At 61.2% G+C, this 49,314-nt stretch carries 50 protein-coding genes; 26 read left to right on the top strand and 24 right to left on the bottom strand.

The genetic code is table 11. The annotated features are described in order from the left end of the window. Positions 1-110 precede the first annotated feature (110 nt). The 4 genes from AAC640_RS16185 to AAC640_RS16170 all read right to left on the bottom strand — a co-directional run bounded on the left by AAC640_RS16185 (position 111) and on the right by AAC640_RS16170 (position 3,943). A protein-coding gene (locus AAC640_RS16185; RefSeq protein WP_422795007.1) for an IS5 family transposase occupies positions 111-859 on the bottom strand; the annotation gives its coding sequence in 2 pieces (ribosomal slippage) (positions 111-518 and positions 521-859; 747 coding nt in all). A 262-nt stretch (positions 860-1,121) separates the two neighbouring features. After that, positions 1,122-2,513, bottom strand: a complete 1,392-nt coding sequence (locus AAC640_RS16180) for an NAD(P)(+) transhydrogenase (Re/Si-specific) subunit beta (RefSeq protein WP_340268121.1) — start codon at positions 2,511-2,513, stop codon at positions 1,122-1,124. Positions 2,514-2,516: 3 nt separating this feature from the next. After that, entirely contained in the window at positions 2,517-2,807 is a 291-nt protein-coding gene (locus AAC640_RS16175) for an NAD(P) transhydrogenase subunit alpha part 2 (RefSeq protein ID WP_340268119.1), read from the bottom strand. Further along, positions 2,807-3,943 (bottom strand): Re/Si-specific NAD(P)(+) transhydrogenase subunit alpha, encoded by a 1,137-nt coding sequence (locus AAC640_RS16170; protein ID WP_340268117.1) that lies wholly within the window; start codon positions 3,941-3,943, stop codon positions 2,807-2,809. The genes AAC640_RS16175 and AAC640_RS16170 overlap by 1 nt, the downstream gene beginning before the upstream one ends. 184 nt (positions 3,944-4,127) lie before the next feature. Between AAC640_RS16170 and AAC640_RS16165 the strand changes: the two genes are divergently transcribed. Together AAC640_RS16165 and AAC640_RS16160 are read left to right on the top strand one after the other, a co-directional pair. Beyond that, positions 4,128-4,823 carry an FCD domain-containing protein gene (locus AAC640_RS16165; RefSeq protein ID WP_340268115.1) on the top strand — a complete coding sequence of 232 codons (696 nt, stop codon included), beginning with the start codon at positions 4,128-4,130 and terminating at the stop codon, positions 4,821-4,823. Between the two features lie 219 nt (positions 4,824-5,042). Next, a complete protein-coding gene (locus tag AAC640_RS16160; RefSeq protein ID WP_340268113.1) occupies positions 5,043-5,432 on the top strand; it encodes an EthD domain-containing protein in 390 nt (129 codons plus the stop codon). A 155-nt stretch (positions 5,433-5,587) separates the two neighbouring features. On the opposite strand, the gene AAC640_RS16155 is transcribed toward AAC640_RS16160, so the two are convergent. After that, positions 5,588-6,145, bottom strand: coding sequence for a nuclear transport factor 2 family protein (locus AAC640_RS16155; RefSeq protein ID WP_340268111.1), 558 nt, complete (start codon positions 6,143-6,145; stop codon positions 5,588-5,590). Positions 6,146-6,280: 135 nt separating this feature from the next. Further along, positions 6,281-7,222, bottom strand: coding sequence for a helix-turn-helix transcriptional regulator (locus AAC640_RS16150; RefSeq protein WP_340268109.1), 942 nt, complete (start codon positions 7,220-7,222; stop codon positions 6,281-6,283). Positions 7,223-7,500: 278 nt separating this feature from the next. Between AAC640_RS16150 and AAC640_RS16145 the strand changes: the two genes are divergently transcribed. After that, the gene (locus tag AAC640_RS16145) at positions 7,501-8,340 is read left to right on the top strand and encodes an alpha/beta fold hydrolase (protein WP_340268107.1); all 840 of its coding nucleotides are present in this window, start codon (positions 7,501-7,503) and stop codon (positions 8,338-8,340) included. A gap of 90 nt (positions 8,341-8,430) precedes the next feature. Beyond that, on the top strand, positions 8,431-10,413 hold the full coding sequence (locus AAC640_RS16140) for an oxidoreductase (RefSeq protein ID WP_340268105.1): 1,983 nt from the start codon (positions 8,431-8,433) through the stop codon (positions 10,411-10,413). Positions 10,414-10,482: 69 nt separating this feature from the next. On the opposite strand, the gene AAC640_RS16135 is transcribed toward AAC640_RS16140, so the two are convergent. The 3 genes from AAC640_RS16135 to AAC640_RS16125 form a co-directional block, all read right to left on the bottom strand. Continuing rightward, positions 10,483-11,142 carry a TetR/AcrR family transcriptional regulator gene (locus AAC640_RS16135; protein WP_340268103.1) on the bottom strand — a complete coding sequence of 220 codons (660 nt, stop codon included), beginning with the start codon at positions 11,140-11,142 and terminating at the stop codon, positions 10,483-10,485. A 168-nt stretch (positions 11,143-11,310) separates the two neighbouring features. Further along, entirely contained in the window at positions 11,311-11,916 is a 606-nt protein-coding gene (locus AAC640_RS16130) for a TetR/AcrR family transcriptional regulator (protein ID WP_340268101.1), read from the bottom strand. Positions 11,917-12,234: 318 nt separating this feature from the next. Next, complete coding sequence (locus tag AAC640_RS16125; RefSeq protein ID WP_340268099.1) at positions 12,235-13,095, bottom strand: NADPH-dependent F420 reductase; 861 nt, start codon at positions 13,093-13,095, stop codon at positions 12,235-12,237. A 31-nt stretch (positions 13,096-13,126) separates the two neighbouring features. Here AAC640_RS16125 and AAC640_RS16120 point away from each other — a divergent pair, with 31 nt between their 5' ends. Next, positions 13,127-14,026 (top strand): LLM class flavin-dependent oxidoreductase, encoded by a 900-nt coding sequence (locus AAC640_RS16120; protein ID WP_340268097.1) that lies wholly within the window; start codon positions 13,127-13,129, stop codon positions 14,024-14,026. Positions 14,027-14,244: 218 nt separating this feature from the next. Here the strand turns inward: AAC640_RS16120 and AAC640_RS16115 are convergent, their stop codons facing one another. The 3 genes from AAC640_RS16115 to AAC640_RS16105 are packed head-to-tail and all read right to left on the bottom strand — an operon-like array spanning position 14,245 to position 17,305. After that, positions 14,245-14,991, bottom strand: a complete 747-nt coding sequence (locus AAC640_RS16115; RefSeq protein WP_340268095.1) for an SDR family NAD(P)-dependent oxidoreductase — start codon at positions 14,989-14,991, stop codon at positions 14,245-14,247. Positions 14,992-15,003: 12 nt separating this feature from the next. After that, positions 15,004-16,074 carry a phosphotransferase family protein gene (locus AAC640_RS16110; protein ID WP_340268093.1) on the bottom strand — a complete coding sequence of 357 codons (1,071 nt, stop codon included), beginning with the start codon at positions 16,072-16,074 and terminating at the stop codon, positions 15,004-15,006. After that, positions 16,067-17,305 carry an acyl-CoA dehydrogenase family protein gene (locus tag AAC640_RS16105; RefSeq protein ID WP_340268091.1) on the bottom strand — a complete coding sequence of 413 codons (1,239 nt, stop codon included), beginning with the start codon at positions 17,303-17,305 and terminating at the stop codon, positions 16,067-16,069. The genes AAC640_RS16110 and AAC640_RS16105 overlap by 8 nt, the downstream gene beginning before the upstream one ends. Before the next feature lie 401 nt (positions 17,306-17,706). On the opposite strand from AAC640_RS16105, the gene AAC640_RS16100 reads away from it, so the two are divergent. Next, positions 17,707-18,654: an NAD-dependent epimerase/dehydratase family protein gene (locus AAC640_RS16100; RefSeq protein WP_340268089.1), complete on the top strand. Its 948-nt coding sequence runs from the start codon at positions 17,707-17,709 to the stop codon at positions 18,652-18,654. A 234-nt stretch (positions 18,655-18,888) separates the two neighbouring features. Then, positions 18,889-20,472, top strand: a complete 1,584-nt coding sequence (locus AAC640_RS16095; RefSeq protein WP_340268087.1) for a class I adenylate-forming enzyme family protein — start codon at positions 18,889-18,891, stop codon at positions 20,470-20,472. Positions 20,473-20,799: 327 nt separating this feature from the next. On the opposite strand, the gene AAC640_RS16090 is transcribed toward AAC640_RS16095, so the two are convergent. From AAC640_RS16090 to AAC640_RS16075, 4 genes are all read right to left on the bottom strand, one after another. Then, a complete protein-coding gene (locus AAC640_RS16090; RefSeq protein WP_340268085.1) occupies positions 20,800-21,201 on the bottom strand; it encodes a putative quinol monooxygenase in 402 nt (133 codons plus the stop codon). A 283-nt stretch (positions 21,202-21,484) separates the two neighbouring features. Then, positions 21,485-22,567 carry an NADH:flavin oxidoreductase gene (locus AAC640_RS16085; RefSeq protein WP_340268083.1) on the bottom strand — a complete coding sequence of 361 codons (1,083 nt, stop codon included), beginning with the start codon at positions 22,565-22,567 and terminating at the stop codon, positions 21,485-21,487. Continuing rightward, positions 22,567-22,812 (bottom strand): hypothetical protein, encoded by a 246-nt coding sequence (locus AAC640_RS16080; RefSeq protein WP_340268081.1) that lies wholly within the window; start codon positions 22,810-22,812, stop codon positions 22,567-22,569. The genes AAC640_RS16085 and AAC640_RS16080 overlap by 1 nt, the downstream gene beginning before the upstream one ends. 172 nt (positions 22,813-22,984) lie before the next feature. Next, positions 22,985-23,764 carry a glutathione S-transferase family protein gene (locus AAC640_RS16075; RefSeq protein WP_340268079.1) on the bottom strand — a complete coding sequence of 260 codons (780 nt, stop codon included), beginning with the start codon at positions 23,762-23,764 and terminating at the stop codon, positions 22,985-22,987. Between the two features lie 147 nt (positions 23,765-23,911). Between AAC640_RS16075 and AAC640_RS16070 the strand changes: the two genes are divergently transcribed. The 4 genes from AAC640_RS16070 (at position 23,912) to AAC640_RS16055 (ending at position 25,835) form a co-directional block, all read left to right on the top strand. After that, on the top strand, positions 23,912-24,295 hold the full coding sequence (locus AAC640_RS16070; RefSeq protein WP_340268077.1) for an EthD domain-containing protein: 384 nt from the start codon (positions 23,912-23,914) through the stop codon (positions 24,293-24,295). A gap of 104 nt (positions 24,296-24,399) precedes the next feature. After that, on the top strand, positions 24,400-24,711 hold the full coding sequence (locus tag AAC640_RS16065) for a MarR family winged helix-turn-helix transcriptional regulator (protein ID WP_340268075.1): 312 nt from the start codon (positions 24,400-24,402) through the stop codon (positions 24,709-24,711). A 132-nt stretch (positions 24,712-24,843) separates the two neighbouring features. Beyond that, a complete protein-coding gene (locus AAC640_RS16060; protein ID WP_340268073.1) occupies positions 24,844-25,590 on the top strand; it encodes an NADPH-dependent F420 reductase in 747 nt (248 codons plus the stop codon). 53 nt (positions 25,591-25,643) lie between these two features. Then, a complete protein-coding gene (locus AAC640_RS16055) occupies positions 25,644-25,835 on the top strand; it encodes a glutathione S-transferase N-terminal domain-containing protein (protein WP_340268071.1) in 192 nt (63 codons plus the stop codon). A 367-nt stretch (positions 25,836-26,202) separates the two neighbouring features. On the opposite strand, the gene AAC640_RS16050 is transcribed toward AAC640_RS16055, so the two are convergent. After that, positions 26,203-26,727, bottom strand: a complete 525-nt coding sequence (locus AAC640_RS16050) for an SRPBCC family protein (RefSeq protein ID WP_340268069.1) — start codon at positions 26,725-26,727, stop codon at positions 26,203-26,205. 230 nt (positions 26,728-26,957) lie between these two features. On the opposite strand from AAC640_RS16050, the gene AAC640_RS16045 reads away from it, so the two are divergent. After that, positions 26,958-27,377: a nuclear transport factor 2 family protein gene (locus AAC640_RS16045; protein ID WP_340268067.1), complete on the top strand. Its 420-nt coding sequence runs from the start codon at positions 26,958-26,960 to the stop codon at positions 27,375-27,377. A 137-nt stretch (positions 27,378-27,514) separates the two neighbouring features. Here the strand turns inward: AAC640_RS16045 and AAC640_RS16040 are convergent, their stop codons facing one another. From AAC640_RS16040 to AAC640_RS16030, 3 genes are read right to left on the bottom strand one after another with little or no spacing between them, the layout of a single operon-like run. Beyond that, positions 27,515-28,693 (bottom strand): acyl-CoA dehydrogenase family protein, encoded by a 1,179-nt coding sequence (locus AAC640_RS16040; protein ID WP_340268065.1) that lies wholly within the window; start codon positions 28,691-28,693, stop codon positions 27,515-27,517. A gap of 2 nt (positions 28,694-28,695) precedes the next feature. Continuing rightward, entirely contained in the window at positions 28,696-29,559 is an 864-nt protein-coding gene (locus AAC640_RS16035; RefSeq protein WP_340268063.1) for an HpcH/HpaI aldolase/citrate lyase family protein, read from the bottom strand. Then, positions 29,556-30,008: a MaoC family dehydratase gene (locus tag AAC640_RS16030; RefSeq protein ID WP_340268061.1), complete on the bottom strand. Its 453-nt coding sequence runs from the start codon at positions 30,006-30,008 to the stop codon at positions 29,556-29,558. Before AAC640_RS16030 ends, AAC640_RS16035 begins: the two co-directional genes overlap by 4 nt. Before the next feature lie 117 nt (positions 30,009-30,125). On the opposite strand from AAC640_RS16030, the gene AAC640_RS16025 reads away from it, so the two are divergent. Next, the gene (locus AAC640_RS16025) at positions 30,126-31,364 is read left to right on the top strand and encodes an acetyl-CoA hydrolase/transferase C-terminal domain-containing protein (protein WP_340268059.1); all 1,239 of its coding nucleotides are present in this window, start codon (positions 30,126-30,128) and stop codon (positions 31,362-31,364) included. A 15-nt stretch (positions 31,365-31,379) separates the two neighbouring features. On the opposite strand, the gene AAC640_RS16020 is transcribed toward AAC640_RS16025, so the two are convergent. After that, positions 31,380-32,177 (bottom strand): enoyl-CoA hydratase/isomerase family protein, encoded by a 798-nt coding sequence (locus AAC640_RS16020; protein WP_340268057.1) that lies wholly within the window; start codon positions 32,175-32,177, stop codon positions 31,380-31,382. Between the two features lie 96 nt (positions 32,178-32,273). Here AAC640_RS16020 and AAC640_RS16015 point away from each other — a divergent pair, with 96 nt between their 5' ends. Next, on the top strand, positions 32,274-33,041 hold the full coding sequence (locus AAC640_RS16015) for an SDR family NAD(P)-dependent oxidoreductase (protein WP_340268055.1): 768 nt from the start codon (positions 32,274-32,276) through the stop codon (positions 33,039-33,041). Positions 33,042-33,074: 33 nt separating this feature from the next. Beyond that, positions 33,075-33,863, top strand: coding sequence for an SDR family oxidoreductase (locus AAC640_RS16010; RefSeq protein WP_340268053.1), 789 nt, complete (start codon positions 33,075-33,077; stop codon positions 33,861-33,863). A gap of 54 nt (positions 33,864-33,917) precedes the next feature. Here the strand turns inward: AAC640_RS16010 and AAC640_RS16005 are convergent, their stop codons facing one another. The 3 genes from AAC640_RS16005 to AAC640_RS15995 form a co-directional block, all read right to left on the bottom strand. Then, the gene (locus AAC640_RS16005) at positions 33,918-34,778 is read right to left on the bottom strand and encodes a TIGR03619 family F420-dependent LLM class oxidoreductase (RefSeq protein WP_340268051.1); all 861 of its coding nucleotides are present in this window, start codon (positions 34,776-34,778) and stop codon (positions 33,918-33,920) included. A gap of 58 nt (positions 34,779-34,836) precedes the next feature. Further along, a complete protein-coding gene (locus AAC640_RS16000; protein ID WP_340268049.1) occupies positions 34,837-36,975 on the bottom strand; it encodes a molybdopterin-containing oxidoreductase family protein in 2,139 nt (712 codons plus the stop codon). Positions 36,976-37,052: 77 nt separating this feature from the next. Continuing rightward, positions 37,053-37,682, bottom strand: coding sequence for a PaaI family thioesterase (locus AAC640_RS15995; RefSeq protein WP_340268047.1), 630 nt, complete (start codon positions 37,680-37,682; stop codon positions 37,053-37,055). 205 nt (positions 37,683-37,887) lie between these two features. On the opposite strand from AAC640_RS15995, the gene AAC640_RS15990 reads away from it, so the two are divergent. From AAC640_RS15990 to AAC640_RS15940, 11 genes are all read left to right on the top strand, one after another. Beyond that, positions 37,888-38,745 carry a MaoC family dehydratase gene (locus AAC640_RS15990; protein WP_340268045.1) on the top strand — a complete coding sequence of 286 codons (858 nt, stop codon included), beginning with the start codon at positions 37,888-37,890 and terminating at the stop codon, positions 38,743-38,745. A gap of 69 nt (positions 38,746-38,814) precedes the next feature. Next, the gene (locus AAC640_RS15985) at positions 38,815-39,735 is read left to right on the top strand and encodes an SDR family NAD(P)-dependent oxidoreductase (protein WP_340268043.1); all 921 of its coding nucleotides are present in this window, start codon (positions 38,815-38,817) and stop codon (positions 39,733-39,735) included. 5 nt (positions 39,736-39,740) lie between these two features. Continuing rightward, entirely contained in the window at positions 39,741-40,553 is an 813-nt protein-coding gene (locus AAC640_RS15980; protein ID WP_340268041.1) for an enoyl-CoA hydratase/isomerase family protein, read from the top strand. A 127-nt stretch (positions 40,554-40,680) separates the two neighbouring features. Further along, positions 40,681-42,132, top strand: coding sequence for a 3-oxoacyl-[acyl-carrier-protein] synthase III C-terminal domain-containing protein (locus AAC640_RS15975; protein WP_340268039.1), 1,452 nt, complete (start codon positions 40,681-40,683; stop codon positions 42,130-42,132). 2 nt (positions 42,133-42,134) lie between these two features. Further along, on the top strand, positions 42,135-43,331 hold the full coding sequence (locus AAC640_RS15970; RefSeq protein WP_340268037.1) for an acetyl-CoA acetyltransferase: 1,197 nt from the start codon (positions 42,135-42,137) through the stop codon (positions 43,329-43,331). After that, positions 43,331-44,479 (top strand): acyl-CoA dehydrogenase family protein, encoded by a 1,149-nt coding sequence (locus tag AAC640_RS15965; protein WP_340268035.1) that lies wholly within the window; start codon positions 43,331-43,333, stop codon positions 44,477-44,479. The genes AAC640_RS15970 and AAC640_RS15965 overlap by 1 nt, the downstream gene beginning before the upstream one ends. A gap of 14 nt (positions 44,480-44,493) precedes the next feature. Continuing rightward, positions 44,494-45,477, top strand: coding sequence for a thiamine pyrophosphate-dependent dehydrogenase E1 component subunit alpha (locus AAC640_RS15960; RefSeq protein WP_340268033.1), 984 nt, complete (start codon positions 44,494-44,496; stop codon positions 45,475-45,477). Between the two features lie 12 nt (positions 45,478-45,489). Then, positions 45,490-46,482, top strand: a complete 993-nt coding sequence (locus AAC640_RS15955; protein ID WP_340268031.1) for an alpha-ketoacid dehydrogenase subunit beta — start codon at positions 45,490-45,492, stop codon at positions 46,480-46,482. Between the two features lie 2 nt (positions 46,483-46,484). After that, positions 46,485-46,715: a biotin/lipoyl-containing protein gene (locus AAC640_RS15950; RefSeq protein ID WP_340268029.1), complete on the top strand. Its 231-nt coding sequence runs from the start codon at positions 46,485-46,487 to the stop codon at positions 46,713-46,715. 143 nt (positions 46,716-46,858) lie between these two features. Beyond that, positions 46,859-49,099 carry an acyl-CoA dehydrogenase family protein gene (locus tag AAC640_RS15945; RefSeq protein ID WP_340268027.1) on the top strand — a complete coding sequence of 747 codons (2,241 nt, stop codon included), beginning with the start codon at positions 46,859-46,861 and terminating at the stop codon, positions 49,097-49,099. A gap of 27 nt (positions 49,100-49,126) precedes the next feature. Next, the coding region (locus tag AAC640_RS15940) for a hypothetical protein (RefSeq protein ID WP_340268025.1) at positions 49,127-49,314 on the top strand (188 nt) is incomplete at its 3' end.

Genomic DNA, 49,314 nt, shown 5'->3' with positions numbered 1-49,314 from the left:
TCGCCTGCCGCGCTCAGCCCCTCATATCGGTTCGAAAGATCAAAGAAACCCGGCTGTCCTGCCATCTCTGCCTCCGCTGTCGCGTACGGGCAGTGAATCACCTCAAGCCCTCAGACGCCACCGGTTTTTCGAGCCGTCCAGCTGGCGGCGAGTTGATCGTAGCGGGTGGCGATTGCGCGGTTGATTTTCAAACGGCCGAACATGCGCTCGATGCCGTTACGTTGCTTGTATAGCGTCCGGTCATGTTCGATCTTTACGCGGCGGTTTGATCGACCCGGAATGACGGCCTGAATGTTGCGGCTCGCAAGGTCTGCGCGGATGGCGTCGGCATCGTAGCCCTTATCCGCCAAGAGCGCCTTTGGCGCCCTCTCCGGCAACGCGATCAGCGTGTCATAGGCTTTACAATCCGCCGCTTCGCCAACCGTCAGATGGAATGCGAGTGGTCGCCCGCGGGCGTCAGCCAGACAGTGAAGCTTACTGGTGAACCCGCCCCGCGAGCGGCCAAGAGCTCGTCGATGAATCCCCCTTTTCCGCCCGCTGCCGAAACATGGGCCCGAACCGTGGTGCTATCAATGCTGTAGTGGCCGCTGTCTGCCATGATCTCAGCCAGCGTGACCGAGACGGCCTCCCAAACACCAGCCGCGCTCCAACGCCGGAACCGCCGGTAGATCGAATTCCAGTTGCCGTACGTGGGCGGAACATCGCGCCAGGGCGTTCCGCAGCGGAGCCGCCAAAGTATGCCATTAACGATAGACCGGTTCTGCTCTGGACGGCGACCGCGCCCCCGGTTCGCCGCATCGATGGGCAGCAAGCCTTTCAAAATACGCCATTCTGCTTCGCTCAGATCACCACGGCTCAAGGCTGCCTCCAAAAGACAGCCTTGAATCAACCCGAAAGCGCGGCGTCAACCAATTCGTCCACGCCGCCTAGAAGGTTTTCCAAGCAGATGGACTCATCTGCCGACCGGGGAAAGGCGGCAGAATAACGGCCTGGAGCATCCGGGCCGATGTGATCGGATTGGGACATGCTCCCGGCAAGATAGACAGGACGCCTGCCGTCGGACCTAATGGGGGGAGGATATGGGCAGTCCACGCTGCCCATATCCTCCCGCCCCCATCCGGTCAGTGGAGTCCAGATCCGCCGCTGAGTTCCTTGGCGATGGAACCGACCATGTCCTTGGCGTCGCCGAACAGCATCTGGGTGTTGCTGTTGTAATAGATCGGATTGTCGATGCCCGCGAAGCCTGCGTTCATGGAACGCTTGATGACGAACACCGACTTGGCCCGGTCCGCCTCGATGATCGGCATGCCGGCGATCGCGCTTTTCGGATCGTCGCGCGCCGACGGGTTCACCGTGTCGTTGGCGCCGATGATCACCGCCACGTCCGCCTGGGGCAGTTCGGGGTTGATGTCGTCAAGGTCGACCAGCTGCTCATAGGGCACATTGGCTTCGGCCAGCAGCACGTTCATGTGGCCGGGCATGCGGCCCGCCACCGGATGGATCGCGAACTTGACGTCCACGCCCTTCTTGGTGAGCGCCTGATAGAGTTCGCTGACCTTGTGCTGGGCCTGGGCGACGGCCATGCCATAGCCCGGGATGATGACCACCGTGCTGGCATTTTCCAGCTGCATCGCGGCTTCCTCGGCAGAGGCGGAGCGCACGACGCGGTCGTCCTTGCCCCCGGCCGCGCCCGCCACCACCGTGCCAAAGCCGCCGAACATGACGTTGGCAAAGCTGCGGTTCATCGCCTTGCACATGATGACGGCGAGGATGAAGCCAGACGCGCCGTCCAGCGCGCCCGCGACGATCAGCAGCTTGTTACCGAGCGCAAAGCCCATGGCGGACGCCGCAAGTCCGGCATAGCTGTTGAGCAGCGCGATGACGGTCGGCATGTCCGCGCCGCCGATCGGGATCACCAGCAGAATGCCGAACAGCAGCGCCAGCGCGACAAAGGCGGGGAACAGGTACGTCTTGGTCGGGTCCAGCGCGATCATGACCGCGATCGCCAGAGCCGCCAGCGCCACGCCGCCATTGACGATGCGCTGGCCGGGGAAGGACACCGGCCGGCTGCCCATCAGTTCCTGCAGCTTGGCAAAGGCGATGACCGACGCCGTACAGGTCAGGAAACCCAGCGCCATTTCGAACATCAGCGCCCACATCACGAAGCTGCCGGCATATCCGGCATGGGCATGCTTGTAATATTCGGCCGCGCCGATCAGGCCGACGGCGAGCGCGCCGAAGGCGTGGGAGATGGCGGTCCGCTGCGGGATCGCCGTCATCGGCATCAGCAGCGCCATGGGAATACCCGCCGCCGCGCCCGCGATCATGGCGATGATGATGAGGCTATAGTCGACCATCTCATGCTGCACGAGCGCGCCGATGATCGCGATGACCATGCCGATCTCGCCCGCGCGCACGCCGCGCCGGGCGGTCGAAGGGTGGCTCATCCACATCAACGAGAGGATGAACAGGGCCGATGCGGCGATCGCCGCGTAAGGAACGAAGGCGTCCATCTGTTACTTCCCCCGAGGCTTGAACATCTTGAGCATGCGGTCGGTGATCATGAACCCGCTCACCAGATTGACCGTGGCGCAGAACACCGCGACAAAGCCCAGCGTCTTGGCCAGCGGCGTCGCCCCAGCCTCGCCCGTGATCGCGATCGCCCCCACAATCACCACCGCCGCAATCGCATTGGTCAGCGACATCAGCGGAGAATGCAGCAGCGGCGACACTTTCTTGATAAGCTGAAAACCAACAAAGGCCGCCAGTATGAAGACAAACAGATAGTCAGGATTAAGCGCTGTCATTATTCCACTCCCGCTGTTTGAAGCAGCCGTTCGTTGACGACCTTGCCGCCCTGCGTCACGCGGATGGCGTTGCCGATTTCCTCGTCCAGCACCGGCGCATTCTGGTCCTTGTTCCAGAAGGCGGAGAGGAAGTTGTAGAGGTTGCGCGCGAAAAGCGCCGAAGCGTCCGCCGCGAGGCGCGAGGGCATATTCTTGTGGCCGATGATCTTGACGCCGTGGCGTTCGACCACTTCGCCCAGAACCGCGCCCTCGACATTGCCGCCCTGCTCGACCGCGAGGTCGACGATCACGCTGCCCGGCCGCATCGAGGCGATCTGCGCGTCAGTGATGAGGCGCGGCGCCGGCTTGCCGGGAATCAGGGCCGTGGTGATCACGATATCCTGCTTGGCGATATGGCTGGAAACCAGTTCGGCCTGGGCTTTGCGATATTCCTCGGACATTTCGGTGGCATAGCCGCCCTTGCCCTCGCCCTCGATGCCAGCCACGCTTTCGACGAACACCGCCTTGGCGCCCAGGCTTTCAATCTGCTCCCGGGTGGCGGAGCGCACGTCCGTCGCCGACACCTGCGCGCCCAGCCGCCTGGCGGTCGCGATCGCCTGAAGGCCCGCGACACCCACGCCCATGATGAAGGCCTTGGCCGGCGAGACCGTGCCCGCCGCCGTCATCATCATCGGAAAGGCGCGGCCATATTCATGGGCCGCGTCCAGCACCGCCTTGTAGCCGGCAAGGTTGGACTGCGACGAAAGGATGTCCATCGACTGCGCGCGGGTGATGCGCGGCATGAACTCCATCGCCAGCGCCTCATAACCGGCCGCCGCATAGGCATCGATTCGCGCCCGCTCGACAAAGGGATTGAGGCCCGCGACGATCCATGCCCCCGGCTTGGCGCCGCCGATGCTGGCCGGGTCAGGCCCCTGCACGCCCAGGAGAATGTCCGCGCCCGCCACGGTCGCGGCGCGATCAGCGACGGTAGCGCCCATCGCGACATAGTCGGCGTCGGCAATCGAGGCAGTCAGGCCAGCGCCCGTTTCCACCGCAACATCCGCACCCAAAGCCTTGAACTTCTTCACCGTTTCCGGCGTGCCCGCGACGCGGCGTTCATCAGGGGCCGTTTCCTTCAATATGCCGATCTTCATTGAACCACTCCTGCAGGCGAGCCGAGAGCCGATTAATAAGCCTGTTTTATACGGTCGACAGGCTGTATTACGGGTCAGGATAAAAATCCAGATAATAATGCGCATATTATGCAGTGGCGGAGCAGGCGGTGCCATTCTATGAGATATTCGTTATTTGGGACGTCGCACCACCCCGGAGAGTAGCATGAGTATCCGCAAGCCCAGGTCCCGTGAGGGTCTCGTCACTGCGGCAGTGGCAAAGATGCGCGACATGATCGTCGCGCAGCCGCCCGACACACAGATTGGATCATTGCCCGACCTGGCAAAAGCTCTGGGTGTCGGCATTGTCACCGTGCAGCAGGCCGCGCGTGTCCTGGAACATGAAGGTTTTCTGCAGGTTCGTCGCGGACCGGGCGGCGGCTATTATGGCACGCGGCCCGACGCCGACGGTTTGAGCCACGCCATTTCCGGCTTCCTGGCGATGCACCATTCTGCCCATCCCGAGGCGATCGACATCATCACGCTGCTCGACTGCGAGTTGATGGCAGCGGCAGCGCGAGCAACGGACGGGGCGCTCCGGCAGAAACTTGCGGCGCTCCTGCAGACAGTCGACAGCCGCAACACCGCGCGCCAGCGCGCCGTGTTCGACCAAAGCATGTTGGATATTCTCTACCTTATGGTGGACCGCCCTCTGATGGAGCTGCTCTCGCGAGTCGCGGTCCATCATTATGCCGAATATCCGCGCGGGCCCGTTTATGGCGGGGATGATGGCAAGGAGCGCTGGAAGCGCGAAAGGAGAGCGATCATCTCGGCCATTCTGGAGGGCGATCCTGAACGCGCCAGGTTTGAAGCCCACCGGCGGCGGCGTGAAATCATGCGCAGACTTAAGGCGGAGATCTGAGCATCCTCGAGCAGGATATACCTCGATTCAGCACCTGAGAAGGACGCAAAAGGGCGAAACACATACATGTGATCGCGATTGAAAACCGGCACTTGCGCCTGCTACACATACAGGGCAAGCCGAGGTCTTGCTGCAAATAGCTGTCACCACAGGATAAAGATATGCGGCCTATTGGTGCGACCGATGGGGCGTTTTGGGAACATGGAAGAGGATAGGTCGATGCACAAGCTGATGATGTTCATGAAGCGGAAGGAAGGCATTTCGTTCGAGGACTTTCGGGCGCATTATGAAAATGTCCACATTCCTATGGTCGCGAAATGGGTGGCGCCTTACATGAGCGACTTCAAACGCTATTATCCGCAGAACGCCGTCAACTTCTATGTTGGTCGTCCCGACGCCGACCAGTCGCCGGTGGATGATGGCGGCGTCGATTATGACGCGGTTTCCATCTATACCATCAAGGACGAGGCCGCCTTGCAGGAAATCCTGCGGATAGCGGCGGATCCCGAATTCACCCGGCTCGTGACGGATGATGAAGCGAACTTCGTCGACCGCGCCCGCTCGCGGCAGACGCTGGCCGAGGAAATCGCAGGGCCTGGTCTCATCTGAGCCGGACTTTCGGCGATGTCGGCCGACTGCCCCTGATCGATCAATCGCGTTGGCGGAGAAGCAGCGGGGTGAAGGTGGCCACCCCGCCGGCAGCATTGAACAGGATGGGACCTCCGATCGGCGCATCCTGCGTCATCAGTCGCGCGCAGCCTGGTCTATGTCACCGGGTCATGATGCGGCGGCCGCGCGAACGGGGGGCTTTCATACCAATCCTTGTAGATCGGATCGTCCGGAAAGCGGGAGCCCCAGTTGGACATCTCGGGAACGCCGGTCAGCCCCCAGTTGGTCGTGAACTCCCTGGCATCGCACCAGTCCCAGATACATGTGCGGCGGAGGATCTTCCATGCTCCATCCCGCTTTTCGCAGAGATCACGGTAACGGCCCGCGTGGAAGAAATTGAGCGCCGGTTCCTTGAACGCGACGACGCACAGAAACATGCTTTCCCGCTTCGCCCGATTGCCGTCGATTTCCGACAGCACATTGCTTATGTGATGGCTGCAGGAATAGATCTTGTCCCGCCATTGGTTGACCGCGTCCGCCCAACCCGGTCCGGAGCCGATATACCCGCCATGATCATCGGTCGAATCCGGCCAATAGGTGTCGCGAATGCCCTCGATATCCATCCGGTCAGCGGCCCGGCAATATTTCATCAGGTTATCATTCAACAGCTTAGTGTCGTACAGCTCGGCCAGTTGAGCGTCGGTGAGGGGCATATCACATCTCCTAATGCAGGATGGTGGCTACCCTCTCGCAGGGGTCGGATCAATAGGCCGGCCCGCAGAAAGCCGACGCGCGAGCGGGCGGTAGGCGAAGGGAGAAGCCGCCGGACCGGGCGGCCAGCGCACCCCTCAACTCAGCAATTTGGCCAGGCCGACCCTGTTCTTCACCTGGAGCTTTGAATAGGCGTTATACAGGTGATTTTTCACGGTTCCCGCTGAAATTCCCAATTCTTGCGCTATTTCCTTCTGGCTGAGGCCAGCTGCCGCGCGTCGGCAGATCTCCATTTCCCTGGAGGTCAGGACATGGGTCCCGATGCGCTGGATCGAGAGCAGGTGCACATCCGCGACCGGCCTGGAACGGATCGTGATCCTGGAATTGCTCCACATGCCTCGCCTGTTGACCCGCGACAATATGTCGGCCGGCAAATGCTTTCCGTCCCACCCGGGAAATTCCTCCCCGAGGATCATCTTGAACCTTGTGCCTTCCCCCAGGATCCTGGCCGATGTCGAACAGACCATCACGGTTGCATCGCAAGGCTCGGTATCGCTCAGTTCGAGGCCGGGGTTCAGTGCATGATTGGTCACCCAGGCATTCAGGAGATGCGGCAGAATCCGTTTGACGAGGCCTTTCTCATTCTCGTCAAAGGGGCGTCCAGGATCCTGCCGGCACAGGCACAGGCTCGTATAGTTCGATGCGGGATTGGGGATCATGACCGCCAGGAGATTCAGGTAACCGCTGTGCTCGCAATAGGAACGGAATGCAGGGGCAGATCGCCTCTTGTCCTGGGAGCTGGACCAGTTGAACAACAGGGGTTCGCCAGCCTGCTCTATGGTGGAAGGCATGACGACATCGCTGCCCAACATCTTCATATAGGCGTCGATCATGTCATCATGCTGGCGCCATAGCCGCATGTCCTGTGGCTTCAGGCCCGTCGAAATGACAGAGGACCAGCTTGCCGTGTCGAAGTGAACGGCGCCATGGAGAATATCGAACGCGACTTCGCGAAATTGGTCCGTGCCTGTCGCGCGCGCGGCGCGATTTATATCGACAATCGCCTTGTCCACATCCATCCTGACGGTCATTCCTATTTTGACATCCCCCGCCTCACCGAGGATTAAGGGATGCCTGGAAGAATTACCGCTTTGGCCCCTTCCGTGCAAGAAGGCGGGGGATGGGGAACCTACATCGCGCTCCTGTGCCGTTAGGCACATCCCACGCAGGACCCGCCATGCTAGTATCCATTCAGATAGCATGGCAGCGCCAGACGGGCTCCGCTGGATCCGCGTTGGAAGCAGCGTGGGATGGTCCTGCGGCCGGGTGCGGCCCGACACTATAAGAGGAGGATGGATTGCCTATCAAGAAAGCCTATGTGGACACCCGCGACGGTCAGATACATTATAGATATTGCGAAGGAGGAGAGGGGCTGCCGATCCTGTTCTTCCACATGACGGCCAGTTCATCCGCCTGTTTTGAAAGCCTGATGACTCATCTGGACGGCTTTCGTCCGATGTACGCTTTCGACCTGCCACATTATGGGGAAAGCTTCACGCCGTCGGCGGAGCCATCCTATGACTATATCGCCGACATATTGATCGAAGCGATCGATAATCTGGGCATCGGCAGGTTTCATTGCTTCGGCCATCACGGCGGCACCAACGTATCGGCGCAACTGGCGGCGACCTATCCGGATCGGGTAGCGAGCATCATGCTGTCGGGCGTGACCTATCCGACGATGGAGGAGAGTGCGCGCAACAGCAAGTTCATCTACGACAATCCGGCCGACATCAGGGGTTCGCAGGCCATCACGGCGTGGACGCGCGTGGTGAAGGACTGCGACAGCTCTCCCCCGGTCGAGCCGGACGAGCCGTTTGTTCCCGTCCCCGCCGAGATCTATCATCGAGAACTGATCGACACGCTGAAAGCCGGGAGCGACTGGCATTGGGGCTATCGAGCGGTCTTCAAGCACAACATGCCCGAAGTGCTTGGCAAAGTGTCCTGCCCGATCCTTCTTGTGGTCGGCCGGCGCGATATCGTGTTCTTCTGGCACGAGCGCGCGAAAAAGGCTTTGCCCACGGCCAAGGTCGTCGAACGGCCCGGCTACGGCAGCTATTATTGCACCTTCGCCGGTGAAGATTGCGCGCCCTATGTGAAGGACTTCATCAGCGGCCTGGACAGGCAGACGGACTGACTGAAGCGCGGCCGCGCGCCGCTTTTTGCGGCGCGCGCATGACAGGCGGCGCGGCCCGCCTACAATATGAACATCTTGCAGGTTCCATCCATGACCTTCACCCATGTCGACACGCCGACGCAGATCGGAAATCTCCGCCTCAAGAACCGCATCTTTCGCCCCGCACATGCGGTCGGGGTAGGCCACGGCACCATGAGCGAGGCACTGATCGCCTATCATGAGGAGCGGGCCAGGGGCGGCGCCGCTCTGTCGATCCTGGAGGCCGGCTCGGTTCATCCTTCCACGGCGGCCACGCTCAACATATTCGATCCCGAAATCGAACAGGGGATGCACACCCTGATAGGCAGGTGCCGACCGCACGACATGAAACTGTTCCAGCAGATTTGGCACGCCGGGCATCACGTCGCGCCGGCCGACGGCATGCCGCCATGGTCGGCATCTGACGTGCCGAGCATCGTCAACGGGCTTATGCCGATCCCCATGACCAAGGCGATGATCGACACGATCGTCGAAGCCTATGCGGGCTGTGCGTCCCGAATGCAGCAATATGGCCTCGACGGCGTTGAGGTCCATTGCGCTCACGGCTACCTGCCGGGGCAGTTCCTGTCGCCCACAACGAACCGCCGCGAGGATGAATATGGCGGACCTTTCGAGAACCGCGCGCGGTTCATCATGGAGATTCTGGCGGCAGTGCGCGCCGCGGTATCCCCGGATTTCGTCGTCGGCGTGCGACTGGCGCCCGACCTGGTCGTGGGCGGCGCGGGCGTCGAGGACAATCTGAAGGTCGCCCGGCTGCTCGAGGCGGCAGGGCTTGTCGATTATCTCAATGTTTCGACCGGCAGCTACAACAGCGCCGCCAAGATGATCGGCGGGATGTACGAGCCCACCGGTTACCAGATGCCGCTGACCGCCTCTGTCAGGGATGCGACCGGGCTGCCGGTGCTGGCGACGGGTCGCTATCGGACCCTGGAGGAGGCAGACCAGGCCATTCGCGAAGGCGGCGCGGACATGATCGGGATGGTGCGCGCGATGATCGCCGACCCCCATCTGGTCACGAAAAGTCTTGCAGGCAGGGCAGAGGAGGTTCGGCCCTGCATCGGCTGCAACCAGGCCTGTGTCGCGCGGGCGGCAATGGGATTGGGCATTGAATGCACCGTCAACGCCTGCGCGGGCCATGAAGCGGAACGGCGTGATCCGGTGCTTGCGCCCGTGGTCACGCCCCGCCAGCTGCTGGTAATCGGCGGCGGCCCGGCCGGTCTGGAAGCGGCGCGCATCGCAGCGCAGCGCGGGCATGCGGTGACCCTTGTCGAGGCAAGCCCCCAACTGGGCGGCGCCGTAAGAGCAGCTGCCAGGGCGCCGACGCGTCATAATCTGATGGACATCATCACATGGCTGGAGGCGGAGATATACCGGCTCGGCGTGGATGTGCGCCTTTCCACCTATCTCGACAGCAGTGAAATAGACGCGCTCGCCCCAGACGCGGTCATCGTGGCTACGGGATCATGGCCCCGGATGGATGGCGTGCTTGCATCCCATGCCGGCCAGCCCATAAGCGGGGTCGAACAGCGGCATGTGATTTCGTCGACCGACCTGTTCCTGGCACCGCCGGCCGCCCTGGGGCAGGCCGCAGTCGTCATCGACGATGTCGGGCATTATGAGGGGCTGGCGGCCGCCGAACAGCTGATTTCTAAAGGTTTGGCGGTCACCTATGTGACGCGCCTTCCCATGCTGGCGCCCGGCATACAGCTGGCGGGAATGAACGAGCCGTTTCTCGCCCGCATGGTGGGAAAGCCGTTCCGCCACCTTGTCCGCACCCGCGCGATCGCCATAGGAGCCGACGATGTCCTTGTGGGGCCAGCCCATCTCACCGCCGATGACGTGGAGACGGAGCAGTTTGCGGCGGATACCGTCGTCCTGATCACGGCCAACCGATCCAGCCGGGAAATCTACGACGATCTGACCGCCATGGGCCGGGCTGTGAGGATTGTCGGCGACGCCAAGTCGCCCCGCTCGATGGAATTCGCGATACACGAAGGCTATCTGGCGGCGGTGAGCATCTGCAATATGGACTGACGGTGGTTCATCCCGTCGCCTGGCGCATTTTTTCGAGTCAGCAAATGCTGCCATCCGTTGCGGAAATGATCAGAGCACCACAGTATCCTGGTCGACGTCCAACAGATCCATCACCGTTTCATGCAGGCGCGCGATATATGTGTCGCTGGCATAAGGTTGGATGAGGCTGATGTGATGGATACAACAATCATAGATCGCAGCAATGCCATCGGAGGTTTCGTCACAGCTTGATCGCGCCGCACCCAAGCGATTGACCCAGACAGCCCACATATTTTCACCGAGTATCTTGGGGCTGTTGGGCGCCTTCATGGGCTCGATGTCGCCGCACGCGATCGCGTCCTGGATGCGCTGCACCGATCCGGCGATTGCCGTGGACATTATGCGGCGGTAACTTTCGGCCAGATGCGGATCGGTGGCGGTGAAATAGGTCAAAGATTCAAAAAAGAAGTGATAGCGCCACATCAGGCTGAATAGATTGACTATATATTCGGCGAGATACTTCGCACCGGAATTGCGGGGGCTTGTCAGAACCTCCGCCGCCTCCAGCTCAAGACGATCTATAAGCGAATAGATGATGTCCTGTTTCTTGGCGAAGTGATAGGTCAGGTTCCCTGGGCTGATCCCCAGATCCGAGGCGATCTTGTAGATCGCAACCCTGTCGACCCCGTTGCTGTTGAAGAGCCGAAGGGCCGCCGACAATATCCGGTCAGGGGTAGATCCCGCGCTCAAACTGATGATCCCTCTGCATTTCGTATTTAGCATCTAAACCCAGTCGGGCCATTCCGTCAACCAGCGCACCCGTCCTCAGGGGGTGAAGGATGGTCGCCCGTGTCTGTCCCGGATGACGAGACAGAGGTGGCTTGAGCGGCGCGGTGTCCCGCACAAAGCCTCAGCGTTCTAGGGCGACAACAGACCCAGCAGCGCGATCTTGCATCCGTGGGCGAGCAGCTTTCGATCGCTGACGGGATGCGTGCCGGCGTGGATCAGAAGCGCTCGCACGATGACGAGCAGCATTTCGACACGCGCATCGGCCTCCGCGGGATTGAGGCCCTTCACTACTGTTTGAATGATCTTGCGCGCCTCGCGGCGAAACTCCGTGTCGACGCGCAGGACAAGGGACGAGACTTTGGCGTTGCGGCCTGCTTCCGCAAGCACCTCAAGCGCAAGCGCAGCCCGATCATGGTCCAGCATCCACGTGATCCGGTCCAGAAAGGCCGCCATGACGTCGTTCACGTCCAGATGATCATGTTCGCCCAGTTCGGTAATGTGCAACATGAAGTCTTCAAAGTCGCGCTCGCTCAGCGCCACCATGATCGCTTCCTTGTTCTCGAAATACTGGTAGATGTGCCCCACGCTCATCCCCGCCTGGGTTGCGATGCGACTCATGCTTGCCGCATGGAATCCTTCCGCGCGAACGCAGGCGCGTGCCGCGTTCAGAATTTGCGCCTGGCGGCGTTCAACACGCTCTTCCTTTCGCGATACCGCTGCTGCCGATCTTGCCATCATCCCCTTTCGTTACAGTCTTCGCGGAGCGAACGCCATATAAGAATGAGTGATCATTCTTGACGTTTGATTGCCGCCGCAAGGCTTCACCAGCTTTCGTTTCAGCGGCGGCGAAAGAGTTGTCGGCGCTTGCCTTGCCCCCCTCTGGTCCTGGCGCAATCCACCGTCGCGAACAGCAGCCGACCGGCGGCCTCTTGTCGCTGGAGCCGCAGCGCAGGCATGGATGCGGGTGACCTGAATGTCCGGCAACGGGTGGAGGCGGGGCGGCGGCAAGCGCGTTGCAGGCGCAAACATTGCAAGCCGTCGCCCCATCTCAAGCTACGCCTGGCCGGGGGCGGTTCCGGCGCGATTTTTCGCGATGACATCGTCATGGCTCAATGTGGCACCCGCTTCGAAAAAGTAGCTTATCAGCGTCTCACGCTGCTGGGGCGCCTTTTCCTTGTCAGCTTGCGCCAGCGCCTTCTGCAGCTCGTCCCGGGTGAGTTCGGTGCAATAAGCCGGCGTGCCCGGCTGCTGACGCCATGACTCCGCGAGGCTCCCGGCATCGACGGGATCGAAACCGGCGTCATCGACCAGCTGCATGGCGATCGCCTTCCCCCGTGCATCGTCGCCCGCAACCGGCAGGGCGATCCGGCCGGGCGTGCCGCGCGGCTTGCCCCGGGCTTCCTGGGTATAGGCCAAGGCGGCGTTGAACGCCTTGATCACGGGATGGCCGAACTGCTCGCTGACCCATTGGCTTTCCGGCTTGCCATTCTGCAAATCCTCGATGGCACCATCGCGGAAGGGGTAATAGTTGGATGTGTCGATGATGGTAATGTCGGGCGAAACATTTCCCAGCTGTTTGGCCAGTTCGGGGATCGCTATGCTCGGCACCGAGACGATCAGCGCGTCAATGCCCTTGACCACTTGATCAAGGCCGACCGCCGTCGCGCCGGCTTCCTTCACCTTGTCGCGGATCGCATCCACCCCTTGCGCGTCCGCGACGAGCACTTCATGGCCGGCCGCGCTCAGGTTTCTTGCAACGCTGGAGCCGATATTTCCCGCGCCGATAACGCCGATCTTCATGATGTCTTTCCTTGCTGAATTGAGGTGTTGCAAACGCTGTCCGCTCTGGCAATAGGTGCCAGCTGTTGGCTGTGGAAGCGAACCAGCACTGGCTGCACGAGCTGTCAGTAGCATTTCCCAGACCTCATGCATAAGGAGAATTATGATGCCGCAGATCGGAGTCCTTCTGGACCAGCATGCCTACAACCTGCCGGGCAAGGCACTTGCAGAAACGGCGAACTTTGTTGAAGGGCTGGGGTTCGAAAGCGTCTGGTTGCTGGATTCCTTCAGCCGGGACCCTTACCTGACAGCATCCTTCATCCTGGGCAGGACGGAGAGGCTGAAGGTCGGCACCGGCATCGCCACCGTCTACAGCCGCGATGCCATGGCCACCGTTCAGGCGCGCGACACGCTGTCGGAATATTATCCCGGCCGTTTCATCATGGGTCTGGGCGCGTCCAACGAAACGATCGTGCAGATGCGTGGCGGCTCCTGGAAGCCGCCTGTCCAGAAGATGTCGGAATATCTGGGGGCGATGGCCCAGACGCAGCTGTTTCATCCGGCACCCGAGCAGCTTGCGCCGCTTCACATCGCGGCGCACGCGCCGGGGCTCCAGAAGCTGGCGCTTGAATATGCAAGCGGGATCATCACCTGGATCCTGCCCGTGGACAGTGTTCGCAGCGCCGCCCAGAATGTCAGGCCGGCCCTTGAGGTGACCGTCAACTTCCCCTGCGTGCTCAATTCCGATCCGGCAGCGGCGCGGGCGATCGCGCGGGAGTTCCTGTCGGCCTACCTCAAGATCGATTATTATCGCGCCGCTTATAGCAAGATCGGTTTTGGTCCCGAGGATTTCGAGAATGACGGTAGCGATCGGCTGATCGACGCCATTGTCGCCTGGGGCGATACCGGCAAGATCAAGCAGCGGGTTGATGAATATGCAGCGGTTGGCGCGACCCGCATTGTGCTCAACCCCATCCGGGCGTCGCAAGGCGCGGTTGCCGGCGCGGAATGGAATGCCGACGCTGACCTGGAGAGCCTGACCGAGCTTGCACCCGTTCTCCTGTAAATGCGCCGATCACAGGATGGCGCCGTCCTTTCCTGCCCCGTGCCGGATGGCATCTCCGGCCCCGCCAAAGCGGAAGCGGGGTCGGAGAGCGCGGGAAGATCTCAAGCGAATCCACGGAGACCGTCAGGTGTCCGGCATGCGAGCCAGCGCGCCTGACGATATCGATTGTCTCGCTGGCCCCTTAGAGAGCGGGGCCGAAGATGCCTGCGGAGCGGACTTTAGGGTCGTCCGCCGTCGACCTGGATCATCGCGCCGGTCGTGAAGCTGGAATGTTCCGAGGCCAGATACATGACCGTCGAGACGATTTCTTCAGGCTCACCATAGCGCTTGATCGCCGACTTGATGTTCTTTTCCTTTTCCGGCGACCAGGCCTTGGCGATGTCGGTTCTGAAGCTGCCGGGAAGGATGGCGTTGACGCGCACCTTGGGCGCATATTCGAACGCGTGGGCGATCGTCAGCGCATTGAGCGCCGCCTTCGCGCCGGAATAGGGGGCATATTCGGGCTGCGGCCGGATCGACCCGATCGAGGAAATGTTGATGATGCTGCCGCCGTCGCCCTCGACCATGCGGCTCGCCACCAGCGACGTGGCCCGGAACGGACCCTTGAAGTTCACGCCGATCACCTTGTCGAACAAGGCTTCGGGCGTCGCGAGGGAACTGTCGGAAATCGGCGACATGCCGGCATTGTTGACCAGAATGTCGACCTTGCCGAAATGCGCATAGGCCGCGTCCACCATCCGGTCGATGTCGTCCCAGCGGCCCAGATGCGCGCCGATGCCCAGCGCCTTCACGCCGAACGTCGCCTCGATCTCGGTCGCAAGCTGCTCACAATTTTCCGCATTGCGGCTGGCGATCACCACATTGGCGCCCTGTTCCGCGAACGCCCGGCAAATCGCCGCGCCCAGACCACGGCTGCCGCCGGTGACCAGCACGACCTTGCCGCTGAAATCGAAATATTGTTTCATGATCGTACCTTGTCAGGATTCGGTAAGGGTCTTGCGGGCCAGTGCGGCGATGGCGAAGACGCGTTCCTGGGTGTGCCTCACGTTGCGGTTCACGCCCGTGCCTATGCTTGCCCGTTTCAGTATGCCCTGGATCATCACCGCGTAGCGGAACTGCACGAAGCCGAAATAGAAGCCGAGATGCGGAATCGCGCTGATGCCCATCCGCTGGCAATAGCGGTCCACATAGGCATCCAGGCTGGGGATGCCGAGCGCATCCAGATCATGGCCAAGCAGCGTCGTGGCGCTTCCTTCGGCGAAACCCAACGGCTCCCACCAGGCGCGCGTATTGTGGGCCAGGTCGATATAGGGGTTGCCGAGCGTGGACATTTCCCAGTCCAGCGCTGACACGACCTTCGGTTCCGTACGGTGGACCATGGCGTTATACAGGCCAAAGTCGCCGTGAAGGATGGCTGTGGGTTCGCTTTCGGGAAGACGATCATGCAGCGCCTGCATGAGCCAGTCGATATCGGGCACGTCGACCAGCTTGGACTGTTCGTAATTGCTGCACCAGCGCTTGAGGTTGCGCGCGGTGAAGCCGGTTTCCTTGCCGAAGCCTTCGAGACCGACCGCCTTGTAGTCCAGCTTGTGCAAGTCGGCGAGATAGGCGTTCATCGAATCATAGATGGCCGTGCGGTCCGCCTTCTCTACGCCCGGCAGATCAGCGTTCCAGAACACGCGGCCGTCGATGAATTCGGTAATATAGAAAGCCGACCCAATGATGCTTTCATCGTCGCAATAAAGTGCGGGGCGTGGGACGGGGAAGCCCGCATCGGCCAGCGCCTTGGTCACGCGATATTCGCGATCAATGGCATGAGCCGACGCGAGTAGCTGACCTGGCGGCTTGCGGCGCAACACGTAGCTCTTGCCCTGGCCGACCAGCTTGTAGGTGGGATTGGATTGCCCGCCCTTGAACTTTTCGACGCGGAAATCGCTACCCAGCCCCTCGACGCGCGATGCAAGGTAGGCGCCGAGCTTTTGCGTGTCGAGCGCGAGATGTTCGGGCGGCGCTTCCGTCCCGGTGAGCAGTTCCTGCCGATCAGCCATTGGTAGTGACCCCGTTTTTGGGCGGAAGATATTTCTTGAGTTCGGTGCGCGCGATGACGCGATTGTGGACTTCGTCCGGCCCGTCGCCGATGCGCATCACGCGCAGGCGGGCGAAGGCATAGGCGAGGCCGAAATCGTCGCACATGCCGGCCGCGCCATAGGCCTGCTGCACCACGTCGCACAGCTGCTGCGCCAGTTCAGGCACGATGACCTTGATCTGCGAAATCTCGCTGCGCGCGTTCTTGACGCCGACCGTGTCCATCAGCCAGGCGGTCTTGTAGACCAGCAGGCGGCTCATTTCGATATTGATGCGCGCGCGGGCGATCCGCTCCTTCCAGACGCTTTCGTCGGACAGCCGCTTGCCGAAGGCGACGCGGGTGGTGAGGCGCGTGCACAGTTTTTCGAGCAGCCGCTCGGACACGCCGATGATCCGCATGGCATGGTGGATGCGGCCCGGCCCGAGGCGCCCTTGCGCGATCTCGAACCCGCGCCCTTCGCCCAGGATGACATTTTCGGCCGGCACCCGGACATTTTCGAACAGGATTTCGGCATGGCCGTGCGGACGGTCGTGATAGCCGAAGATGGGGAGCGAGCGCACCAGCGTGACGCCGGGCGTGCTGGGCTCCACCAGGATCTGCGTCTGCTGGAGGTGAAGGGGGGCCGTCGGATCGGTCTTGCCCATCACGATGAAAATCTTCGTGCGCGGGTTATAGGCGTTTGTGATCCACCATTTGCGCCCGTTGATGACATAATGGTCGCCATCGCGCTCGATCCGGGTCTCGACATTGGTCGCGTCGGAGGAAGCCACCGCCGGCTCGGTCATGGCGAAGCTCGACTTGATCTCGCCCGCCAGCATGGGCTTGAGCCATTTTTCCTGCTGCTCCGGGCTGCCATAGAGCGAGAGCACGTCCATATTGCCGCTGTCGGGCGCGTTGCAGTTGAACACTTCCGACGCCCAGTGCACCCGGCCCAGCGCTTCGGCGATCGGCGCATAGTCAAGGTTGCTCAGCCCCGGCCCATGGCGCGTGTCATGCATGTGCATGTTCCACAGACCCGCGTCGCGCGCCTTCTGCTGCAGTTCCAGCATCAGCGGGGGAACGCGCCAGAGATCGTTGGTCTCGTCGCCGAGCTGCTCCTCATAGAGCGCCTCGTTCGGATAGACATGGTCTTCCAGAAACCTCTTAACCCGTGCCAACCATTCCTGTCCCCGCGGACTAAAGGCGAAATCCATATCAAGCTCCGTTGCAGGCCGAGGCGAAGAACAATTCAGATAACATTCGCGCTAAGCTATAGTTAGAGAAAGGAAAATGCATCGATAGGCAGATGTGGCCGCTGCGGACTCAAGGCACCCTCTCAGCATCTCATCCTCAAAATCGATGGTGCAGCCGCCATTGGCGAAGAGCCGGGTCCGAAAGGCACGACGGCATGCACCCACCACGCCGCGCGACATATTAGACCCGCTGTGCTTCCAAGCCAAGCGGCGACAAAATGATCTGTACCTTAATCCCCCTTTGGGCTTCTCCTCCACTCACATGTAGGTTATAGGTCCTAGGAATGGCGTGTCAATCAGCGTCCTGGGCGTTGATAGCATTGTTGCACCAGCCCAAGCGAGGGCGCCAAGGAGAGAATGCGATGGCAAATATCCTCGTAACAGGAGGAACTGGCAATATCGGAATGTACGCCGTAGCCGAGTTCTGCCGCCGCGGCCACAATGTGGTCGTGTTCGACCGCGAAACGTCTTCACCCTTGTTGCGGACGCTGGCGCCGTCGGCGAGCCTGGTGCAGGGTGACATCGTGGAGGCTCGTCAGCTTGCCGATGTCATTTCGGCCAACCAAATCGACTATATCCTGCATCTCGCCGCGTTTCTCGGCCCTGAATCCTCCACCGACCCGATCCGGGCGCTCGATGTGAACTGTTATGGCACGGCCAATATCTTCGAAGCGGCGCTGCGCCATGGTGTCAAACGCGTTTGCTGGTCGAGTTCGATCGCCGCACTTGGCACGATGCCGGATTATGATGGGCGGCTGGTGGATGAGAGCTATCGCATCGCGCCCACCACGCCTTACGGCGCAAGCAAATATTATTGCGAGTTGATGAGTGGCATCTATCTTTCACGAGGCCTGGACATCCGGTGCGTGCGGCCCGTATTCGCCTTTGGTCTGGGGAAATTGACCGGCAGTTGGGGCGCCAATTACAACCGTATCATCTACAATGCTGCAACGGGGCAGCCGTCCAGCTTTCCTGCCTGGTCGAAGAACGGGCTTCAGATCATATACAACAAGGATCAGGCCCAATTCTGCGTCGACATGACGCTGGCACCCAGCGTGTCGAACTGGCTTTTCAACACGCCCACGGAGAAGCCCTATTCGGAGGAAGAGTTCATCGCGCTGATCCGGACGGTCGTGCCCGACGCCCAAATTTCGCGAAACCCCGAACCGCCGTTCGGGTCTGCTTTCCCTCCCAATGTCGATGGCAGCCGCGCGATCAAGGAAATCGGGTTCACCGCGGAATATGGCGTGCAGGCGGGCATAGCGGAAATGGTCGATTATTACAGGGCGCATCCGGACCAGGGCCTTTGATGCGCGGCAGCCGAAGGACGCTGTCGTTCGGCACGGCGCGCCGGACCGGACGACCGGTGTCGCCTGCCCGGCGTGCGGATAAAAATAGCTTCCGCGCCGGGGGGCGTCTGGATAACTTCGATTTGCTGCTATATCGGGGGCCTCTGGCGGAGCCTGCCACCGGATCAGGAATTAGTGTCTACCCCTTATCCGAGCCGAGGCGGCTGGAGAGCGACAGAGAGACGAGGAAATCAGATGAATGAGGCACATTCGTCGGTCCAGGATCGATCGGAGATCCGGGATTGGACCATCGGGCAGCTTCTGGAGAATGCCGCAGCGAACGCCGGCGACAGGATCGCCCTGAAGGACGGCGATCTGGTCTGGACCTACACAGAATTGCAGGCGGATTCGCAGCGGCTGGCAAGGTTCCTCCTCGCACACTTCAAGCCGGGTGAACATGTCGCGATCTGGGGCGCCAACAGCGCTCCCTGGCTGCTGTATGAAATGGCGGCGGCGCTTGCCGGTATCGTGCTGGTCACGCTCAATCCCGCACTACGGGCGGCAGAAGTCGAATCGCTCCTGAAACAAAGTCAGTCGGTGGGACTGATAACGGACGAGGAATATCGAGGCGTGTCGATGACAGGCATCGTCGAAGAGGTTCGGCCGTCCCTGCCTTTGTTGCGCGAGGTTCTGCTGACCAGCGACTGGAGCGATCACATCGCCAGCGCGCCCGACGATGTGCCCAGCGTGAATGTCACGCCGGACGACACCGCTCTCATTCTTTACACGTCCGGAACCACCGGGCTTCCCAAGGGCGTGAAGCTTCATCATCGCGGCATCGTGAACAACGCGTTGTTGGGGTCGGAACTGTACAAGCTGAAGGATGGCCTTTCCTGGCTTGGCGTCATGCCCTTCTTCCATATCGGCGGGTCCGTCACCACGATCCTCGGTTGCATCGCTCGTTGCAGCACCCATGTGATCCTGCGCAGTTTCGATCCGGCAGAGGTTCTGCGCCTAATCGAACAGGAAAGGGTCGCCTGGTTCCCCTGCGTGCCGACGATGGCGATAGCGCTCATGGAACATGCCGATTTCGACAAGACCGACCTGTCTTCGCTGGAAGTGATCCAGACCGGCGGCACGACCGTAGCACCCGAATTTGTGCGACGCTTGCGCGACCGCTTCGACGCCGATGTCCAGATCATGTTCGGGCAGACCGAAGCGGGCGGCGTCATGTGCAAGTCGTTGCGCGGCGACCCGGTAGAGGTGATCGCCGGGACGGTGGGCAAGCCCTACCCCTATACCGAACTGAAGATATCCGATGTCGCCACCGGTGCATCATTGGGGATCGATGAGATCGGCGAAATCCGCATCCGCAGCCCCTATATGACGCGGGGATATTTCGACAATCCGGCCGCTACCGCCGCAGCCTTCGACGAGGAAGGCTTTCTGCGTACCGGCGATCTGGGAACAGTGGATGACAAGGGGTATGTCCGCGTAACCGGGCGGCTCAAGGAGATGATCATCCGCGGCGGCGAGAATATCTATCCGCGCGAGATCGAGGACAGGCTGGGAGATTATCCTGGGATCGCCGAATGCGCCGTGGTGGGCGTGCCGCACGAGCGGTGGGGCGAAGAGGTCGCAGTTGCGATCAGGTGCCATGCCGGGACGACAATTGAAATAGACGAGGCGCGGGAATTTCTGCTCAACCGCATTGCGCGGCACAAGGTCCCCAAAATCTGGCGTCTGGTGTCGGACTTTCCCCGGACAGCGTCAGGCAAGATCCAGAAGTTCGAGGTCGTGAAGCTTTTCGAGCAGCCCGAGGACACGGCTAAGGGCTGAAACGTTGACGGACCGCGGGTGACGGCAGAAGCGTCATGCGCGGGCCAATTGCGCCTCGGTCATGATCGTCTTGAGTGACGGGCGATCGGGTCGCTTGGCCGTGGCAAAAGCCCACGCCGGGCACGCGCAGCGTGATCCTGTTCGATCAGCAGGGCAGGCTTACTGAATTATAGCCCGTTCCGTTCCGATCCGGCCGCATGCCTCGTGTCTTTGTTCTGCGGCTGTTCCGGTTCAGCAGATGTTCCGGACGGCCACAGTCGACCCTGTGTCGAGGCAGATGCCAGGAGGAAGGGCGGTCCCGGCGAACCAGGACCGCGCCCGCCTGCTTCAGCGGAGAACGAAGGCGTTCTTCTCACCAAACTTGTGGACCGACGACGAACCGACGGGAAAGGCGTCGAAGATGCTGCGGTCGGTGTGCATGCCGGCGAACTGCTCCATGAGGACCGGCTCGGTGCAGCACTCGAGCAGCTTGCGGTTACTCTCCTGGAATTCGGGAACCTGGCGAAGCTCCATCGCGACATCCTCGTCCCACGACGCGAAAACGACGAATTCGTTAGGATCGCGGGCCCAGCCCTGGAATGCGAAGACGCAACCGCGATAGTAGAAGGGCTTGGCTTCCTCGCAGACATTTTCGAACAGGTCGAGAAACTCCTGACGACGTGCAGGATCCACCTTCCAACGAACCAGGAATGCATTGCGGTCGCGAGTGAAGGGCGATTTTTCAGTCATGAGCTTCTCCTATTCTTGATTACGACCGTTCGAAAGCGGCATGCCGGCGCGCCGCGTTTAGAGGTCAGATCTTGATCCGAACCAAAGCGGGCGCACAAGTGCCGGCCGCCTCCATTATGCTCTGCCGGACATGATGAAAACGCAAACTTTATCCAGACCTAGGATATAGTATCTGCACTTCCATGCCGGGCTGGTCAACGCCAATCATGCCGCTGCTTGCTCGTCAAGAGGATTCCACGTTTTGGCGGCACGCACAGCGGTCAGTGTCTCAGGCCCGCATGTCCTATTCCTCCGCGACGAAACCGGCGAAGGTGCGCAGATAGGCCAGAAATTCATCGGTGACGCCTTCTTCACGCAGGTGGTCGACGGTGACGGGCTGCGACGGGGACGTATAGGCGGGATCATGTCGCGCCCGCTCGGGAAAGTCATGGCGCAATATCCCCGCCCGGCCGATCGTGACGAAGTCGCACCCGGCCTCGATCAGGTCGGTCGCGGTGGCGACGTCCATGATCTTGCCGGCAGCGCCCAATCGGACTTCTCCCCGAGGCAGATCGGTGAAATAGCTGAGCAGGCTGCGTCCCTGAAACTCTTCCTCATGCGGTTCCTTCGAAACGTCCCACAGAGACATGTCGAGATAATCTATCTGCCCCTGCCGCATGATCTCGCTGGCCAGCTCGCGCACTTCGGCAAGCCGCATGCCGAAACGTTCGGGCGACAGGCGCAATCCCACCTGAAAGTCCGGGCGACAGCGGCGGCGTATTCCGTCAATGACTTCCAGCATCAGCCGGGCGCGGTTTTCCAGGCTCCCGCCATAGCGGTCGTCCCGCCGGTTGATGGTGGGCGAAAGGAACTGAGCGAGAATATAGCCATGCGCGCCGTGAATTTGCACCCCGTCGCATCCGGCCTTTTCCGCGCGAAGGGCAGCTTCGATGAAATCTTCCCTCACCCGCTCCACTTCGGGCAGGTCGAGGGCCCTCGCGCCGTTGCGAGCGCTATAGGACGGCGCCACCGGCGTGCCGACCAGCTCTGGATCCGCGCGTTCGCCGCCATGATAAAGTTGCACCGCTGAAATCGCGCCATTGTCGCGAACGGCCGATGCGAACTGTGCCAGGCCGTCAATGTGCTGGTCGTGGAAAACGCCTAGCTGGCCGGTATAACCCTGCCCGACTTGCTGCACCGGCGCTGCTGCGGTCATGATCAGGGAAAAGCCGCCGGCAGCGCGCATCGTCAGCCAGCGGATCTCCTTTTCCGAAAGGCGGCCGTCGGCATGGCTCTGCTGGTTGGTGAGAGGCGCGAGCATGAGCCGGTTCTTCAGGACAGGGCCGCGAGCCAGCGCAAGGGGCTCGAACAGCTTGGCATGAGACATTATTTTCTCCAATCATGATCCGTGAGCAAGGCGCCGCAGCAACGCAGACGGAACCGCTGCCCGCCGGCAGCTGCCTTTATCTCGGTGTGGCCGATCCGGGCGCCATGAAAGGCATTGCGGCTGAAGGAGTCGGGCGGCCACGCGTTTCCCAGGCCGAGTCGCTCCATCTTCAGGGCCAGATCTGCCAGCTTGTTGGCGGGTAGAATGCAGGTCGTACGGTCGAGAGCAAGGCCAATCTGCGGCATGAGAATCCGTCTGAGGAAATTTTAGTATCGATATACCACATTTCTGCGAGCAGCAATCGCCTGCTCGCGGCGCGCTGATGCACGTGCCCGGGCGTCCTAGATGAGTTGGGTCCGGCCTCTCTTCACTTGCGGGATCGGCACCATGGACGCGGCGCGGGCTTTCGATGGTCCCTCATAAGGCGATGGGCAGGCGAAAATAGGTGCGCGCCACATAATCGCGATGATCGAGCAATATCGAGGGGACCGGGGCGCCGAGATAGATTTCCAGCAGCGCCCCCATGCCCCGAAGATAGTCCGGCATCGTGCAGATATCGCTGGTCATGGGAGCGAACAGATTGCTGAACGAGGTCCAATAGATATCCGCCGCGGTGAGCTTGCTTCCCATAAAGTATCGCGAGCCTCTTGCCGCCTGCGATTCCAGCCTGCGCGCCATCGCGCCCACGATCTGCTTCACGCGATGGCGCGAATAATCGTTGGTCACGGGCGAGCTATATTTCTTGCGCATGAGCAGGGTGGCCTCATCGGCTTCCTGGGGGCCATGTTCTCCCGACACCAGCAGCAGTCGCACATTCCATCCCAGTCCATCGTCGCCGCAAATTTCGTGGCAGAAACCGAACAGCGCCATACGCTCGTCTTCGTCGATGGGGATCATGCGCGGTTCGGGCTGCAATTGTTCGGCAAGGACGAGCATTTCGGACCATTGCGTACGCGGCCTGTCGTCGTTCAGCATGAGGACGGGTGCGGAGGTCTGACCCGTCCACGCCTTCAACTCCTCATTGGGGGTTCCCGGCAGCTGAGCGACCGGGATATAGTCTATGCCCTTCAGGTCCAATATCGTCTTGATGGCGACGCTCCATGCGCCGGGGACGCCGCTGGTGAAGGCGATGCGCAGGCCTTGCATGGCGCGGGCCTCATCAATCGGAACATAGCGAACGGCCTGGTCTTCGGCCATTATCCTCTCCTTCTACATCTCCGGATCGGGATAGGAGGAATGGGTCCGGCGGGCAACAGCTTGATGCGATGAGGCATCGCGAGGCTGAAGCTCTGCGGCTAGAAGGATGGATTGCCTTAAAAGATGGCAGGATGAGGATAGATCATCATGTTCAAGATCATGACGTTGATGAAGCGCAAGTCCGGCACGTCGATGCAGCAGCTGATAGACTATTACGAAAATACTCATTCCGCCTTGGGCCTGAAGGTCTGGAAGGAAATCGGGAAGGCCCCCAAACGGTATGTCCGGCGATATTTCCGTCCCATGACCTTTGGAACGGAGCAAGAGGACATGGGCGAGGCACCGGAAATGCCCTTCGATGTCGCAATGGAACTGTGGTTTGACAGCCGCGAGGATTGCGAGGAATTTTTCAGGCTCGGCTCGGCGCCTCCGAATGGCGACCTGTTCGCCGAGGATGAGAGGAGATTCCTTGAACGCGACCGCAGTTTGATGGTGGTGCTCGAAGAGCATGAGACTGACCTGAGCGCGTGACGGCCCACCTTAACATCCCGACGGCGGTTTGGGCAAAGCCGGGTTGACCGCCCGGCATGAGTCAGTTACCTCGCGCACTAGATAATGGCTTGATGGATTTTGGCGTGAAACGTGGTTTGGGTATTCAGCTTTCCTTCGCCTTATATGGTGCGGCGAGCCGGATGGTGCGCCTGCACAAGCCATTTCTCGACCCGCTGGGCCTTACTTTCCCACAATATCTGGTCACGATGGAATTGCTTGGCCATGCGCCGACTACAGTGGGTACGCTCGGTGCGCGGTTGGGCATGGATACGGGAACGATAACCCCGCTGCTCAAGCGACTGGAGGCGGCGGGCTTGGTTACGCGCACCCGCGACACTCGGGACGAGCGGCGTGCTTGTCGATCTGACGGCGCGGGGGCGTGCAATGAAGGCTGACGTCGAACTTGTCACCGACAAGGTCAAGTCAGCATGTAAATTGGATGACGCTGCCATCGAAAGTCTCAGCCAAACTCTTGAGGGACTGGCCCTCTACCCATGAGTGGGAAACGTGGTCATAGGAATATATTCATGAAAATAGGCATTGTTGGAACGGGCCATATCGGAAAGACGCTGGTCCTGCGGCTGAGCGCGGCAGGTCACGACGTCAAGGTGGCCAACTCGCGCGGTCCCGAGTCGATCAGTGAGGATATATTGGCTAATGGCGGGCGAGCGGTTACCGCCGCCGAAGCTGTCAAGGATGTGGACGTCGTTATCCTGTCCATCCCGCTCAACCGGATTCAGGATATCGCTCCGCTGATCGCCGGATTACCCGAAAACGTGGTCGTCGTTGATACTTCCAACTATTATCCCGTACGCGACAACCGCATCGAGGTTATCGACGCAGGCCAGGTTGAAAGCCTGTGGGTGACGGAACAACTGGGTCGGCCGGTGGTGAAGGCATGGAACGCCATCGGTTCGGACTCCTTCGCATGCAAGGACAAGCCCGCCGGCGACCCTGACCGGATCGCTATCCCGGTCGCCGCGGATAATGACCATGGCCGCAGGATCGGCATGGCGCTGGTTGAGGATAGTGGGTTCGATGCCGTCGACGCCGGCACATTGGCCGAATCCTGGCGTCAGCAGCCCGGTTCGCCCTGCTATTGCACCGACCTTACGCGCGAGGAAATGCCGGGCGCTCTGGCCAGCGCTGAAAAGGAGCGTCTGCCCAAGCGACGCGACCTGGGGTTCGAGGCGGTCATCGAGCGGATCTCAGGCAATGCCACCAATCCGAGTGCGGAATATCTTGTCCGCCTGAACCGGGCGCTGTTCATGTGAATTTGACCTGCCGCCCATCTCGGAGGTGGGCGGCAAACCATCGGACATCGAGCGTGCGGATCGTCCTCGCCGCGAAAGGATGGGAGGACAGGGTCGAATTCGTGAGCGTCGATCTCATCGCGGCTCAACACAAACAGAATGCCTTCCTGGCGATCAACCCGATCGGCAAGATTCCGGTTCTCGCGCTGGATGACGGAACGATTAATTCCCAATCTACGGTCGTACCCCGCGCGAAAAGCGCCTGATCTACATGATGCAGCGCCGTGCCGAGATGATGGTGATCGATGCCGTGGATGGAGGGCACGCCTGGCGGGACAGGATGTCGGATATCCCCGCCGTTAAACATCGCAGCGGGCAAATGCCGCTTGCCGAGGACATCGCGCGCCCACCTCGCAGGCCAGCGCGTTTCCAGACCGCGAGCCAACCACCATTTGGACTGTCACGTCCGGCAATCACTTTCCCCGAACAGTCCTGATCTGCCTCAATCAGTAAGGAGAGGCGGGAGCGTGGTCGCCTTGGGATTCATGACACGGGCGGCGTCCCCGTGCTGCCCCGAGGTACGAAATAGAGCTGCAGGGGCGTCATTGCCTACGCCCCTGCAACGCAGCTGGATCATGCCGGAACCGATTTGGCCTTTTGCCGCGCGAAATAGCGCCTGAACCCGTTAAGGATTGCATCGGAATAGGTCCGCTCGATCAGCGATATCATCAAATTGAGGTCGGCTTCCTCGATGACGTCGAATTCCGATTTGAAGGTCATCAGCGTCTCGCCGGTGGGCAGCGTGTCGAGCATGGTGGTGGCGAGATAGTTCCTGAACTCGCTTCGCAGCACGGCGCCGTTAGGGTTCGGACGATGCACCATGTCATAGACTATCCGCTTGGTATCATTGTCCTGCAGCCACAGCTTTTCATCAATAGCCGAGCCGGTGACATGGCGGACGACGCGAGTCCGCGGCACCGAATTGGGATCGCCTTCGAGCGTGACGCTTTCGATATTGGGACCGGGCCGCCCACCGTCTTCCGGCTTGATCCACCAGCGTTCGAAGCCGGCCCAATCCGTCAGCAGTTCCCAGACGTCTTCGATCGGCGCGTCAACGATCCCGCGATATTCCGCATGGCCTCTCTTGTACTTCTGCATATCCTCCAGCCTCCAGCAAGATTATTGCGCCAGACCAGTTTGGAACGGTGGGATGGGCGAGGCCAATGCTTCTCCTCCAGCCGCTTCGCTCTTCACTTTGGCCTAGTATTATCATACTACATATGCGACTCTTCGGCCCTGTCAAGCGCGGAGGGGAGAGTCATCCTTGATCGACTTTCGTCGGAAACTTGATGAGCCGCGCGCGTGAGCAAGCATTTGGAGGAGAGGTCATGCTGAGTTTGGACGACAGGTTCGCGTTGCAGGAACTGGTCAACAGATATCCCTATCATATCGATCTGTGGCAGATTGATGCCTGGGCCGGCCTGTTCGCACCGGACGGTGTACTCGACGAAAGCCCTATGAGCATGGGAGTATATCAAGGGCGGCAGGCGATCGCCGCCTATGGTGCGGAACTGAAGGCTGACGTGCTGCACGTGGTCCATCTCATGATGAATCACCTCATCCTGGATTCGGCCGGCGATACGGCCACGGGCAGTGTGTTCGCGCTCGTCGAAGCTAACACGCGCAGCAGCGGGCACGCACGCTACTACATCCGTTATGAAGACAGCTATATCAAGACGTCGGAGGGCTGGCGCTTTGCCAAGCGCACGGTCCTGCCGATGTTTCCGCCCCAGACGGGTCTGTCGTGACCGGCCAGGTCACTACCGTGCGGTAATCTTCGTTGATACGTCCCGGCAGGAAAGCGGGGGCGTGTCGACAGTGAAAAGGCGCGAGAGCTTCCGGCCTGACTGGCCGGTAACCCTCGCGCCTTTGATAGGACGGCTGGTCAATAACTTTTGGGCAGTTCCAGAACCTTTTCGGCGATGAAGCTCATGATGAGCTGCTCCGTGATGGGCGCCAGGCGCGTGATGGCGACTTCCCTGTAGAGCCGCTCGACATGATATTCCTTGGCGTAACCGAAGCCGCCATGGGTTGCCATCGCCTGCCAGCAGGATTCCTGGCCCGCGCGCGCGCCCAGGAATTTGGCGGTATTCGCTTCCGCGCCACAGGGCAGGTCGCTATCGTAAAGTTCCGCCGCGCGGACCACCATCTGCCACGCGCTTTCCAGGTACATCCAGCGTTCTGCGAGCGGATGCTGAATGCCTTGATTCTGACCGATCGGGCGGTCGAACACCACGCGCTCGCGCGCATATTTGGATGCCCGGCGCAGCGCATCATGGCCAACGCCGATCGCTTCGGCGGCGATCAATATCCGTTCGGGGTTGAGGCTGTGGAGCAGATAGGAAAAGCCCTTGCCCTCCTCGCCGATGCGGTCTTCGTCGGGAATGAACAGGCCGTCGATGAAGATGGCGTTCGAATCGACGGCTTTGCGCCCCATCTTCGGGATTTTATGCACGTCGATCTTGGTCCGGTCGAGATCGGTATAGAAGATGGTCATGCCGTCGGTCGGCCGGGCGCAATCCTCAAACCGGGTCGTGCGAGTAAGGAGAAGGATCTTGCTCGCGACCTGAGCGGTTGACGTCCAGACCTTCTGCCCATGCACGACATAGCCGCCGGGCACCTTTTCGGCGAAGGTCTTGATCCTGGTGGTATTCAGCCCGGCGTCAGGTTCGGTGACGCCGAAAGCGACCTGGTCTTCGCCCGCTATGAGCCGAGGCACCCAGCGCGCCTTCTGATCCGGCGTGCCTTTGACGACGATCGGGTGCGGGCCGAAAAGGTTGACGTGAATGGCCGAAGCGGCCGTCATGCCGCCGCCATGGGTGGCGACTTCGTTCATCATCACCGCTGCCTCGGTGACGCCGAGGCCGGAGCCGCCATATTCCTCCGGCATGGTGATGCCGAGCCAGCCGCTGTCGGCCATTGCTTTGTGGAACTCGAAGGGAAACACTCCGTCTTCGTCACGCGCCAGCCAATATTCATCGTCGAAGCGGGAGACGACAGCACGCACGCCTTCACGAATGACGTCGCGTTCTTCTTGTGTGGGGAGTGTGCGGGGATTGGACATGGTCATGCTCCTGCCAGCGTTCTGCGTGCGGCCTTAAGATGAGGGATATCATACATTTTACCCCCGATGCCGATCGTGCCGGCATCCGGCGCGGCGGCGAAGGCATCAACGATCGCCTGCGCTTCGGCGATCTGTTCAGGCGTTGGGGAAAAGGCACGGTTGATCACCGCCACCTGATCCGGATGGATGGCGATACGACCCACGAAACCGTCGCGGCGGGCGCGGCGGCAATCCCGCTCCAGTCCTTCAGGATCGCGGAAGTCGGCATAAAGAGTATCAAGCGGGAGCACTTCGGCGGCGGTGGCGGCAAACAGGCATTGCGCCCGCGCCACCTGATAGGGGAAGGTCCAGCTGCCGTCCGGTTCCTTGTTGTCGGTCGCGCCGATTGCAGCGGCAAGATCCTCGGCGCCCCAGGTCATTGCAACGAGACGTGGGGGTGGGGGAGCATAGCTACCGAGGTTGAACATGGCTCGCGCGGTTTCGGTGGCGACGACTGCCAGCTTCACCGTCCCCTGCGCCATGCCCGCCCGGCTTTCCAGCCGGTCGAGTTCCTGACCGATGCGGAGCAGATCGTCCGCCCCATCCGCCTTGGGAATCAGCAGCCCATCGAGGCCCGGCTTAACCACCGCGGCCATGTCGTCGAACGTCATTCCCGTGTCGAACGGATTGACGCGTACGAAGAAGCGCCATGACCGCGCTTCGCCACCGTCGAGCAGTCCGGATACATGCGCGCGGGCCGCATCCTTCATCGAAGGCGCGACCGCGTCCTCCAGATCGAGGATAAGCGCATCTGCGCCGGCCGCCGACCCCTTGGCGAACTTGCGTTCGCTGTCGCCCGGCACGAACAGCATTGATCTCAATTTCATGACGGCCGTCCCATCATCAAGGCGTTGCGCTTCGTCGAGCAGACGATCTCGTCCCGCTGGTTGAAGCCGATATGTTGGAAAGTAACGATCCCCTGGCCCGGCCGCGAACTGCTGGGGCGTAGCGCTTCTACGCGCGTTTCGGCGCGGATCGTGTCGCCCGCGAAAACCGGCTTGGGGAAATTGGTCTCGCTCATGCCCAGATTGCCCACAGTGGTGCCCAATGTCGTGTCCTGCACAGACAGGCCGATGACGAGGCCCAGCGTGAAGATGGAGTTCATCAAGGGCTTGCCAAACTCGGTCCCCGCGGCGTAGGCGTGGTCGATGTGGATGGGCGCGGGATTGTAGGTCAGCGACGAAAACAGCATATTGTCCATGTCGGTCACGGTGCGGCGTATCTCATGCTGAAAGACCTGCCCCACGGTGAACTCATCGAAATACAGACCCGCCATAAACCGCTGACTCCAGTCTAGTCCCTACATACTAGATGCTGATTGACAGCATGTGACCCACTTGTAAATGATCCATTTGCAGACCCGCAAGAGGCTGCGTTCAGGGAATTTCCGACCATGCCCATCGAACTGGATGCTGATGCCCTTGTCGCCGGGTTGCCCTTAGGCGGCCGCATTCTTGTAAATGGCTGCTCGGCGGAGTCGATCCTGCTGGCCGATACCGTTGAACGGGCAGGCGAAAAGCTCGGGCCGGCGACCTTTACGGGGATTTTCGTTCCGGGTCTCAACCGTCGCACCTATCTTGCCAATGCAGCTTGCACGACCGAAACATTCTTCCTGACGCCGGAGCTCAAGGCTGCGGGGGAGGCGGCCAGGTTCCTGCCGCTTTGCTACGCCGACATCCGCCAGCGGCTGATCGACAACCCGCCTGACGCGGCGCTGATGATGGTCACGCCGCCGGATGAAGACGGCATGTGCAGTTTCGGCCCCACCGTCGATTTTGTCGCTGAACTGTGGCCACGGATTTCCGTGCGCCTGGCGCATGTCAATCCGCTCATGCCCCGCACGCGTGGGCAGGCGACGATACCCTGGTCCGAAATCACCGCTTTCACCCAATCGCCGCAGGTCCTGCTCGGTGCGGCGGATGGTGTGAGCGACGCGGCGGCGGAAGCGATCGCCGGCCATATTGCGCCGCTGATCGGCGACGGGGCGACCTTGCAGACCGGGCTCGGCAAGGTCCCCGGCGCGGTTTTCCGCGCCCTGACCGGACGCCGCAACCTGCGTGTCCATTCGGGCCTGATCGGCGACGCCGTGGTCGACCTGGAGGAGGCGGGCGCGCTCGCGCCGGGCGTGGCGGTCACGGCCGGCGTTGCGATCGGATCGGAGCGGCTGTACCGGGCGATCAGCGGCCCGGCCTATCGCTTTGCCCCGGTTTCGGTCACGCATGATCCGCTAACGATCGGCGCGATCCGTGATTTCGTTGCGATCAACTCAGCGACAGAGGTGGACCTGTTCGGTCAGGCCTATGCGGAGGTCGGACCCAAGGGCTTCATGTCCGGTCCCGGCGGCGCAACCGATTTCGCCCGAGGCGCCAAGGTTTCCGGGGGTTTGCGCATCGTCGCTTTAGCCGCAACCGCCGCCAAGGGCGCGATAAGCCGAATCGTCGCGCCCAATGCGGGGGCTGGGCCGGTGTCACTCAGCCGGATGGATGTCGACATGGTCGTGACCGAGTTCGGCCTCGCCGACCTTCAGGGTCGCAGCCATGCCGAACGCGCGGCTGCATTGATCGCCATCGCCGCCCCCGATCATCGTGATCGGCTGACGACGGAATGGCGGTCGTTCATCGGCAGGCTTTGACTTTCAAAAAGCGGTTCAGCGCTTCTTCGACAGCTTTTCCTGCATCGCGCGCATGAGTTCGCGTAGTTCGGCCCCCTGGAACAGGCCGCTGACCGCCAGCCGTTCGGCGTTGCGGCCCTGCGCTCGGTCAAGGTCGGTGGCCAGTTCGATCGCCAGCTTGCCCGCGCCAAAGGCTTCCGGCGGCAAGGCTGCGACGGACTGGCAAAAAGCTATTGCCTGTTCGTTCAGTTCATCAGCGCCGTGGACGTCGTGGATGATGCCGATCGCCAATGCACGCTCGGCATCGATCTGACGATTGGCCAGGACCAGCCAGCGTGCCCAATGCGGACCCGCAAGGCGCACGAGACGACTGGTTCCTCCCGAGCCGGGGAGCGCGCCGAAGCTGATTTCGGGCAGGCCAAATCGCGCTTCACTGCTGGCCAGGCGAAAGTCCGCGCACAGCGACAGTTCAAGCGCGCCGCCCAGGCAAGGCCCCTGGAAAGCCACCACGATCGGCTTTTCAATAGCCTCCCATTCATCGCCCAGCCCGTGCAGGCTGCCGGCGCCCTGGCGATACCAGCTGCGGAAGGCCTTGGGACTGGTGATCGACGCATCGGGCGCCAGTCCTCCGTTCAGATCGATCCCCGCGGAAAAATATTTGCCATTTGCGGTCAGCAACATGGCGCGCAGGTCATCGCGATCGCGTAGGCGCGCCGTCGCCTCGCGCAGGCCATCCAGCATCTCCATGCTGATCGCGTTATATTTTTCCGGACGATTGAAAGTGACGTGGATCACGCCCTGGTTTTCGGAGATGATGATTTCGGGGTTGGGCATTTGACAGTCCGTGTATAGGATGTGGGAACTAATAGCGGTTTCGCGAAAGCCTGCACGATAAGGCACGTTGTCGCAAGAGCGAAGGAAGGTTGAGCAATGGAGAAGGCGTTTACCGGCGGGGTGGCCATCGTCGCTGGCGGAAGTGGCGGAATAGGTTCGGCGATCTGCGAAGCTCTGGCACATGCAGGCGCGAATATTGCTCTGACGTACAGGTCCCGCAAGGAGGCTGCCGACGCCATCGTGGAGAAGGTGGAGGCCGCAGGACGCGAGGCGCTGGCGATGGCCGTGGATCATACTGATCCAGATGCGATGAAGGCGTTCGTCGATGCGGCGGCGGCGCGGTTCGGCAGGGTTCATTCCGTTGTCTACGCCGCCGGGCCGCACATCCCCATGAAGTTCCTCAACACGATCACCCCCGCCGAATGGAAACAGGTATTCGACAATGATGTGAACGCCGCCTTCAATCTGGTGTGGGCGACGCTGCCCCATCTCAAGGCTGGCGGAGGTGGATCGCTGGTCGCGGTCATCACCGCCGCCGTGGAAAAGGTGCCGCTGCGAGACATCTGTTCGGCCGCGCCCAAGGCGGCGATCGAAATGCTCTTTCGCGGAGTGGCGCTGGAGGAAGGGCGGTTCGGCATCCGCTCAAACTGTGTCGCGCCCGGCTTTATCGACGCCGGTTTGGGACATGAACTGATCGCGCGACCTGGAATCGAAGACTGGATCGACAGCCTCCGAAGGATGCTGCCGATGAAGAAGTTCGGCGCGGCGGACGACATTGCAGAGGCCGTGACCTTTCTGCTGTCCGACAAGGCGAAATATATCACCGGGCAGTCACTGGCTGTCGATGGCGGGTTGCAGCTTTGACGGTGCGCGCCGCTTGCCGGGGAAAGGACTGACATGGATCTGGGCATTCGCGGTCGCAACGCGATTATCAATGGCGGTAGCGCGGGGCTGGGATATGGCACGGCCATGGCCCTGGCGGGCGAGGGCGTTAACCTCTTCGTTTCGGCACGCAACCAGGAGCGGCTCGAAAGAGCTTGCGAGTCGATCCGCAGCGCAACCGGAGCCACGGTCCATGCGATCGTCGCCGATCACGCAACGGTCGAGGGCCGCGAACTGATCCTCGAACGGTGCCCTGAACCCGATATCTTCGTCGGCACCTGCTCCCCACCACCCTATATCGAGGATTTCCGCGACATCAGCGACGCGGACTGGCGCGCCAATCTGGACCTCACCTTCATATCGCCGGTCGAATTCATCCGTACCATCGTCGATGGCATGTGCCAGCGGGGATGGGGCCGCATTCTCAACATCGCGACGGCCGCGGTCAAGTTCCCCCACCGCTGGCGCATCCTGTCCGGCGCCCCCAGAGCGGCGCTCGTCAATTATACGGTCGCGGTGGCAAGGGTCGTCGCGCCCCATGGCGTGACGATCAACAGCCTGCTGCCGGCGATGCATGATACCGACGGCATCAGGGATATCTATGCCAAGCGGGCTGCCGAAAAAGGCATCAGCCTGGAAGAGGAGCTGGACGACGCGATCCGCACGATCGGCATTCCTGCCGGACGGTTCGGATCAGCGATCGACTTCGGCGCGATCGCGGCCATGTTCTGCAGCGAGCAATCCAACTACATCACCGGCCAAAGCCTGGTTGTCGACGGCGGGGTCACCAACGCGACCTATTGAGCCCGCCCAGCCTGCCTCCTCCTGGCGCCGACAGATAAGCTGATCGCCGGGCCGTCAAAAAAACTCGTCGGCGAATCTTTTGACGGCCTCTATCCCCTGGGCGGGAGAGTCATGCTTGGGGCTGAAGATAATCTCGTCAACACCGAGCGCTGCATAGTCGGCCAGATCGTTCTTCGCCGCCCGAACGAGTGCGATGTCGGTCGCGGCAAGCTGCTTGTACAGACTCGATACCACGCGGCCATTGTCGGCCATGTGGACGGCGAGGTCGCCGAGCAGGCGTTCCAGTTCGGCCAGCGTTTTCCAGTTGATGTGGAAGCCATCGCCATATTTCGCGATACGCCGCAGGGCAGCCTGCGTTTCACCGCCTATGATGATCGGCGGATGGGGTTTCTGCACTGGCAGGGGATGGATGTGGCCGCCGGGGAAATCGATGCAACTGCCGTGGAAGCCATCGCTCTTGCCCGATAGGAGAGACTTGATGATCTCCAAATATTCGTCTGTCCGCTGACCGCGCGCCGCAAAGGGAACGCCGAGGGCTTCATATTCTTCGCGCATCCAGCCAACCCCGGCGCCATAGAAGAAGCGGCCTTCGCTCATGAAATCGAGAGTGGCGATTGCCTGGGCCTGCAATACCGGGGGGCGATAGGGGACGACCGAGACACCCGTTCCCAAACGGATGGTTTGGGTCACTCCGGCGACCGCGGCCAGCAGGACGAACGGATCGTACCAAGGCATTTCCGCGTCGAATATGCCCGCAGGGTAAGAGGAAGCATCGAAGGCGAGCGGTCGCAGGACATGGTCGCCCACCAGGATCGAATGAAATCCGACCGCTTCTGCTTCCTGCACGAGACGGATGACGTCTCGGGCTGCGGGCGAATGGCCGAGCACCGTGCTGCAGCTTAAGCCGAATTTCATTCATCTCCTCCGTCGTGTTGGCAAGTAATAGGGGGGCGTGGACACATGCCCCTGTTCTTCAAGCGTCGTATCTTTGCGCTTGAACGGGAACCGAGCTTTGCCTTGGCATGAAGTTGATGGCTTCAAGGTCCTGGTCTAGCGAGACGAGCCGTCCCGAGAAAGCGTCTGGGTCGGCCTCGCCCGACATTTCGGGATTGCCCCAGCCGTGGCACATGGAGATGACGCCGGGCTGTAGTCCGCTGTCCTTGCGGACCCGTCCGATGACGACGCCACCGGTGCGGCCAATAAGCCTGACGGTGCCGCCGTCGGCCAGGTCCAGGCGGGTCATGTCCTGCTCGTTCATATAGATGGGATTGGTCGGGAAGCGGCGGCGGGTCTGGCCGGCCTCGGTATAGGCGCTGTTCATCACCTCGATCAGGCGGCGCGGGATAAGCCGGAATGGGTAGCCGGCGATCTCGTCCTTTGCCTGCCGTACGCCCGCCAGTTCGGCGGCGACGTCTGGCGGACACAGATCGAGTCGGGCGCCGTTATCCTCTCCCGCCGGTTGAACGACGGCTTCGGCCTCCTTGAAGAGGATCCCGCCACGATGCGCTTTAAGGTCATCAAAGCTGCTGCGGCCCCCGTCGGCCAGCCAGCGGATGATGTCATCGGCGCGCGTATCGTCGGTGATTTCCAGCTCGGGTCCCGGTATGTCGCGATGAGCCAGCCCATAAACTGGCCGACGCATATGGATCGTCTTGCCCATGCGGCGCGCCATGCCCTGGAAGAATTCCCAGTCGTCGATCACGCCGGCCGGGCGCTGAAAGATAGGTTCGGCGATCTGAGCGAATGTGGTCGGCAACATATATTCGAGCGCTATATTGAAGTCGTGATGTTCGTAATGCGCGCTTGTGGCGATCACAAAATCGGCCATGCGGCTGGTCACATTGTCGCGCATGTCGAGCGAAACGAGCAGGTCCAGCTCGCGCAGCATGGGGATGGTGCGGTCAGGCTGTGGCAGGGCCTTGACCAGATTGCCGCCGACATGGATCAGGGCGCGGAACCGCCCCTTGTCATTGCCGACGATCTCGGCAGGCAGCTGGGACGTCGGATATTCGCCGCCCATCGGGCCGATGTCGACGGTGCGCAATTTGGGGCCGGTTTCCCAGGTCCGGTTGGGCGGCATAACGCCCTCTCTGGGCGCTTCTCCGCCAAAATAGCCCATGTTTCGAACCGGATCGCCGGCCGTGTGATAGCCGCCGCAGATAGCGTTGAACGCCTCGATCATATGTTCCGACAGATTCGAATTCAGCGCCATCGCCGAACCCGTGCCCGTGACGGCCGACTTGCGCGGAGCGGTGGCAAAGATGCGCGCAGCCTGATGCAGCGTTTCAACATCGATCCCCGTGCGCTCGGCGACATGGTCAGGGGTGAATGAGGCGACGCTCGCGCGGAGTTGGTCGAGCGACGTGACAAAGCGCCCGCAAAAGCCTTTATCCTCCAGCCCCTCGTCCAGCACGATGCGGATCAGGCCGGCGAACAACGCGGCGTCCTGGCCCGGCCGCACGGCAAGATGCAAGTCGGCTGAACGCGCCAGTTCGGTCTTGCGCGGATCGACGACGATGAACGTGGTCCCCGCCTTGCGTGCCTCTCGCACATGCTTGATCGGATTAGCCGATGGCATGCCATAACAGGCATGGGAGGCCGCCGGATTGGACCCGATGGCCATCAGTACGTCGATATCCGGCAGCTTGTGCTTGCCCGCAAGATACACGCCCATGCGGCCGGCCGTGACCCATTTGGCGGACTGGTCGACGGTCATGCTGGAAAAGAGATAAGGTGATCCGATCGCGTCCATCCAGGCCTTGGCCGCCGGCACGCTCAGCACGTTGGTGTTGGCGCCGGTGCCATAATAGAGCGCGACCGACTCGATGCCATGCTGTTCGATGATGGCGCTTAGTCGTTCATGGATTTCATCCATGGCCGTCTGAGCGTCGATATCCTCGAACCTTCCGTCGGCGGTGCGCCGCCGGCTGCTCAGCAGCCGGTCGTCGCCGTTATGGAAGTCGCGCGTTGCAGCTCCCTTGATGCAGAAATAGCCTTGGGAAATAGGATGCTGGCTGTCACCCCGGATTTCCTGGATCACGCCCGCTTCCTCGGTGACCAAAAGCCCGCAGGCCGCCGCGCAATTGCGGCAATAAGTTGTGTGCGTAGCCATCGGACATTCCTCTCACCATTGTCGGCGCGTTACGCGTCCTTCATTTTCGGCCCGTTGGAAGCGGTCGCCGCCTGGTGTCAGAACGGCAACTGCCGAGGCTCGACAAACAGGCCACGCGCTTCGGCACAGAGGCGATCGCCGTCGTGCAATGTGCCGTTGACATACGCCTTGCGGCCCTCGACCCTTTCCAGCCAGGTGGTATAGCGCAGCTCCTTGTGAAGCGGTGTCGGCGAACGGTAGCTGATTTGAAGATCGACGGTCAATCTTATGACCCCTGCCTGCACGACGCCCAGAAGCTCATCAAAGGTCGCGGCGATGAACCCACCCTGAAGCAGTCCGGGCGCCCCTTCGTGCGGATGGCTGTAGGTCGTATAGGCTTGCGCCCTTCCGCTTTCCAGAATGAGGCGGAATGGCGGCGCGAGCGGATGTAGCCGGCCTGTGAACGGCCCCAGTTCGCTGAGCCTTCCCATGCCGGTAAGGGTCCCTTCGATAGACCTGACATAGGCCGAACGCGCGGGCTGTGCCGTCAGCACCGCGCCCGCGCGGCGGACATGGTCGGCGGCTTCCTGCAACGCCGCGTCATCGGCCATGGAGCAGGAAAAATCGTCAAGCAGCGTGCGGATTGATTGCGCAAGATCCAGCCGGGCGGTCAACCCGCTTTCCAGTGCCCGACTTTCGATCTCGGCGTCGTCGACAACCCTGCTCATGCGGTTCGTTCCACTTTCAGATCGCGTATTGTTCCAACGGGCTTTGGACAAAGTCCCCGTTCCTGTCACCGACAGCGGCTGTGCTTCGTCATGGACTGCACCCCGTCCGCCCCGCGGCCAACGCTCGATGTTAATCTTCCTTGTTCCTAAATCCTAGATGGTCTAGGATTAGTCAACATCAAAGCCAGCGGGGGAGCCCGGAGCCGTGAATCTAGAACTTCTGCAGCGTTTCAAGCTCGATGATAAAAACCATGACTACACGGCGAGCGAGACGATCCTCTATGCGCTTGGGCTGGGCTACGGTAGCGATCCTACCGATGAGGAGCAATTGGCTTTCGTGTACGAAAAAGGGCTGAAGGCGGTGCCCTCGATGTGCAACACCATCGCGCATCCGGGATTCTGGATCGACCGGCCCGAGTTCGAAATCGACTGGGTCAAGGTGCTGCATGCCGAACAGGCCTTCGAAATACATTCGATGATCCCGGTCGAGGGGCGCATGCGGGGCGACTATTCCATCCTCAGCATTGAGGACAAGGGCGCTGAAAAGGGCGCCATCATGAAGATGCAGAAGAAGCTTTTCGATCGGGACAGCAATGAATTGTGCGCGACCGTGACGCAAACGCTGTTCCTGCGTGGGGATGGCGGACAGGGTGGGTTCGGCGATCCGGGCCCCGCTCTTGCGCCTTTGCCCGACGCTGAACCCGACATCGTCATGGATATTCCAACCATGCCGCAAATCGCCCTCATCTATCGCCTTAGCGGTGACCTCAATCCGATCCACGCAAGCCCGGCCGTGGCGCGCAAGGCCGGATTTGACCGCCCCATCCTGCACGGCTTGTGCACCATGGGACTTGCGGCGCGCGCCGTGATCAGTCAGCTGTGCGACGGCGAGCCAAGCCGTCTTCGCTCTATGGAAGTCCGCTTCAGCAAGCCGGTGTTTCCTGGCGAGACGATTAGGGTGGAATTTTATACGGGCGCCGATACGGTGCGCTTCCGTTGCCGGTCGGTGGAGCGGGACTTGGTAGTGCTCGACCGGGCCAGCGCCAGAATTGCGGCAGCCTAAGTCTAGTATATTGACACTATCAACTAATGCTGTATCCGATATGGCATTCTGAAAAAGGTGGGATGGAAAATGGCTCAATCGAAGATCCTTGACGGCAAGGTCGTTATCGTCACTGGCGCGGGAAATGGCGTGGGCGCCGAGATTGCGAAGCTTGCAGCAGCTTGCGGCGCGAGCGTCCTGGTCAACGATCTTGGCGGCGGTGCCGCGGGCGGCGGTGCCGATACGGCGCCCGCGCAGCGCGTGGCCGACGAGATCAATGCCGCCGGTGGCATCGCGGCGCCCAGCTTCCATTCCATCGCCGAGTGGGACTCGGCGGAGGCGATCATCCAGGACGCTATCAAGGCGTTCGGTCGCATCGACGCGGTCGTCAACAACGCTGGCATCCTGCGTGACGTCATCTTCCACAAGATGACCAAGGACGACTGGGATCTGGTGCGCGCGGTCAATCTCGACGGCTATTTCTATGTGTCCCGCGCAGCCGCGCCCTATTTCAAGGAGCAGGGCAGCGGGGCGTTCGTGCACATGACCTCGACGAGCGGCCTGATCGGCAATATGGGGCAGGCCAATTATGCTGCGGCCAAGCTCGGCGTGGCTGGTCTTTCCAAATCGATCGCTATCGACATGAAGCGGTTCAACGTCCGTTCCAACTGCATCGCGCCATTTGCGTTCACGCGGATGGTTGGAACCATTCCCGCCAATGACGAAGCCAATCGCAAGCGCCTGGAAATCGCGAAGCGGATGACGCCCGAGAAAATCGCGCCGCTGGTTTGCGGTCTTGTCAGCGATGGCGCCGCGGACGTGACTGGCCAGATTTTCTCGTCGCGCATGAACGAGGCCATCCTGTTCAGCCAGCCGCGTCCCATCCGCACGGCGCAGACGTCGGATGGCTGGACGCCCGAGACGATCGTCAGCCATGTGCTGCCTGCGATGAAGCCGAGCTTCTACCCGCTCGATATTTCGTCGCACGTCTTCACCTGGGATCCTTTCTGATCGCCATGAGCGAGGACGCGCCATTCCTGGTTGACCGGGCCGACGGAGTTCTGACACTGAGCTTCAACCGCCCGGCCCTGGGCAATGCGATCCCGCAAGAAGCGGTCGCCCCATTGGTCGAGCTTTTTACCTCGATCAATGGGGATCCGTCGGTTCGGGTGCTGCTCGTTCGGGGAGAAGGCGCGCATTTCTCCGCCGGTGGCGACGTGCGCAGTTTCGCCCGCGCTCTCGAGCAGTCTGTCGAGGCACGGCGGGCCGATTTCACGTCACGTTTGAACGCGGTCCGGCGAATGGTCGAAGCCTATCTTTCGATCGAGATTCCCGTTGTGGCGGCGTGCCAAGGCGCGGTTGCGGGTGCCGGCCTGATGTTTGCGCTCGGGGCAGACTATGTGATCGCCGATGAAAGTGTGAACTTCCTGTTCTCGCACCAGCGCGTCGGCTTGCCACCGGATGGGGGCGTCAGCCTGTTGTTGCCCCGGATCGTTGGTCACAGGCGGGCGGGGGAGCTGATACTGACCGCGGCTCGCGTCGATGCGGCGGAGGCCTATCGTATCGGCCTCGCGACGAAGATTGTGGCGCCGGATGATCTGTTGACGGAAGCGCGCGCGCAGGCCAGGCGGTTCGGCCGGGCGCCCGCCGGGGCTGTGCGGCAGGCCAAGGCGCTGATAGCGTCGAGCGGTTCACAAGCCGCGGCCGCCCAGCTTGAGGCAGAGCGTGACGCGATCGTCGAAGCGGTTGGCACGGCTGATTTCGAAGAGGGCGTCCGCGCTTTCATGGAAAAGCGTCCGGCCAGCTTTCCGTCCGCCTCCGACCGGTGAATAGCGGGGGGCGCTTTGGCTGCGACGGTGCCTGGCGGCGAATTTGAAACATGATCTTTCGCGGGGGCTTCGGCATATTTCGGCTCCTCCCTCGTGACAAGCATCAGCCAAGATGAGTGGAGTTCCGATGGCAGACTTTGGTATCAAGCTGTTCGGCGGATATGTGCCGCGTCTTAGGATAGATCGGGCGCATATTGCCGACGCGCACAAGTGGATGGCGCCGGGCCTTCGCGGCCAGGCCAAGGGATCGCGGGCGTTCCTCAGCTGGGATGAAGACGCGATCACGATGGCAGTGGAAGCAGTGCGTGACTGCTTGAATGGTCGTCCGACCGCTGGCATCGAAGCGATTCATCTTGCCTCTGCAACCTTGCCCTATGCCGACCTTCAGCATTCCGCGCTGGTCGCGAGCGCTCTGCGTTTGCCCGCAGCCATCACCAGCAGTGACGTTGGTCATTCCCAGCGTGCGGGCACGTCCGGTCTCCTGCAGGCGCTCAAGGCTGGCGACGACGCGCTTTTCATCGCGAGCGATGCGCCGGTGGGCAAGCCCGCCAGCACACAGGAGATGAGCTATGGGGCAGGAGCGGCAGCGTTCTTGCTCGGTTCGGACGACGTGGCGGCACGTCTGATCGGCGCCGCGAGCGTCACCGCTCCGTTCGTCGATCATTTTCGCGCTGCTCAGTCGCGTTATGACTATTTCTGGGAAGAACGCTGGGTTCGCGACGAGGGCTACGGAAAGCTTGCGCCGGCGGCGGTCAAGGCTGCCCTGGCGAAGGCCGGCGTGGAGATCGGCGCGATCACGCATTTTGTCATGTCCTCCATGCAGCGCGGCGCTGCCGACGCCGTTGCCAAGAAGGTCGGCTTCGCAGGCAAACCGGCCGATGGCCTTGAAAGCAGGGTCGGCTATGCCGGTGCCGCTCATCCTCTGCTGATGTTGGCAAATGTCCTCGAGACCGCAGCGGCGGGTGACAAGATCCTGCTGGTCGGCTTTGGACAGGGCGCAGATGCGCTGGTGTTCGAGGTGACCGAGGCGATCGAGCGCGCGCGGCCGCGCCGGGGCGTGTCGGGCGCCATTGCCGACGGGATTGCGACAGACAGCTATTTGCGCATGCTGTCCTTCTATGACGGCATCGATCTTGAATGGGGCATGAGGGCCGAAAAGAGCGGAAAGACGGCGCTTACCGAACAATATCGGTCGGACGACCAGATTAGCGGACTGGTCGCCGGCAAATGCGGCAAGTGCGCGACAATTCAGTTCCCGCAGCTTGAATATTGCGTAAATCCTGAGTGCAATGCGCCGGCGAGCCAGTTCGAGGATTATTCTCTGGTCGATGAGCCGTCTCAGGTTTTCACATATACTGCTGACTGGTTGTCTTTCCATCCTGCGCCCCCTCTTTACGTTGGTTTCGTGCAGTTCGACAACGGCGCGAGAATCCTCATGGAGGTCGTGGACGTTGGCCCCGAAGGCCTTGAAGTGGGTACGCCGCTGAAACTGACGTACCGGATCAAGGAGCGCGATCGGGTGCGCGGCTACAACCGCTATTTCTGGAAAGCCACGCCGACCGGCGGGGCGGGAGCATAAGCATGGCGACAGGCATCAAGGACAAGGTTGCGATCCTGGGCATGGGCTGTTCGCAGTTCGGCGAACGCTGGAACGCGGATTCTTCAGCACTTATGCGCGAGGCTTTTGACGAAGCCCTGGCGGATGCGGGCATCGAACGATCGCAGATAGAGGCGGGCTGGTACGGCAGCGCGCTCGACAATGTAAATGTGGGCAATTCGCCTATCCCTGCGTCCACCGCATTGCGTCTCGACGGCATTCCGTTCACGCGCGTTGAAAATATGTGCGCGACCGGGACGGAAGCGTTGCGTGGCGCGGCCTATGCGGTGGCATCGGGCGCGGTCGACATTGCTGTCGCTATCGGTGCTGAAAAGCTCAAGGACACAGGCTATGGCGGCCTTCCCATCCCCTTCAAGGGGACGTTCAACGACATGTGGCTGCCGATGGGCTCATCACCCGCCGGTTTCGCGCAGCTCGCGGCTGGATATCGCGCGAAGCACGGCGTGGCGAAGGAAGACCTGAAGCGCGCGATGGCGCACGTCTCCTGGAAAAGTCATCAGAACGGTGTTCGCAGTCCAAAGGCGCATCTGCGCAAGGCCGTGCCGATGGAAACCATCATCAACGCGCCGATGATTTCGGACCCGCTCGGCCTGTTCGACTGCTGCGGCGTTTCGGATGGCGCAGCCTGCGCGATCGTAACCACGCCGGAGATTGCCCGGGCCTTGGGCAAGAAGGATCTGGTCACGATCAAGGCGATCCAGTTGGCGATTAGTTCGGGCATCGAATCCCAGATGAATACATGGGACGGCAGCCATGTGCGTAACACGCGCAATGCCGCAACCCGGGCGTACAAGGAGGCGGGTATCACTGCCCCGCGTACGCAGTTGGACGTGCTGGAAGTGCATGACTGCTTCTCCATCACCGAACTCGTGACCATGGAGGACCTCTTCATCTCGGAGGAGGGCAACGCCGTCAGCGATATTCTGGATGGCTTCTATGATGCCGATGGACAGGTGCCCTGCCAGATCGATGGTGGCCTGAAATGCTTCGGTCACCCGATCGGCGCCACAGGCCTCCGCATGACCTATGAGGTGTACAACCAGCTGCTCGGCCGCGCTGGAGAACGGCAGCTGGCGTCCCCTTCGCTGGGGCTGACCCATAATCTGGGCGGCGTTCCCTATCAGGGGATCGCGTGCATCTCCATCCTGGGGCTCAACTGATGGAGCGGAAATTTTTCTCGTCCGAACATGAAATGTTCCGCGACACGGTGCGCAGCTTCGTCGAGACGGAAATGGCGCCATTTCATGCGGACTGGGAAAAGCAGCAGCGAGTCCCGCGTGAGGTCTGGCTGAAGGCCGGTGAAGCCGGCATGCTGTGCTGTGACATTCCCGAAAGCTACGGCGGCCTGGGGGCTGACTGGCTTTATAATGTCGTCGTGATTGAGGAACTGGCCAAGGCCGGCATGTCCGGACCCGGTTTCATGGTCCATTCGGAAATGGTTGCGCCCTATATTCTGGCTTGGGGTTCCGAGGAGCTGAAGCAGAGCTGGCTGCCGCGCATGGTGACCGGGGAAGCGATCGGCGCGGTGGCGATGACGGAACCCAATGCGGGCAGTGACCTCAAGGCCATTCGCACGCGGGCGGTTCGTGACGGCGACGACTATGTCATCAATGGGCAGAAGACCTACATCTCCAACGGCCAGAATTGCGATTTCGCGCTGGTCGCGTGCAAGACCGATCCGGAAGCCGGCGCGAAGGGCGTCAGCATCGTCCTGTCGCCGGCGGACACGCCCGGCTTTGAAAGGGGCCGGAATCTGGAAAAGATCGGGCTAAAGGCGCAAGATACCTCGGAGCTCTTTTTCGCCGACATGCGCGTGCCGGTCGCCAATCGGCTCGGCAATGAGGGCGGTGGTTTCTCGATGCTGATGACGAAGCTGGCCCAGGAGCGGCTGACCCAGGCGATTCGCAGCATTTGCGTGTGCGAGGCCGCAATTCAATGGACGGTCGATTATACCGCGGAGCGCAAGGCATTCGGCCATACGATCGCGGATTTCCAGAACACTCAGTTCGTGCTCGCACAGCTTTCGGCCGAAACCACGGCATTGCGCGTGTTCACCGACTGGTGCATTGAGAGTCACCTCAAGGGCGAACTCAGCCCTGTCGATGCCGCCAAAGTGAAGCTGCTTGTCACGGATCTGCACAATAAGGTCGTCAACGAGTGTCTGCAATTTTTCGGCGGCTACGGCTATATGACCGAATATCCGATCGCACGCGCGTTCATCGATGCACGTATTGCGCGCATCGCTGGGGGCGCTGCGGAAGTTATGAAACAGATTATCGGCCGTGACCTGTTTGCGGGCAGGCGATGAGCAAGGAGGACCGGATGTCAAACCTACCCAAGGCAGATGCGGCAACATTACTCGCAATCTACCGCAAGGCGTCGCTTATCCGTCACAACGATCTTCGCGTCATCAAGGCGATGAAGGCGGGAATGCTGGTTACGCCCTATTATTCGCCTGCTGGACAGGAAATCATCCCGTCGGCCCTTTCGGTCAATCTGAACGACAGCGATACGATCTGCACCATTTACCGCGGCACGCATGACATGCTGGCCAAGGGTTTCCCGCTTGAGCCGCTCTGGGCGGAGCTGGCCGGGCGCGTGACCGGCAGCTGCAAGGGCAAGGGTGGGACGATGCACCTGACCCATCCGGAAAGCGGATGCATGGTGACCACGGGAGTCGTGGGATCATCCATGCCGATCGCTACCGGGCTCGGCTGGGCCGCCAAGCTGGACGGCAAGGGTGAAGTCGCGGTCGCCAATTTCGGCGACGGCGCCGCGAATATCGGGGCCTTCCATGAGTCGCTCAATCTCGCGGCGCTATGGAAGCTGCCGGTGATCTTCATCTGCCAGAATAATCGCTATGCCGAACATACCAGCTTCGCCAATTCGACGGCCGTCGATCAGCTGTCGAAGCGTGCCGCAGGCTATGGCATGGTCGGTGTGACGGTGAACGGCAATGACGTTGATGAGATGTATGGCGCGGCCAAGATGGCTGTCGATCGTGCGCGCGCCGGTGAAGGGCCGACGCTCATCGAGGCGCTGACGTTCCGCTTCAATGGCCATCTCATCGGTGACGCGGCCGGCTACATCCCCAAGGACGAGATGGCTGCGGCGAAGGCAAAGGATCCGTTCGCGACGTTGCGCAACCGTTTGCTGGCCGATGGCGTGGCGAGCGAAGCCGAGCTTGACGGGATCGACACCGAGATCAAGGCGCGCATCGAAGAGGCGGTGGAAGCGGCCTTCAAGGCCGATCTCCCGGATGTCGCCGAACTGAAGCGCGACGTGTTCGCTTACGAACTGGCCTGAGGATTCCATACGATGACAACGCAGACCATGAACACCATCCAGGCCGTCAATCTCGCACTGCACGATGCGCTCGCCGCCGATCCCAAGATCGTCGTGCTGGGTGAGGACGTGGCCGACCGGGAGGAAGGCGGCGTCGTCGGCGTCACCAAGGGGCTGTCGACCGCCTTTGGCGATGATCGAGTCAAATCCACTCCCATCGCGGAGCAGGTGATCATCGGCGCCGCGATCGGCGCCTCGCTGCGCGGCTATCGCGCGGTGGCCGAGATCATGCTGATGAACTTTACGACTGTTGCGATGGACATGATCGTGAACCATGCAGCCAAGCTTCGCTTCATGTCGGGCGGACAGACCCATGTGCCTATCGTCATCCGCACGATGACGGGATCGGGCATGTCCAATGGCGGCCAGCATAGCGACTATTTGGAGGCTTGGTTCGCCCACACGCCCGGGATCAAGGTGGTGGCGCCGTCCAACCCGGGTGACGCCTATGGCCTGATGAGAGCGGCGATCGAAGATGATGATCCGGTGATCTTCATCGAAAATCTTCCCTCTTACTGGAACACCGGCCCTGTCACTCGTGAAGTGATTCCGCTGGGCAAGGCGAACGTGGCGCGCGAAGGCAGCGACGTTACGATCGTCAGCTATGCGTCCATGATGGCACCGGCACTGGCTGCTGCGGAGACGCTGGCGGGTGAAGGCGTCAATGCCGAAGTCGTTGACTTGCGGACCATCGCGCCCTGGGATCGGGACACCGTGCGGGCATCTGTCGAAAAGACGGGCCGGGCATTGATCGTGCATGAAGCGGTCAAGGAATTTGGCGTGGGTGCGGAAATCGCCGCTGACCTGGCGGACCACCTGTTTGGAAAGCTCAAGGCGCCCGTTCGGAGATTGGGCGGAGCATTCTGCCCAGTGCCCTACTCGAAGCCGTTGGAAACAGCGTTCGCGCCCTCGGCCGAAGGTATCGTGACGGCTGTACGCGGCCTGATTGCTGGAAAGGACTTCTGAACATGGCGTATGAAATTCTTCTTCCCAAGCTTGGCTTCTCGATGAGCGAAGGACAGCTCGCTGAATGGCTGGTCGCAGATGGCGGCGAGGTGACCGAAGGGCAGCCGCTTTTCTCGCTGGAGAGCGACAAGTCGGTCAACGAAGTGGAGGCTCCGGCGTCGGGTACGCTGCGCATCCTGAAGCAGGCCGGTGAAACCTATGACGTTGGAACGGTTCTGGGCACCATCGAATAGTCGCGATGCTGCCCTGCACGATTGCGCATAATCGGCGGCATGCGCACCGGGTGATCCCTCCAGTCGCTGAGTGACCGGAACGATTTGCGTTCGCGGGCGGGCGGGCAGACCGCCCAGGATCGAACAGAAAAGGCCAGATTGGGATGAGCTTCGCCAGAACAGAAACGCAGCAGATGTTTGGCGACATGCTGGGACGGCTTCTTGATGTCGAAAATGATTTCGAGAAGCGCCGGCATCGACTGTCTGCGCCTGACCCGGATCGTCTCGCGCTGTGGTCGGCACTGGCCGAACAGGGGATTCTGGGCGCGACCCTTCCCGAAGAGGCCGGCGGCTTTGGCGGGACCATGCGCGACCTGTCGGTCGTCATGGAAGAGATCGGCCGCAAGCTCGTCGTCGAACCCGTTCTGGCGAGCGCTCTCTGTGGCGCCATCCTGAATGCGGCGGGAGAGGATCTTTCTGCCCTGATCGCGGGTGAGACAATCGTGGTCTTCGCTCATGAGGAAGGCTATGATCCCTTCGGCCCGCGGGACACGAGGGCGGTCGAGGATGGCGGGAATTACCGGCTGACCGGGCGCAAGCTTGTCGTGCGCCATGCCGATCTTGCCCATCAGTTCATCGTTACGGCCGCGCTGGACGGGGCTTCCGCGCTCTACCTGGTCGACCGCAGCGCAGAAGGGCTTGTCCTGAACAGCTGCCGCATGATCGATGGCGCGTCGGCCGCCACGATCGAGCTGACCAATGTCCCTGCCCGTCGGCTTGGGGGCGACGACCTTCTTCTCGCCGCTCTCGAACGGGGCGTTGTGGCGCTTGCAGCCGAAGCGGTCGGCATTATTGCTGCACTCAATAGCGCCACCTTCGCCTATCTCGGAACGCGCAAGCAGTTCGGCGTGCCCTTGGCGAGCTTCCAGGCCCTGCAGCATCGCGCCGCAGACATGTACGCCGCGGCGGAAGAAGCGCGTGCCCTGACGGAGCGCGCCATCGAAGCGATCGATGCGGGCGCCGCTGATCGATCCGCTCTTGCTTCGGCCGCGAAGGCGCTGGTCGACGATGCGGCCCGAAAGGTCGGACATGAAGCTGTGCAGATGCATGGCGGCATGGGCGTCAGTGACGAACTGGACGTCAGCCACTATCTCCGCAGGCTGACCGCGATCAGGGCCGAGTTGGGCAGTGCCGATCTGCATCGCGCCCGCTTCGCCGGGCTGGGCGTGAATGCGGTGCGCGAAACCCCCTTTCGCGCCGAGGTGCGCGAGTTCGTGCGAGCGTATCTGCCGGAAGATATCGCGCGCAAGGGCGCCTTGGGCCTTGAGATCCACAAGGAAGATTATGTTCGCTGGCAGAAGATCCTGCTGGAAAAGGGCTGGTTCGGCGCCGGGTGGCCGACCGAGCATGGCGGCGCCGATTGGCCGATCGACAAGCAACTGATCTTCCTTCAGGAATCCGCGCTCAACAACGCGCCGATGATCATTCCCTACGGCGTCAACATGATCGGCCCGGTGCTGCAGGAGTTTGGCAATGCGGAACAGCAGGCCAAATATTTGCCCGGCATCCTGTCGAGCGATACCTGGTGGTGCCAAGGCTATTCTGAACCCAATTCGGGGTCGGACCTTGCCTCATTGAAGACCAGTGCAGTGCGTGAAGGCGATCATTATATCGTCAACGGCACGAAGATGTGGACGACCGAAGCGCATTGGGCGGACATGATGCACTGCCTGGTTCGCACGGACCGGGAAGTGAAGCCGCAGCGTGGCATCTCCATGCTGCTCATCGACATGAACAGCCCCGGCATTGACGTGCGGCCGATCGTCACGATTGACGGTCAGCATCATACCAACCAGCTCTTCCTCGACAATGTCCGAGTGCCGGTTGAAAATCTCGTCGGCGAAGAAGGTCAGGGTTGGACCATCGCCAAATTCTTGCTGTCGCATGAGCGCGTTGCCATTGCAGACACGGGTCCGAAGCTGCGCTTGTTGAAGAATATCAAGGCCATGATGGCACAGGTGCCGGCGTCCCCGTCGCGCGACCGGTTGGCCGAAAAGCTGGCCGGCGCGGAGATCGAACTGCTGACGCTTTGCGAACTGGAGCAGAATTATGTGTCGCGATGGGCCGAGGGCGCCTCTCGCGATGGGCCGGAGGCATCGGTCCTGAAGATCCGAAGCACCGAGATTTTGCAGCGGCTTTCCGAGATCGCGCTGGAAATCGAAGGGCCGCTGGGTGGCGCGCATGATCCGCATGACCTGCACCTCGACCCTGGCGGCCAGTTTAGTCCTGCACAGCTCGCCAGTTTCATGGGGCACCAATATCTATACGGCCGATGCTGGTCGATCTTCGGCGGAACCAACGAAATTCAGCGCAATCTGATTGCAAGATCGTTGGTCGCCGGCTGATCGCCGACGCAACCGGAGGGGAAATATATGTCAAGCGAGTATGATGATCTTTCCCTTGAGGAAGTGCTCCCGCTTGCGCAAGGCCCTCTTGAAGAGTTGCTGTTGTTTTCGGAGTCTTTGACGGTTGGGTCTTTTGGCCCGTTGGTGACCTATTCGCGCAAGGTTTTCATTCCGCTGACGAAGCTGTGCCGGGATGTTTGTCATTATTGCACCTT

The sequence above is a fragment of the Sphingobium mellinum genome (assembly GCF_037860795.1).
Taxonomy (GTDB): Bacteria; Pseudomonadota; Alphaproteobacteria; order Sphingomonadales; family Sphingomonadaceae; genus Sphingobium; species Sphingobium mellinum.
Note: the sequence above shows the minus strand (reverse complement) of the source record. Positions and strands in the feature narration are given on the sequence as shown.

Coding starts and splice junctions, on each gene's coding strand:
- AAC640_RS16125 (WP_340268099.1), bottom strand. CDS start 13,095: ATGCTACTGACAGCTCGTGCAGCCAGTGCTGGTTCGCTTCCACAGCCA.
- AAC640_RS15975 (WP_340268039.1), top strand. CDS start 40,681: ATGGCAGACTTTGGTATCAAGCTGTTCGGCGGATATGTGCCGCGTCTT.
- AAC640_RS15950 (WP_340268029.1), top strand. CDS start 46,485: ATGGCGTATGAAATTCTTCTTCCCAAGCTTGGCTTCTCGATGAGCGAA.
- AAC640_RS15960 (WP_340268033.1), top strand. CDS start 44,494: ATGTCAAACCTACCCAAGGCAGATGCGGCAACATTACTCGCAATCTAC.
- AAC640_RS16130 (WP_340268101.1), bottom strand. CDS start 11,916: ATGGCAAGATCGGCAGCAGCGGTATCGCGAAAGGAAGAGCGTGTTGAA.
- AAC640_RS16100 (WP_340268089.1), top strand. CDS start 17,707: ATGGCAAATATCCTCGTAACAGGAGGAACTGGCAATATCGGAATGTAC.
- AAC640_RS15985 (WP_340268043.1), top strand. CDS start 38,815: ATGGCTCAATCGAAGATCCTTGACGGCAAGGTCGTTATCGTCACTGGC.
- AAC640_RS15965 (WP_340268035.1), top strand. CDS start 43,331: ATGGAGCGGAAATTTTTCTCGTCCGAACATGAAATGTTCCGCGACACG.
- AAC640_RS16150 (WP_340268109.1), bottom strand. CDS start 7,222: ATGGATGTGGACAAGGCGATTGTCGATATAAATCGCGCCGCGCGCGCG.
- AAC640_RS16155 (WP_340268111.1), bottom strand. CDS start 6,145: ATGCCCCTCACCGACGCTCAACTGGCCGAGCTGTACGACACTAAGCTG.
- AAC640_RS16120 (WP_340268097.1), top strand. CDS start 13,127: ATGCCGCAGATCGGAGTCCTTCTGGACCAGCATGCCTACAACCTGCCG.
- AAC640_RS15970 (WP_340268037.1), top strand. CDS start 42,135: ATGGCGACAGGCATCAAGGACAAGGTTGCGATCCTGGGCATGGGCTGT.
- AAC640_RS15945 (WP_340268027.1), top strand. CDS start 46,859: ATGAGCTTCGCCAGAACAGAAACGCAGCAGATGTTTGGCGACATGCTG.
- AAC640_RS16095 (WP_340268087.1), top strand. CDS start 18,889: ATGAATGAGGCACATTCGTCGGTCCAGGATCGATCGGAGATCCGGGAT.
- AAC640_RS15995 (WP_340268047.1), bottom strand. CDS start 37,682: ATGAGCAGGGTTGTCGACGACGCCGAGATCGAAAGTCGGGCACTGGAA.
- AAC640_RS16015 (WP_340268055.1), top strand. CDS start 32,274: ATGGAGAAGGCGTTTACCGGCGGGGTGGCCATCGTCGCTGGCGGAAGT.
- AAC640_RS16160 (WP_340268113.1), top strand. CDS start 5,043: ATGCACAAGCTGATGATGTTCATGAAGCGGAAGGAAGGCATTTCGTTC.
- AAC640_RS16085 (WP_340268083.1), bottom strand. CDS start 22,567: ATGTCTCATGCCAAGCTGTTCGAGCCCCTTGCGCTGGCTCGCGGCCCT.
- AAC640_RS16105 (WP_340268091.1), bottom strand. CDS start 17,305: ATGGATTTCGCCTTTAGTCCGCGGGGACAGGAATGGTTGGCACGGGTT.
- AAC640_RS16040 (WP_340268065.1), bottom strand. CDS start 28,693: ATGTCCAATCCCCGCACACTCCCCACACAAGAAGAACGCGACGTCATT.
- AAC640_RS16090 (WP_340268085.1), bottom strand. CDS start 21,201: ATGACTGAAAAATCGCCCTTCACTCGCGACCGCAATGCATTCCTGGTT.
- AAC640_RS16070 (WP_340268077.1), top strand. CDS start 23,912: ATGTTCAAGATCATGACGTTGATGAAGCGCAAGTCCGGCACGTCGATG.
- AAC640_RS16035 (WP_340268063.1), bottom strand. CDS start 29,559: ATGAAATTGAGATCAATGCTGTTCGTGCCGGGCGACAGCGAACGCAAG.
- AAC640_RS16170 (WP_340268117.1), bottom strand. CDS start 3,943: ATGAAGATCGGCATATTGAAGGAAACGGCCCCTGATGAACGCCGCGTC.
- AAC640_RS16180 (WP_340268121.1), bottom strand. CDS start 2,513: ATGGACGCCTTCGTTCCTTACGCGGCGATCGCCGCATCGGCCCTGTTC.
- AAC640_RS16000 (WP_340268049.1), bottom strand. CDS start 36,975: ATGGCTACGCACACAACTTATTGCCGCAATTGCGCGGCGGCCTGCGGG.
- AAC640_RS16010 (WP_340268053.1), top strand. CDS start 33,075: ATGGATCTGGGCATTCGCGGTCGCAACGCGATTATCAATGGCGGTAGC.
- AAC640_RS16115 (WP_340268095.1), bottom strand. CDS start 14,991: ATGAAACAATATTTCGATTTCAGCGGCAAGGTCGTGCTGGTCACCGGC.
- AAC640_RS16030 (WP_340268061.1), bottom strand. CDS start 30,008: ATGGCGGGTCTGTATTTCGATGAGTTCACCGTGGGGCAGGTCTTTCAG.
- AAC640_RS16175 (WP_340268119.1), bottom strand. CDS start 2,807: ATGACAGCGCTTAATCCTGACTATCTGTTTGTCTTCATACTGGCGGCC.
- AAC640_RS15955 (WP_340268031.1), top strand. CDS start 45,490: ATGACAACGCAGACCATGAACACCATCCAGGCCGTCAATCTCGCACTG.
- AAC640_RS16045 (WP_340268067.1), top strand. CDS start 26,958: ATGCTGAGTTTGGACGACAGGTTCGCGTTGCAGGAACTGGTCAACAGA.
- AAC640_RS16165 (WP_340268115.1), top strand. CDS start 4,128: ATGAGTATCCGCAAGCCCAGGTCCCGTGAGGGTCTCGTCACTGCGGCA.
- AAC640_RS16050 (WP_340268069.1), bottom strand. CDS start 26,727: ATGCAGAAGTACAAGAGAGGCCATGCGGAATATCGCGGGATCGTTGAC.
- AAC640_RS15980 (WP_340268041.1), top strand. CDS start 39,741: ATGAGCGAGGACGCGCCATTCCTGGTTGACCGGGCCGACGGAGTTCTG.
- AAC640_RS16140 (WP_340268105.1), top strand. CDS start 8,431: ATGACCTTCACCCATGTCGACACGCCGACGCAGATCGGAAATCTCCGC.
- AAC640_RS16075 (WP_340268079.1), bottom strand. CDS start 23,764: ATGGCCGAAGACCAGGCCGTTCGCTATGTTCCGATTGATGAGGCCCGC.
- AAC640_RS16005 (WP_340268051.1), bottom strand. CDS start 34,778: ATGAAATTCGGCTTAAGCTGCAGCACGGTGCTCGGCCATTCGCCCGCA.
- AAC640_RS16025 (WP_340268059.1), top strand. CDS start 30,126: ATGCCCATCGAACTGGATGCTGATGCCCTTGTCGCCGGGTTGCCCTTA.
- AAC640_RS16080 (WP_340268081.1), bottom strand. CDS start 22,812: ATGCCGCAGATTGGCCTTGCTCTCGACCGTACGACCTGCATTCTACCC.
- AAC640_RS16110 (WP_340268093.1), bottom strand. CDS start 16,074: ATGGCTGATCGGCAGGAACTGCTCACCGGGACGGAAGCGCCGCCCGAA.
- AAC640_RS16060 (WP_340268073.1), top strand. CDS start 24,844: ATGAAAATAGGCATTGTTGGAACGGGCCATATCGGAAAGACGCTGGTC.
- AAC640_RS16020 (WP_340268057.1), bottom strand. CDS start 32,177: ATGCCCAACCCCGAAATCATCATCTCCGAAAACCAGGGCGTGATCCAC.